Here is a 54,713-nt window from a genome sequence, read left to right on the forward strand (position 1 = left end):
GGGACATCGCCCACGAGGACGAGCTCTGCCCTGGGCTGTTCCTCCGGGTCCGACCGAGCGGTCTCAAGTCCTTCAGCGTCATCTACAAAGTTCCGGGGGAGGGCGGCATCTCGCCCAGCGGGAGGCTGCTAACCGGTAAGGCGCACCGAATCACCCTGGGCACCTGGCCCCACATCCCCTTGCGGGAGGCCCGGGACAAGGCCCGGCAGGCGCTCCAGGCTGCCAGCGAGGGCCGCGACCCTCGCCAAGCCCAGCGGGAGAACAACCTGACCACCTTCGCTTGGGCAAGCGACCGGTTCGTAGAGGCGGAACTCAAGCCCAATATCAAGAACTGGCAGGCGGTCGAGAGTACCCTTCGCCTGCATTGCCGCCCGCTGCTGGGCAATCGCCCGGTCCAAAGTATTCGCCGGACCGACATCCATGCGCTGCTCGACAGCATGGTGGAGGAGGGGCGTCATGGCATGGCGCGGGAAGTGCGAAAGAACCTGTCCCGCTTCTTCAACTGGTGCATCGACCGTGAGCTGGTGCACGCCAACCCGCTGGACGGCCTACGGCGCCGGGACCTAAGCGCCAACTACGAGGCGGGCCGGGCGCTTACCGATGACGAGATACGGCAGATTTGGCGCGGTGCCGGCGAGATGGGCTATCCCTTCGGGCCGATCTACCAGCTGCTAATGCTGACAGGGCAACGGCGTGGTGATTGGGCCGCAGCGCAGCGGTCGGAGCTGGACCTGGGCAAGCGCCTGGAGGTACCTTGCGGTCGATACAAGTCCAAGCGCGACCACCTCGTGCCGATTTCCGATGCGACGATGGCTATCGTCGATGCCCTGCCCGAGCGGGGCGGCTACCTGTTCACTACCAACGGGACGACACCAGTGTCTGGCTTTAGTAAGGCCAAGACGCAGCTGGACGAAGCGTCCGGCGTGAAGGCGCCGTACCGCATCCACGACTTCCGCGTGACTTGCGAGACGCGCCTCGCCTCGCTGGGCTTTCCGCAGGAGGTGCGCGACGCCGTCCTTGGGCACATGGCCCAAGGGTTACAGCGCCGTTACAACAAGCACCAATATGCCGACGAGAAGCGCGAGGCGCTGGACGCGTACGCGAAGCATCTTACGGCAGTTATTGCTTCGTAGGCGGACGTGCCAACCCACAAGGAGCGGGGCACGTGTCGACGTTCAAGACCAGCTGCGCCCGCGAACCCTTGTGGCCTGTTCGACTAGGCGTCCTCCGATCTTGATCAACAGCCCTCCTCTGGTTCTTTAGGGAATGGCTCTTTTGTCTTTCGGCCCAGGAACGTGTCAGGCACCGGGCGTCTGAGCAGCTCAAGAGACTTCCGCGATGTTTCGCGCGTCTGCTCAATAAGTTGGCGGAAATACCATTCAAGCGGTAACCGAGACGGCGTGCGCTGATCCATGTCGCGCTCCCTTGCTATGCAGGCGGGAGCGCTATCGGTCTCTCAGCCACCGGCGCCTACGGGCAGAGCCTCGGCCAGTGATGGGGGTAAACTATCACAAGGCGCTTTTGTTCAAAATTGAACTTAGGATGCCCCATTCACGATTCCGGGACGATGTATCAGACCGCCTCGCCTCGCTGGGCGCCGTCCTCAGGCACATGGCCCGGTACAACAAGCACCAATACGCAGACGAAAAGCGGGAGGCGCTTACGCCCAGCGCCTCGCGCAGTTGTTGTAAGTTGAGAGCAGGCCAAAAATTCCTTTTGGGCCGCGACCATCATTTAGTGACCGAGCTTTCCGTATACGGAAACTCCACGACACCTTCGAACATATTGCGCAGATATCCGTTGAGACCCACCGCGTTGCCGATCTCGAACATAATCTCGAAGAATGTGCAACGATCGACCTCGTCGTCCTTCCACTCTTCCAACGTCGCACCGAGCTGGTAGCATATCTCGGCCGCAGCCAATCGATTTTGCCGGCGCTTGATGTAGCCATAGTCCTTAAATTCTGTGTCGTTGCTCGTTTCAGTCATCGTCATGCTCGTCTCCAGTGTTGCGCCGCTGGAATTAGCGACCGCAATTCTCTGGCAAATTTCGAGACAGCCTCAAAGCAATAACGGACACACGGTAAATCGTGACGCTGTCGTGCGCCCAAAGGCGTATCAGCTATCCGGTACATGCCGTTGCCGAGACACATAAAATCCAGTCATCCACAGCCGCGCCAGCTTGCATCTAGAGGCACATGCAGCGGCCCGATCGCTGTATGCGTTCGCTACATGGCTCCTAGTATTTTCTGCGTTCGCGACGACCTTGGGTCGAGCACCCGCGTAGCAGCAGTGCGGCCCGCATCGAGCATGACGCTAAATATGTTTTGAGATTAGATCGAGATGTGCTTCGGAGTGCAGCAGCGCGCCTGCATCAACCATGTTCTCGAAACTGATTTGAGGCTGCGAGAAGATCGGGCATCCCTAGAGAAGAGAGCACCTCGGCCAGAGCTGCTCCCAGCTTGAAGGTTTCGACATGACTACACTTGAGAGCGTCGAAGAGGCGCCGACGACGCATGCGTCACCAGACTTTGACCAAGCGATCGATTTCCTTCGAAAGATGCGCCCCGCTGGGTTTTGGGTCCTGACTGCGATCGAGAAGGAGGGAAAGAAAACAAAGTACATTGAGACGCGGACGTTTCGCCCGGAGGAATGGGCGACGTGCGTGGACTGGTTGGGTCACCACCATGACTGCAGGCGCCATCTTTACTGGACCGTCAACCCGACGATGCGCGAGCTTGGCGGGAGGGGCGTAAAGGCAGGCCGCGCTCACATCCAGGAGATGGCCTTCCTCCACGTGGACATTGACCCCCGTGCAGGTGAAGACGTTGCATCGGAGCAAGAGCGCATCGCGGCGCTGTTCACCACGCTGCCGCAGGGTTTGCCACCGCCCACAGTCATAGTGTTCTCGGGCGGGGGATATCAAGCCTTTTGGCGCTTAACGACGCCTGTTCCGATCGAAGGTGAGGCCGAGGCCTACGAAGAGGCCAAGCGTTACAACCAACAGCTGGAATATCTGTTCGGCGGCGACAATTGTCACAATGTGGACCGCATCATGCGGTTGCCGGGCACAATCAACTGGAAAGCAACCAATGGACGCCAGCCAACTCGGGCTGAATTGGTCGCATGGAATGAGGTCTCTTATCCAGTCGAGCGCTTTACGATGATGCCGCCGCTGCGGGGCGAGAAGCCCAAAGCGGCTCCGCCAGATGAAGTTAGGCGGACGGAGGATTTGTCCGAGCTCAGGCGCGAATACGGAGTCATGAACGACGTACTGGTGGCCATTAATTATGGTCACGACCCGGAGAACAAGGAGCGTTTTCCGAGCCGCTCAGAATGGTTGTTCTACGTGACGTGCAACCTTAAACGCTGCAAGGTGCCGGATGGCGTTATCCTGGGCATCATCACGGACGAGGCGTATGGCATCTCCGAAAGCGTGTTGGAGCAATCCAACCCCGAGCGGTATGCTCTACGGCAAATCGAGCGAGCAACCCAGGCAACCCGCGAGTTTATACTCGGTAAGAATAAAACGCCGATTGCCAATCACCCCGACAACGTCCGGATCGCGCTGGAGCAATTGGGCGTTACGGTTAAGCACGACATTTTCCAAGATCGGTCCCTGATCGAGGGCCTCGACGGCGAGGGCCCGTACCTCGACGACCATGCGGTGCGTCGGCTTCGTATGCTGATCGGCGAACGCTGCGGGTTCCTGCCAGAGAAGGAGCTGTTCTTCGACGTGGTGGTCGATCTTGCTCGTCAGAACAAGGTGCATCCAGTTCGCGAGTATCTCGACGAACTTCGGTGGGACGGCATTGAGCGGATCGATCGTTGGCTACAGACCTATGCTGGTGCCGAGGACAACGAGTTCAACCGCGTCGTCGGCGCGCTATGGCTTCAGGCGGCTGTGCGCCGCATTCGTCGCCCAGGCTGCAAATTTGACGAGATGCCGGTGCTGGAGGCTGGGCAAGGAGAGGGCAAATCTACCGCGCTGCGCATCCTTGCGGTGAAGGACGAATGGTTCCTCGATGACTTTCCGCTGGGCCTCGACGGAAAACGAGTGATCGAAGCCACGCAGGGAAAGTGGATCATCGAGGCTGCCGAGCTTCACGGCATGAGTACAGCAAAAGTCGAGCAATTGAAGTCATCGCTCTCAAGGCAAGAAGACCAAGGGCGTTTGTCGTACGCCAAGCTGACGACCATTGTCGCACGCCAATTTGTCGTGGCTGGCACCACCAATAGCTCGCAGTATCTCACCGATCCCACCGGTAATCGACGGTTCTGGCCGGTGACGGTGCAGAAGTTCAAGCTGGACGACTTACGTCGCGACCGAGACCAGCTATGGGCAGAGGCCGCAGTACGCGAAGCGAGAGGGGAGAGTATTCACCTGCCTCCCCCGCTATGGCCGAAAGCAGCTGTGGTGCAAAAGATCCGGGTTGAGGTGCATCCGTTTGTCCATATTTTCGAGGCCGAGCTGTCGCAGTTTCCGACTGGAAAATTTCCGTGTGCGCATGCCTTCACCATCTTGGGCCTTGGCCCTGCTCAGATGACGCAAGCCAACCAAGCGCACATCGGCGCCAGCCTTCGCTCCTTGGGCTGGGAGCGCAGACGGCTGCGCGTCCGCAAAGCGAACACATGGTGCTACGTGAAGGGTAAAAACCCGAGGCTAATCGAGGTCTATCGGGCCGTGGACGGCACGGGCTTAAGCATGTCCTACGAAGACCCGGACAAACGTTACGTCGACGACGACAAGCCCGAGGAGCCGTTCTGATGAAGAAGCGAAAGTACGAACCGTCGTTCGATGAACGAAACGGCATGAACAGTCCTGCGCTGTTTCAGATCGGGCTGGAGAAGCTGCCCTATGTGATGGTGCAGATTTCAGAGCGTGGTTGGGTCCTACTAAACAGGGACTACCTTGTGCTACCGGAGGCAAAGTGGCGGCTGGAAGAGGTGCCCTCGTCGGCGACGGTGCAGGTGTTTGAGCAGGACCCTCGCACATTTGTGGGCGTATGGACCGAGATGAACGATCGCCACCTGTTCTTCTACGATACGCAGTTTGACGAGTCGGCGGACTACCTTGAGCGGCTGCAGCGCTTTCATGCGTATCAGTTGGGATGTGTCGGCCGATCCTGATTGCGGGCCGCCGCCGGGACAGGCATACAGAGCCCACCTTTAGCTGGTGAGCTTTTGCTTCGACCCCTGCAGGACCTGGCCGGTCTTAACTGCAGGGGTTTTTCTTTGGGACGAGCGCTCTCCCGCTCCTCCGTGGCCGCTCCTCCAGCGCTGCGTGGCTAAACTCTAGTAACGGTTGGAGTTTCGTCGATCGCTCCTGCCGCTCCACGGTGGCCAAGCTCGCCGCTACTCTTCTCTAGGATTGTCTCTCTTTTCTTCTTTTCTCTATTTTAGGGAGGAGAGAGGAGGAGCGGAAGAAAAGAGCATGCAGTTGTGGGGCTTAAGCGCTCCGCCTGGGCAGAGCGACGGGAGGAACAGGCCGAGAGCAGCCCGCGACCGGGCGCGTGAACGCAGGGCGCTCGCCACGCGTCGTCAGCCATCACGGCCCTAAAAAGACGGCAAGTGCAAAAGTACGAACCCGCTTTATAATGCGCCGCTTCCCTGCCGCTTCCTCTGCACCCGCCACGCCACTGCGAGCGCATCGTCTGCTGGGCTCTGTCGGATCGGAGCTTTCCCTTAGGTAGACCGCACCGGTCCTACAGCCCCATTCGCACCGTATCCGTTATTGAGACGAATGCTTCGGCTCCCGCGCTATCTGCTCGGGCATGGGACGACCACCGAAGATCGAGCGCAGCAAGAACGCAAAGCAGGAGCCGGACGCCCCGACGCCTGCGCAGAGCGCGCTTGCCTCGCTGCTGGCGAGCGGCACCGAGCTTGTTACGCGCGAGGAGAGCGGTGGCCCCATGCCTCGCGCTACCCTCACTCCGGAGGGCCTGCGAGCGCTCGCTGCGATGGCAGCGGAGGGCCAAGACCAGTACAGCATCGCTGCTGCCCTGGGCATGAACCGGTCCACTCTCCAGGCCCTTATCAAGCGCGACGAGCAGGCCGAGGAGGCTATGAACCTCGGCAAGGCTCTTCTGGCCGACGAGCTCTCGCACCTGCTCCTACGCGCCGCCCGCCGGGGCAACATCGTGGCCGCGATCTACCTCACCAAGGCTCGCCTCGGCTGGGTGGAAGGCATTGCCCCCGAGACCCGGCCGAACATCGTCATCAACCTGCCCGACGCGGCCACTCCCGAGGCATACCTGAAGGCCATCAAGGTCATCGAGCCTTCGGAGGGGCAGCCGTGAGCACCGAGCAGCCCGAGCCCCAGATCGACCTGGGCGAATTCGACACCATGCAGGTCACGGCCGATGCCGACGGCAAGCCCGTCCTCGCTCGCCGTATCAAGCGCCATCCCACTCACACTGGCGGCCTCAACGTCGACGGCACTCCAACACGCGCGAGGCGCTACCCTTGATCAGCCCCACGCCATATCAAGCCACCGTCCTATCGGTGCCCGAGAATTGGAACCTGCTGATGGCAGGTGGCCGTGGCGGCGGTAAGTCCACCGGCGCGCTGCTGTTGGTCCTTCGGCATGTCGAGAAGTACGGCGAGAAGGCTCGCCCGCTGATCGTACGCGAAACTCACAAGGCGATCACCGAGCTGGAAGAACAGCTCGATAGCCTCCTCTCGGTTGCATACGGCAAAGGCGTCCGGCACAATCGAGCAGAGCACACCTTCCGCCTTCCGAACGGCGCCATCATCGAGTGCGGCCAGCTCGACGGCCCCAACGCATATAAGAAGTATCAAGGCCGGTCGTTCACGCTGCTGATCGTCGACGAGTTCGGTCTGTTGGCCGACCGCCGCTGGGTGGACCTGCTGAAGTCCAACCTGCGCGGCGCCGAGGGCATCCCGCTTCGGGAGGTCCGCACCGCGAACCCCGGTGGGCCTCTGCATGCCCTCATCCATCAGAACTTCATCGCACGGCAGCTCGCGTGGCATCCCTATGAGCTGGATGGCGAGACCTGGGTCAATTGCCCATCGACGCTGATCGACAATCCGCACCTCGACCACGAAGACTACAAGCGTCGCCTTCGAGCGGCTTGCGGTAACGACGAAGAGCTGTTCCGGGCTTGGATCAATGGCGATTGGAATATCGCAAGGGGCGCGTTCTTCGGCGGCACCTTGGACGAGAAGGTCCACATGTTGCCGGTGGCTTGGCCGTACCCAATCACCAAGGAGTGGCGCTCGTACCTCGCGATGGACTGGGGCAGCTCGGCTCCGTCCGTCACCTACATCTGCGTCAAGGCACCGGGCGATATTGGGCCGTTCCCGCGCAATAGCCTGATCCTTGTTGATGAGCTGGCTACCGTCGAGCCGAATGACCCCAATGAAGGTCTTCGCTGGCCCCCAAGCAAGCTTGCAGAGGCCATCATCGAGATGTGCGGACGCTGGGGTGCCAACACCTATGGCGTCGGCGACGACGCGGCCGGTTTGCAAGACACGCTATTAGAGGTCCTTCGCGAGCACGGTGTGGACCTATTGCGTCCGCAGAAGCAACGCGTGGCGGGCTGGGCTGCGATGCGTCAGCTCCTCCACAATGCAAAGGAGCGCAACGGACTGCCCGGCATGTGGATCACCGCGCGGTGCAAGTACTTCTGGCAGACTGTGCCGTTTATCCAGCGCGACCCATCCCGGCCCGAGGACGTCCTCACCACTGGCCCAGACCATGCGGCCGATGCGGCGCGATACGCGGTCATGGAGCAGCAGATGACCTCTGGTCAGATCAACACGCCCCGCAATCCTCACCGTCACATCGACCCGCGCTCCTACCTCCCAGATCACTATCCCACCAACCCGAGACCGGCTTCTGAGTACGGTTTCCATAGCCGCTAACAAGGAGACAACTATGTCAGACCGCACGACCATCCGCACGGATGTCCCCATCTCGTTGCACCCAGATGCCCTGTCAAATCTGACGGATACGCTGAACCAGCAAAACACCCCCGGTGCGCAGGTTTGGGCTGCCTCCCGTGACGCGCTGGAAGTCTGTTATCAAGGCTACGCCCTTTTGAACGACACCGAGAGTGCGCTCAAGGAGGCCAATCCGCAGACCCGGCTCGTCAACGGCAGACCGACAATCGTGGTGGAGAACACCAAGGAGTTTGCCGCTGCTACGGAAGCCGCATGGAAGCGGATAGCGCCTGTGATCGATGGCAAGGTGAAGCAGCTACGAGGCTGCATGACGTTGTTGTGCGCATTCCAGGGATGGTGATCAGGTGTTCCAGGCGATGGTGATCACGGATTCCAGCGATCGTGATCAGATGCGGAGGCGAACACGACTGACGGGTTTATGTGTGCTGGAAATGGTCTCCTGGTCAAGGCTGGCGGGTTGGTTCGGAGATCGTTCCGGCGGTCCATGGGAGGGCCCCGTGCGCGGCGCGGAGTGCCCCCATGAGCGACGGAGCGACGCGCGCGGGAGGGGCCTGTGGGCCGGCGGGGCGATCGTGCGCGAGGTGCTCACGGTTTTTTCTTTTCGCCAGCCTGACGCCGTAGACTGTCGCCTTTGAGCTCGAGGCGGTGCGCATTGTGAATGATGCGGTCCAATATCGCATCGCCAAGGGTGGGATCGGCAATGACGTCGTGCCATTGCGACACGGGGACCTGACTTGTGATCAACAAGGATCCCTTGTCGTAGCGATCATCGACAATCTCGAGCAGATCGCGGCGCTGGTCGGCGGTGAGCGGTTCGGGTCCCCAGTCGTCAAGGATGAGGAGATTGACGCGCTCGAGCGCGGCGATCAGGCGCGCCAGACGGCCTTCGCCGCGCGCCTGGGCGAGATCGGCGAACAGGCGGGATGTTCGCTTGTAGAGGACGGAGAAGCCGTCGCGGCAGGCCTTGTTGCCGAGCGCACAGGCAAGCCAGGACTTGCCGGTGCCGGTTGGGCCGACGATGACCAGGTGGTTGGCCTCACGGATCCATTGGCAGGTGGCGAGGGTTTGGAAGAGCGAACGGTCAAGGCCGCGAGCGGTGCGATAGTCGACGTTCTCAATGGCGGCGGCTTGCCGGAGCTTGGCACTGGTCAAGCGGCGCGTGAGGCGGCGGTTGTCGCGGGCGGTGACCTCGCGATCGACGAGGAGGCCGAGCCAATCGGCGTGCGGCATCTCGGCCGCCTCGGGGTTGTTCTGCAGTTCAGTGAGGGTATCGGCCATGGCGGCGAGGCCGAGGGCGCGCAAGCGATCGACGGTGGGGTGAATAAGCATGCTGATCTCTCCTGATCAATTGTAGTAGCTGCGGCCACGGATGTTGGCGTGGAAGAGGATGGGCGCCTCCTCGGCGGGAGGCGCGGTTCTGTCGGTGCCGTTCTTGAGGATGGCGGCGACCGTTTTGTACGAGCGGGCGTTGAGCAGCAGGGCCCGGGCGCAGGCGGCGTCGACGCGTTCCTGGCCGTAGCGCTTGACCAGCCCGAGAATGCCGATCGCGGAGCGGAAGCCCTGTTCCGGATGCGGCCGCGACCGCAGGATGACGTCGATCAGGGTGTCGGCGTCGGGGCCGACCTTGGCGGCTTCGGAACGAATACGCTCATGGGTCCAGTCACGATAGCGGCGATGCGAACTCGGCATATGCTCGGCAATCGTGGTCGGGCGATGCGGCAAGGTGCTGCGCAGATGCGAGGCCACGCGCTTGCCACGGAGGAAGATCTCGACGGTCTTTTGGGTGATGCGAGCCTCGACCTCCTGATGCAAGAGGTTGTGAGGGACGCTGTAGTAATGCTTGGCGATCTCGACGTGATAATCGAGGTTGACCCGGCAGCGCTTCCACTCGGCATACTCGTACGGTTCATCCGGCAAGGGGGTGAGCGCCTGATGATCGAACTCTTCGAACAGATCGCGCCGACTTCGCCCCCAGCTCCGGAGAGGTCGATCGTTCAGCTCGACAAGGAGGCTGTGGATCGCCTCGTTGAGGGCGGCGAGCGAGAAGAAGCGGCGGTTGCGCAGACGCGCCAGAATCCATCGCCCGACGATTTGGACCCCGACCTCGACCTTGGCTTTGTCGCGCGGCCGATACGGCCGCGCCGGGACGATGGCGGTGCGGTAATGGCGGGCGAGATCGGCATAGGTCCGGTTGACCATCGGCTCGTGAAAGCAGGCCCGGGTGATGCCGGCCTTCAAATTGTCGCTCACCGTCTGCCGGGCCACACCGCCGAAAAAGGCAAAGGCCCGCACGTGCGAGGCGATCCAGTCCGGCAGGCTCTGGGTGAGGCTGGCCTCGGCGTAGGTGTAGTTCGAGGCGCCGAGCACGGCGACGAAGATCTGCGCGCTGCGCACCTCACCGGTGAGCCCGTCAACTACCTCCATGGTGTGGCCGGAATAGTCGACGAACAGCTTCTCGCCGGCGACATGGACCTGGCGCAGGGTCGGCTTGAGGCGGCCGGCCCATTCCTTATAGCGTTCGCAGAACCACGCATAGCTGAAGCTGTCGGAGTTTGCGTCGCAATACTCCTCCCACAACAGCATCAGCGTGACGTTCGGGCGCCGCAGCTCGCGATGCACGAGCGCCCAGTCCGGATGCGGACGCTCGTCGCTGGGCCGATCGGAAGGCGGCGGAAACAGGCGGTTCTCGAGCTGGACGTCGTCATCGAGCTCCGTTGGCAACGGCCAGGTCAGACCGGCGCGGCGGGCTCGGTTGACGTACTTACTGACCGTGCCCTGGGCCAGACCGAGGCTGCGGGCAACGGCGCGTTGCGACATGCCGACGCTGTAGTGCAGGCGTAGAACTTCGCGAATGTGGCGCATGGACAGTCTCTCTGTCGGCATCTCGATCCTCTGCGGTTGGGCAAAAGACCGAGCTACCCCGGTTGCAGACTGTCAGCGGTGGGCGCCTCCTGGTTGTCCCCGATCATGATCGCTGGAAATAGCGATCACGATCGGCTGGAAACGGTGATCACGATGCTCTGGAATGGGTGATCACGATGGCCTGGAATCGGTGATCACGATCGGCTGGAACGCGCAGTTGTTGGCGGAGCGCGTCGCCACAGCGCTGGAAGACCCCAAACGGAAGACGCCGGAGGGGCTCTCGCACGCAGGTGAGGTTCGCGCTTACGTGAAGGCGCTACCCGAGGAGAAGCGCAGCGCGTTCATTATGCAGGCCATCAACGAGGGGGACCGAGCGACAGTTGCCAGCGTGCTGCACGCACAGGCCTTCCTGTCTGGGCTTTCAGCGGAAGCACAGAGCACACTCCGCCAGCAGGCTGCTGCAAAGTTTGCTCCGCAGGATTACGCCCAGCATCAGGCGGCTGCCACGGCGCTGGACTACGTGATGGAGGCGGGGACTAAGGTCGGCATTCGCTACGGCGCTTTGACTCGTAGCATGCACCTCTCTCCGGCAGAGAAGGCGGCCGAGAAGCTGAAGGCACTCGCGGGCGGCTAATATGGACCCTCGCGTTGCGAAACTCGACTTCAAGCGCACCGGGCGGCTCTGGATAGCCGCTCGGGTAGGCATGACATTGCCCGAGCTGTTCGCGCTGGGTCTAAGAACGAAGCACATATGCCGGCACCTTCCTGACGGCCGCTTGGCGTTCGATCCGTGCTTGTCGGAACGCGACGTTGTCGAGGCCTACCGGGGATGGCGCCGCATGGGCCGCAGGTTGGCTGCTCTCGCTGGGCATGAGCAACGGCACTCCGCGAAGAGCCTTCGCACCTGCATGTGCTGCCGGAAGGACTTCAAGTCAGAAGGCAGCCACAACCGTGTTTGCCAGCGGTGCAAGGACCGGGGGGCGACGACATACGACCCGTGGTGAGCAACCGTTCCGTCAGCAAGAATAACTGTTCAAACACGGCTGAATTCAAGACGGCAACGAAATAGGTATTAAAATACCGCAGACTTACCCTCTCCCGCGCGGAAGGGGCTTTCGCGCGCGTAGCACATACCATGCCAGTTTCTGCTGGACTCCTCATAAGGATTCGTTAACCTAAATGGAGTCCAAAACTGCAGTCCCTCTTGCAAAGACTTCGGACTCAGACTAGGTTGTGAGTCTGATGAGTACGGTTCGACAGATGTTGCAGACGAAGCACGAAGAGGTGAGGGCGAAACTGTCGCCTCTCTTCGAGAGAGTGACTGAGCTGCGGAAAGGACTGATTGTTACGGAAGGCCAGATCGCCACGCTTCATGCAGAGCTGAAGGAAATCGAGCTCGCGATGCGAGCACTAGACGAGGCACAGAAGAAGGCCGGCAAGCTCACCATCATGCAGGCTGTCATGGAGGTGCTGAAGGACAAGCCGGAAGGCATGACGGCGTTGGAGATACTGGCGGAGATCAACCTGAGGTTCTTCGACGGCACCGTTCAACGGCACAGCCTCTCGCCTCAGCTCTCGAGGCTGAAAGATCGAGATCATAAGATTGAACTACGTGGAGACCGTTGGATCCGATTGCCAGATGAGCCTGGTCTCTTCACGTCAAAAAGTTAAGGCCCCGGATGGTCCGGGGCCTCCACCTGGTAGGGTGCACATTACGGCGGTGTAGTCGCCGGCAAGAAGATCGAGGACGACTATGACGTTCTATCCGTGTCTCGGCGGGCACTTTGGGGTGGCGGCCCCTTTGTACATTCCGAGGCTCATAATAGCCTGACACTCGACCAAGGGGCGCGAAAGCGCCCCCTTGGTCTGCGATAGATATTTGGATGAGCAACTATGTCAAGCGCGTTTCTGGATTCCGGCATTGATTCCAGAGCGACGACTTAAGAGTCTCTGCGCGCTGGCTCCCACGAACACGTCACGATCCTCAACTGCCTTGGCCTAAAGGTCAAAGCTTCCTCGAAGGCAATATGTCAGCTCCCAAGGTCTTCATTTCGTATTCTCACGACACACCCGAACACAAAGACTGGGTGCGACGCCTAGCAATTCATCTTCGAGAGCGGGGCATCGACGCCGTTCTAGATCAGTGGGATCTGTCCCCTGGTCAGGACCTCGCCACGTTCATGGCCGGAGGCATTCGCAGCGCTGACAGGGTCTTGTTGATTTGCACGGATCAGTACGTTGCAAAAGCTGACGCAGGTAGCGGCGGTGTCGGCTACGAACGACTCATTGTTACAGCGGAGGTCGTTGGGTCAATCGACACAGTGAAATTCATTCCGGTTGTCCGGAACAATTCCGGAGCTTCTAAGGTCCCCCATTTCCTTGGGCCGCGCGTGTACGTCGATTTCGCGGACGACAAAGCATACGACGCAAAGCTGGAAGAGCTCGCTAGAGAAATTTGGGGCGCACCGGCGCTGATCAAGCCATCTCTCGGAGAGAATCCTTTTAAGGGAGCAGTTGTCGAAGCTTCTGAGCCTGTACGCGTAGTTGGCCCAAGTGGAGCGACCGCGTCCGGAGTTCCCATCTTGAGCGACGAATGGTTTCAAGCGCAGGAAGCGACTGCTTCGACTGGCCTCGCCCGCCTTAAGAACGACTTACGAGGAGCGATGGAACTGCGTTTCGCCCTTCATGGTGGGTTGAACAAAACGCAAATCGAGCTGCTCAACGCGGTCCGCGTATCTGAGATCAAGACCTTTGGTTGGCCAATCGGAGTTCTCTTGGAGAACCGACCAGAATACAGGCCACGTCCTTTCGGCGATGGCATCAGAGCCGAAATCGCGATCGATGACGGGCGCATGTCGTATGATTATTGGGCGGTGCGCAAAAGCGGCGACTTCTATTTGCTACAGAGCTTTTTTGAAGACAGCAGGGAACGAGGATTCCTGTTCTTCAACACGCGAATTGTCCGCGTGACAGAGGCGCTCATGTTCGCCAGTCGGCTTTACGCTGAGTTGGGCGCGACAGCTGATGCGAAGATCAGCGTTCGGGTTACGCATACAGGACTATCCGGCCGCACATTGAAACCTGCGTCTGCAAATCGCCTGATGCACAGCGAGCCTAGAGCACATGCGCCGACGTCTGAAACGGAGACCGTCATCGCTCTCGGAGACATTCTCCCCAATTTGGTCGATGAGGTGCAGCGCATCTGCGCCCCCATGTTCATGTTGTTTGACTTTCAGGAGTTCAGCCCGGAGATCTATGAAGACATCGTGCGCCGGTTCGAGAAGGGTGAGGCGAGCTAACCGTTAGCGCACGGAGATTGCCGCTTCCCGGGCGCTTCCCCGAAAAACGGTGTCAAAGTGACCTTCGCGTAACCGATTGTTTTCGTGAAATGAAATGGTGGGCGCACAAGGGATCGAACCTTGGACCTCTCCCGTGTGAAGGGAACGCTCTCCCGCTGAGCTATGCGCCCGGGACCATCATGCAGGCGGCCGGACTTTCGGCCGGCCGACGCATCGGAGCCCGCGATTTAGAAGTGCGGGCTCGAGGTGTCAAGTTTCCAGGCGCCATGGACCCCGAAAACCTTGCCTCGGCCAGAGAAACCGGCCTTTTCGGCCGCTTACGCGCCTTGCTGGCGGGCGCGGGAGGCGTGGGCCTGCAGCGCGCGGATGCGTTCGGCCAGCGTGCCGCCGCCCTCGGGCAGGGTCGGTGCGGCCGCGCCGCTGGTCGCGGCGTCGTTGGCCGGGCGCGGTGCCGGCTTCGGCGGCTGGCCGGCTTCGGCCGCGAGCAGCGCCTCGATCGGCGAGTTCGGGCCTTCGAGCTGCATCGCGAGCTTCGCCACTTCGGCGGCGATGTCGTTGATGCGTTCGCGCAGCAGCGCGTTCTCCATCCGCTCGGTCGCCCAGGAGCTTTCCGCCTGCTGCTGGATCGCGTTGATGTCGCGCTGGAGTTTTGCGCGCTCGTCGCGCGCGGAGCGGAGCTGCTCCTCCAGCGCGGTCTTTTCCGCGCGCAGCATCTCGAACGCGGCCGATGATTTGCCGCCGCTCAAGGCCGCGATCTCGACGCGCAACTCCTTGACGGTACGCTCGGAGGTCTCATTGGCCTGGCGGAGCTGGTTGTTCTCGTAGTCGCGCTCGGCGAGCAGCTTGCCCTGGGTTGCGAGGCGGCCCTCGAGGTCGGCGACGCGCGCCGACAGCATCTCGGCTTCCTTGACCTGCACGATCAGCTGGCGATCGAGCTCGGTGACGCGCTGGCTCAGGTTCTCGACGCGGCCGCGGGCATCGCCGAGCTCACGCGAGGCGGTCTCGGATTCGGTGCGCTCCTGCGCGAGGCGCGCTTGCGTAGCGGCGAATTCCTTCTCGGCATCGCCGACGCGGTTCTTCAGCTCCTCGATCTGCGCCCGCACCGTGACCAGCTCGACCTGGCGGCTCTCCGCCATCATCGAGCGGTCGGACAGTTCGGAATTGATCTTGGCGAGCTCGTGCCGCTTGTCGGTCAGCGCATTCTCGGCAGCGCGCAAGCTTTCGGTCTTGGCGGCGAACTCCTCCTCGGTGGCGCGGAGCTGCTCCTTCATCGCCTTCTCGCGCGCTTCGAGTGCGAAGATCGTGGCGTTCTTCTCGCCCAGCTCGATCTTCATGCGGTTGATGGCATCGCTCTTCTTGCCAAGCTCGGCGAGCTGGCTCGTGGTCTTGTTCTTGAGCTGCTCGACGCTCATCTCGAGCCGTCGCGCCGACATGGCAAATTCGGCGCGGAGCTGGTCCTTGTCGGCCTGGATCTCGGCCATCGACAGCGGGGTGGCCGCCTCGAGCCGGCGCGTGGTCAGGCGCACCGCGCGGTTATGCACCAGCGGCACGATGGCAAGCCCGCACAACATCGCCAGCAGGAAACCGATCGCCAGGTACATGATCGGTTCGACCATGGGCCAGAACTCCGAAGCTTAAGGAAAAACACCAACGACAATGCATGCGGCGCCAGCAAAAAGCCAGCCCCGGCGCTGTCGTTAACCTTGATCCCTCACAGGATGGGGAGGAGTCCTAGAACGGGTTCCAGGTCGCGCGCGGCGTGTATTTGAGGTAGCCGATATTGGCGCCCAGCCGCAGGCCGAGGCCCGAACGGATCGGCACCAGCACGATGTTGTTGGCCGTGAGCGCCGTCATGCCGAAGCCGCCGATGATATAGGCCGAGCCGTCGATCCCGGCGAAGCGCTGGTAGATCGCATTGGTGGCGGGCAGGTTGTAGACCAGCGTCATGGTGCGCGCGCCGTCGCCGCCCCAGTCGAAGCCGAGCGAGGGACCCTGCCAATAGACGCGGAGGTCGCCGGCGTTCTTGGTGTAGAGCGTGCCTTCGCCGTAGCGCAGGCCGGCGACGAAAGCGCCGGAGCCTTCCTCACCCAGGATGTAGCCGTTCGGCAGGCCCCATTGGCTGACCGCCTTCTCGATGATCGAGGCGAGCCCGCGCGAGACGTTGCCGAAGAAGCGATGGCCGGCCGTCACGAGCTCGTCCGGCCCAAAGGTGTTGGGCGTCGGGGTACGCTGCGGCGGCGGCAGATTGGGCGCCGGGGCCTGCTGGGCCGAGGCCGGCGCGAGCCAGCCGACCATCGCGGCAAGCGCGAGCGCAGCAAGGCGTGATGCGAAAGTCATAAAAGAACCCCTGGTATCGAATCCGTCGCTTCCTTAACCTGACGCCAATAGGCACGGCCCTAGGTTGCGCCGGATGTCCCCTCGACTCGGATGTTATCCGCAGCAACTATGACGGCACAACGGCAGGAAGATAGCCCTTTGCGCCCCGGAATTGCCTTGATCGGCCGTCTCCTCGGCCTGCTGGTGGGCATTTGGATCGCCTGCCCGGGATTGCCGGTCCGGGCTGCCACCACCGAGCGGATCGTCGTCAACCGGTTCAGCGGCGTCGCCATCGAGGGTTTCGACCCCGTCGGCTATTTCGTTGATGGCGCCGCCGAGCAGGGCACGGCCGAGTTCGAGGCCAACCTCTGGGGCGCAGTCTGGCGCTTCCGGAACGAGGGCAACCGGGCCTCCTTCCTGACCCATCCCGAGGTCTACGGTCCGCAGTTCGGCGGCTATGACCCCGCCGATATCGCCCGCGGCGTCACCATTGCCGGCAACCCCCGCTTCTTCGCAGTCGTCGCGCAGCGGCTATATTTGTTCAGCCGGGAAGCCAATCGCGATGCCTTCGCCGCCGATCCGGAACGCTTTCTCTATGAGGTCGGCAAGCGCTGGCCGGCGCTTCAGGAGCAGCTCAGTCAATAGCGAGCTACCGCCTGCGGGTCGCCCCAGGCGATGAACTCCCGGATGATGAAGCCGGTGTCGCTTCGCTGGCCGAAGCCGAGCTCTCCGCCCTTGCCATCGGTCACCCTGCCGCCCGCTGCGGTCACGACCGCGCAGCCGGCCCCGACGTCCCATTCCGAGGTCGGCCCGAACCGGGGATAAATGTCGGCGCTGCCCTCCGCAATCCGGCCGAATTTTACGGCCGAGCCACAGGTCTTTCTCAGCGCGTTGGGCCTGTTGTCGATGAACGCTTCGCTTTTGGGATCGCCATGCGACCGGCTCACCGCTGCGACCCACGGCGCGCCCGGCGCCGGCAGCTTGCGGGTGTGGATCGGCTCGGCGGCGCCGATGCTCGCGCCGTCGAATCTCACGCGCTCGGCGCCGCGGCCGACGATGCCGCGCCAGAGCAGCCCGAGCGCGGGTGCGCTGACGATGCCGAGCAAGGGAACACCCCGGGTCACCAGCGCGAGATTGACAGTGAACTCATCGCGGCCGGCGACGAACTCCTTGGTGCCGTCGAGCGGATCGATCAGGAAGAAACTGCCCTGGAACGGCGGCGCGGCGAGCTGGGTCCGCTCTTCCGAGAGCGTCGGGACGTCGCCTGCAAGCTGGGCCAGGCCCTCGGCGATGATGCGGTCGGCAGCAAGGTCGGCTTCAGTCACCGGCGAGCCGTCCTGCTTGCCGTCGACCCGCATCGCCGCGCGGTTCACGGCGAGGATCGCTTCGCCCGCCTTCACCACTAGCGCGGTGAGCGGCTCCATCAATCCGGACGCGGCCTCGGCCTCGATGATCCTCACCTGCATGCCTCATTCATCGGCAAGTCTTGCCTTCTCAGTTGATTCGCCCGCCCTGTTATGGCCGCTTCGAACCTATCGCAAGCTAGCTGCCACAGGCTGGCGAATGTTAGAACCCGCAGCATCCGTCAAGCATGCGTGATTCGCGGCGCCTGGCGCCGTGCAATTGCAGGAACCCTCCAGGACCCATTATATGTCTGACGCCTCGTCGCCCGCGACCGCTACTGCTCCCGATATGCTCGAACTCGCCGCGCTGCTGTGCTCGCGGGTCTGTCACGATCTCATCAGCCCCGTCGGCGCCATCGTCAACGGGCTCGAAGTGCTCGACGACGATCCCAAGCCGGAGGACCGCGAGTTCGCGCTCGACCTGATTCGCAAGAGCGCCAAGACCGCCTCCGCCCGGCTCCAGTTCTGCCGTCTCGCCTTCGGTGCCGCCGGCTCTTCCGGCGCCCAGATCGACCTCGGCGATGCCCAGACCATGGCGAAGGGCCACATCGAGGACGGCAAGTGCTCGATCACGTGGAATCTGCCGCGGCTCCTGCTGCCGAAGAATCGCGTCAAGCTGCTGCTCAACATGCTGGTCGTGGCCCAGCACACCATCCCGCGCGGCGGCCTGCTGACGGTCGATCCGATCGGCGAGGGCGAGACGATGAGCTTCCGCATCACGGCGACCGGACACAATGCGCGCCTGCCGCAGAACATCTCGGACCTCCTGAGCGGCGAGCGGGGACCTGCCGCCGATGCGCACGCGATCCAGCCTTATTATACACGGCTGCTCGCGCAGGCCTGCGGCCTCACCGTGACGCTCAAGCCGGAGGGCGAAGCGATCATCGTTACCGCTTCGTAAACGCGCAACTCGCGCTCAGAGATTAATCGGATCTTTACGAGGCGCTTCGGCTTGTCCGGAGCGCCTTATCTCTTTGTTGGTTCCGTTCTTTTCCACATACTCAACCAATATTAAACGCTTTGCGGTGAAGCTGGCCCCATTCGGAAAATGGCGCATCACGTCTCGTACGCGCCCTCCTGTATGAAGGCCTGTTTTCATGGATGATCTGTTGCGGGAGTTTTTGACGGAGACCAGCGAGAGCCTGGACACCGTCGACAATCAGCTGGTGAAGTTCGAGCAGGAGCCGAACAACGCCAAGATCCTGGATAACATCTTCCGCCTGGTCCACACCATCAAGGGCACGTGCGGCTTCCTCGGCCTGCCCAGGCTCGAAGCGCTGGCGCATGCCGGCGAGACCTTGATGGGCAAATTCCGCGACGGCATGCCGGTGACCGCCGAAGCGGTGACGGTGATCCTGTCCTCGATCGACCGCATCAAGGAGATTCTGGCCGGCCTCGAGGCGACCGAAGCCGAGCCGGAGGGTACCGACCGCGACCTCATCGACAAGCTGGAAGCGATGGTCGAGCAGGGCATGGCGGCCATGTCAGGCTCGGCGCAGCCGATGCCGGCCGCCGCGGCCGCTCCCGTCGTCGAGGCGCCGCCGCTGGCGCCGGAGGCCCCCATTGCCGCGCCGGCCAAAGCGATGACCACGGGCTCGCTGGTCGAGCAGACCCTGGAGCGCCCCTTGCGTCCCGGCGAGGTCTCGCTCGACGAGCTCGAGCGCGCCTTCCGCGAGACCGCGATTGAAGCCCCGGTCCCCGCGCCCGCCGCGCCGGCGCCGGTCGCCGCGGCCCCTGCCGCGAAGCAAGCTGCAAAGCCCGCCGCCAAGGAGAAGGCCGCGCCGAAGAAGTCGATGGCCGACGAGACCGCGAGCGAGGGCGACCGCGTCGCCAACCAGTCGATCCGCGTCAACGTGGATACGCTGGAGCATCTGATGACCATGGTCTCCGAGCTGGTGCTGACCCGCAACCAGCTGCTGGAGATCTCCCGCCGCAACGAGGACACCGAGTTCAAGGTGCCCTTGCAGCGCCTCTCCAACGTCACCGCCGAGCTGCAGGAGGGCGTCATGAAGACGCGCATGCAGCCGATCGGCAATGCCTGGCAGAAGCTGCCCCGCATCGTCCGCGACCTCTCGAGCGAACTCGGCAAGCAGATCGAGCTGGAGATGCACGGCGCCGACACCGAGCTCGACCGCCAGGTGCTCGATTTGATCAAGGACCCGCTCACCCACATGGTGCGCAACTCCGCCGATCATGGCCTCGAGACCCCCGCCGAGCGCCTGGCGAGCGGTAAGGGCGAGCAGGGCACCATTCGCCTCTCCGCCTATCACGAGGGCGGCCACATCATCATCTGCATCGCCGACAACGGAAGAGGCCTCAACACCGAGAAGATCAAGGCCAAGGCGCTCTCGTCAGGTCTCGTCACCGAGGCTGAGCTGGAGAAGATGTCGGAAGCCCAGATCCACAAGTTCATCTTCGCCCCGGGCTTCTCGACCGCGGCCGCCATCACCTCGGTGTCCGGCCGCGGCGTCGGCATGGACGTGGTGCGCACCAATATCGACCAGATCGGCGGCACCATCGACATCAAGAGCGTGGCGGGCGAAGGCTCCTCCGTCACCATCAAGATCCCGCTGACGCTCGCCATCGTCTCGGCGCTGATCGTCGAGGCCGCCGGCGACCGCTTCGCCATCCCGCAGCTCTCGGTGGTCGAGCTGGTCCGTGCCCGCGCCAACAGCGAGCACCGCATCGAGCGCATCAAGGACACCGCGGTGCTGCGCCTGCGCAACAAGCTGCTGCCGCTGATCCACCTCAAGAAGCTCCTGAAGATCGACGACGGCGCGGCCTCCGATCCCGAGAACGGCTTCATCGTGGTCACGCAAGTCGGCAGCCAGACTTTCGGCATCGTCGTCGACGGCGTGTTCCATACCGAAGAAATCGTCGTGAAGCCGATGTCCACAAAACTCCGTCACATCGACATGTTCTCCGGCAACACCATTCTGGGCGATGGCGCGGTGATCATGATCATCGACCCCAACGGCATTGCCAAAGCGCTCGGCGCCGCCGGCTCCTCGGCCCATGACATGGGCGACGAGAACGGCGCGCACCACATCGGCTCGGGCGAGCAGACCACCTCGCTCCTCGTCTTCCGCGCCGGCTCCTCGCAGCCCAAGGCGGTCCCGCTCGGCCTCGTCACGCGCCTCGAAGAGCTGCCGGCCGACAAGATCGAGTTCAGCAACGGCCGCTACATGGTGCAGTACCGCGAGCAGCTGATGCCGCTGGTGGCCATGGAAGGGGTCACCATTGCGAGCCAGGGTGCCCAGCCGATCCTGGTGTTCGCCGACGACGGCCGCTCCATGGGCCTCGTGGTCGACGAGATCATCGACATCGTCGAGGAGCGCCTCAACATCGAGGTCGGCGGCTCCAGCCCGGGCATTCTCGGCTCGGCCGTGATCAAGGCCCAGGCCACCGAAGTGATCGACGTCGGCCACTTCCTGCCGATGGCGTTCGCCGACTGGTTCACCCGCAAGGAGATGAAGCCGTCGATGCATTCGCAGTCGGTGCTCCTGGTCGACGACTCGGCCTTCTTCCGCAACATGCTGGCGCCGGTGCTCAAAGCGGCCGGCTACCGCGTCCGCACCGCGCCGACCGCGCAGGAGGGCCTGGCGGCGCTGCGCGCCCAGAGCTTCGACGTGATCCTGACCGACATCGAGATGCCGGACATGAACGGGTTCGAGTTTGCGGAAGTTATCCGCTCCGACAACAACCTCGCCGCGACGCCGATCATCGGCCTCTCGGCGCTGGTGTCGCCGGCGGCGATCGAGCGCGGCCGGCAGGCCGGCTTCCACGATTACGTCGCCAAGTTCGACCGCCCCGGTCTGATCGCGGCGCTGAAGGAGCAGACCGCGGGCGCCGCCGGCGCCTCGGAGCTGAGCCGTGCGGCGGCCTAACCAGCGGGATCAGGAGATACGCTTATGAGCAGCAAGACCCAGTCCGGCGGAGGCGCCATGGTCGAATACGTCACCGCGATGATCGGCGGCCAGCTGTTCGGCCTGCCGATCTCCCGGGTCCAGGACGTGTTCATGCCCGAGCGCGTCACCCGCGTGCCGCTGTCCTCGCGCGAGATCGCCGGCGTCCTCAATCTGCGCGGCCGCATCGTCACCGTGGTCGACATGCGCTCGCGTCTCGGCCTGCCCAGGGACGAGGACGGCAAGACCCCGATGGCGGTCGGCGTCGATCTGCGCGGCGAATCCTATGGCCTGCTGATCGACCAGATCGGCGAGGTGCTGCGCCTGCCCGAGGACGGCAAGGAAGAGAACCCCGTCAATCTCGATCCCCGCATGGCCAAGCTCGCCGGCGGTGTCCACCGCCTCGACGGTCAGCTCATGGTCGTGCTCGACGTCGATCGCGTCCTCGAGCTCGCGCCGGAGATGATGGCGGCCTGATACGGCGGCATTGCCGCCGACGGACTTGCAATCGGAAGTGTCCCCGCGAGGGGACAGGAAGCAGAGGTTCACATGCGAACTTGTCTCGTCGTTGATGATTCCAGCGTCATCCGCAAGGTCGCGCGCCGGATCCTGGAGGGCCTCGACTTTCAGATCCTCGAAGCCGAGGACGGCGAGAAGGCGCTGGAGGTCTGCAAGCGCGGACTGCCCGACGCGGTGCTGCTCGACTGGAACATGCCGGTCATGGATGGCTACGAGTTCCTCGGCCATCTCCGCCGCATGCCCGGCGGCGACCAGCCCAAGGTGGTGTTCTGCACCACCGAGAACGACGTCGCGCACATCGCACGTGCGCTGCACGCCGGCGCCAACGAGTACATCATGAAGCCGTTCGACAAGGACATCGTGACGGCGAAGTTCCAGGAAGTGGGACTTATCTGAGCAAACCCCCGGAGGCTGAACGGACCCTTCGGAGATTGTTTTCAACTGAACCGTTTCAGTCTGAGTTGGTGAGTAATGAGTGTTGCGTTCGCAGGTAATTCGACCCCGGGCACGTCGCGCGAAGCCGGGCCGCTGCGGGTGATGATCGTCGACGACTCCGTCGTCATCCGCGGTCTGATCTCGCGCTGGATCGGCGCCGAGCACGACATGGAGGTCGCAGCTTCCTTGCGCACCGGGCTCGAGGCGGTCAACCAGCTCGAACGTATCAACCCCGACGTCGCCGTGCTCGACATCGAAATGCCCGAGCTCGACGGCCTCTCGGCGCTGCCGAGATTGCTGGCGAAGAAGCGCGATCTCGTCATCATCATGGCCTCGACGCTGACCCGCCGCAACGCGGAGATCAGCTTCAAGGCGCTGTCGCTCGGCGCGGCCGACTACATTCCGAAGCCGGAATCGACCCGCGAGGCATCGGCTGCCGACACGTTTCATCACGACCTGATCCAGAAGATCCGCCATCTCGGAGCGCGGCTGCGCCGCAAGCCTGCGGTCGCGAGCCCGCCGCTCGCGCCGGCGAGCCCGGCCCCGGCTGCGCGCGCACCGGCCATCGCTCCCCGGCCTGCCGCGCCTGCTCCGGCCTTGCATGCCCCGTCGTCGGGGGCGCTGTCGACGCGTCCGTTCTCGACCCAGGCACCGAAGGTGCTGCTGATCGGCTCCTCGACCGGCGGTCCGCAGGCGCTCATGGCGCTCGTCGCCGAGCTGGGGCCCGTCATCGATCGCTTCCCGGTGCTGATCACCCAGCACATGCCGCCGACCTTCACCACCATTCTGGCCGAGCATCTGGCGCGTTCGAGCCGCCGCCCGGCGGCCGAGGCGGTTGACGGCGAGCCGGTGAAGCCGGGACGCATCTACCTCGCGCCAGGCGGCAAGCACATGCGCCTCGCGCGTAGCGGCGTAGACACGGTGATCGCGCTCGACGACGGCCCCGCCGTCAACTTCTGCAAGCCCGCGGTCGATCCGCTCTTCACTTCCGCCGTCGACGTCTGGCACGGCGCCATCCTCTCGGTGATCCTGACGGGCATGGGCTCGGACGGCATGCGCGGCGGCAAGGACATCGTTGCGGCCGGCGGCAGCGTGATCGCGCAGGACGAAGCCTCCAGCGTGGTCTGGGGCATGCCGGGTGCGGCGGCCAACGCCGGCATCTGCGCGGCGATCCTGCCGCTCAACCAGATCGGCGCCAAGGTCAACCGCCTGTTCGCGGGAGACCGCGCGTGACCCCGACGGACTACGATTATCTGCGCAAGTTCCTGAAGGAGCGCTCGGGTCTCGATCTGTCGCCCGACAAGCAATATCTGGTCGAGAGCCGGCTGCTGCCGCTCGCGCGCAAGGCAAGTCTGTCAGGCATCCCCGATCTCGTGCTGAAGATCAGGAACGGCGACGGCCGGCTTGCGACCGATGTGGTCGAAGCCATGACCACCAACGAGACCTTCTTCTACCGCGACAAGATCCCGTTCGATCATCTGCGCGAAACGATTTTGCCGGGCCTGATCCAGGCGCGCGCGGCGCGCAAGAGCTTGCGCATCTGGTCGGCGGCCTCGTCGACGGGGCAGGAGCCCTATTCGATCGCGATGTGCGTGAAGGAGATGGGCGCGGCCCTCGCCGGCTGGCGCATCGAGATCGTCGCCACCGATCTGTCGCAGGAGGTGCTGGAGAAATCCAGGGCTGGCGTCTACAGCCAGTTCGAGGTGCAGCGCGGCCTGCCGATCCAGCACCTGATGAAATACTTCACGCAAGTCGGCGAGCTCTGGCAGCTCAACGCCGACATTCGCGCCATGGTGCAGTTCCGTCAGCTCAATCTGCTGCAGGACTTGTCCCATCTCGGAACGTTCGACGTGATCTTCTGCCGCAACGTGCTGATCTATTTCGATCAGGACACCAAGGCGGTGATATTCGAGCGCATGGCAAAGGTGATGGAGGCCGACGGCACGCTGCTGCTCGGGGCTGCCGAATCCGTCGTCGGCATCACTGACGTGTTCCGTCCCATCACCGAACGACGCGGCCTGTATCAGCTCAACCCGGCACGCTCCGGCCGGGCGATGGGCGGGCTGATGCCGCAGCCGCTGAAGGTTGCCGCGGCGAGGTGAACTGGCCGAACGGCGGGCGCTCGGCGAGAGCGCCATCGTTGTGGACGATCGGCAAAATCCGAGGAGATGTCTTCCGTCATCGTGCGCGACTCTGCACGAGCATTTGAGCGCTCGCGAATTACTCCGCTACCGCGCAACAGAGATTGCGCCGCGATGTAGCATGATCGCGGCGCTGATGAGCATTTGAAGGTTGTGCTATGCTGCCGATGATCCCGCTCAACCCAGGCGGGATTCCATTCCATCATGAACGAATTTGAGGAGGGCATACCATGCGAATGTCTTGTGCCTCGTGCTTTTTATTGATCGCGATGTCGTTGTCGGCGACTGCTCGCGCCGGCGAGCAAGTGCTCGAATTCAAGCTCGTCACGAAGCCAGTGGACGTCAAGGTCACCGAGGTCGCGAATGTCGAAGGTCAGATGGTCATGTCCGGCAAGATGTTCGGCGTTGCCTTCTTCAAGGACGGCCGCATTGCCGTGAAGGACTTCGTCAATTCCTCCGACTTGCTCAAGGGCTCAGGACCAATGTTCGGCTACAGTACCTACACGTTCGACGACGGCTCTTCGATCACGGCGCGCTATACCGGCGCGGTGAAGGACGGAAAGGCAAAGGGCGAATATACGATCCTGTCGGGCACCGGGACGTACGCAAACGCGACGGGCACAGGCGGCTTCGAGGGCGTGCAAAGCGGGTTCAAGGGCGCGGGCCTGTATGACGGAAGATTTATCGTCAAGACACCTTAGGTGTGCACCCGAACCTTCGCGCTCGCGTCCCTCGCCAATAAGGCCGCGAGCGCATTTCACAAAATTGCATGCGGCAGAAACCGCGAGCCGTTGCCCGTGATCGGGCTTTCGTCCTCGCGGATCGAGAGGCCGCACGGCTCGTGATTGACCAGCCAGCTTCCGATCACCGGATAGATGCCGGAAAAGTTCGGCAGCGGTGCCAACGCCTGTCGTATGAAACCTTCAGCGCCATAGGGGCCCGCCTGCTCGTCGAGCGGAGTGCCACCCGATACCAGCGTGACATTGGCGCCTTCGCGCGACAGCAGCGGCTTGCGGACATACGATGTTCCGAGCTCCGCCGCCCGCGCGTCGTCCTCGAAGAAGGCCGGCAGCAGATTGGGGTGGTTCGGAAACATCTCCCAGAGCAGCGGCAGGATGCCCTTGTTGGACAGCACCGCCTTCCATGGCGGCTCGATCCAGCGCGTCGGGGCCTCTTTCAGCTTTGCGCCGAAGGCGTCCTGGAACATCCATTCCCAGGGATAGAGCTTGAAAGCGAGCGCGATGTCGGCTTCGTCGAGATCGACGAAGCCGCCGCCCTCGTCGCGCCAGCCGACCTGTTCGATGTCGAGCAGCGTGGTCGAGAGCCCGGCTTGGCGCGCGGTGTCTTCGAGATAGGCTAGCGTGCCGGCGTCCTCGTCGTTGCCGGTGGCGCCGGTGAGATGCAGGTGACGGCCGGCGGCGATCGCTTTCCATGCTTCGATCAAGCGCTCGTGGATCGAATTGAACTGATCGGCGCGCGAGGGAATGATGCCGCGTTCGATCGCCTGTTCGAGCCAGGTCCATTGAAAGACGGCGGTCTCGAAGATCGAGGTCGGCGTATCCGCGTTGTATTCGAGCAGCTTTGCCGGCGACTTGCCGTCGTATTTCAGGTCGAGCCGGCCATACAGGCTGCGGTCGCCGCGCTTCCAGCTCTCGGCGATGAAGTCCCAGTACGCCTCCGGAATCTTGAGACGCCGCAGCTGCCGCTCATCGCCGATCACGCGGGCGGCAAGCTCGAGGCACATCGCGTCGATCTCGCCGGTCGGCGTCTCGATGCCGCGCTCGATCTCGTCGAGCGTGAGGGCGTAATAGGCGCGCTCGTCCCAATAGCGGTCGCCGCCGATGGTGTGGAAGACGAAGCCGCATTGCGCTGCGGTCTCCCGCCAGTCGTCCCGCTCGAGACAGGTGATGCGTTGCATGGATCAGCCGCCGCCCGAAAAACCATGACCGAACGCGCCGAAGCCGCCGCGGCTCACGCTGCTGTGGCCGGAGTCGGACGACGTGCTTGACGAGGAATGACTGGAGGAATCGCTGTTGTAGAAGCTCGATCGCGACGAGGAGCCCGAGCCGCCGCTGCCGCCTGACGAGTTGCTGCTGCTACTGGTGCACGTTGTGACTGTTTGCCCCGGCACGGCGCCCGGCGGGGGCTCGCAGGTCTGCCGCGGCATCAGCGTGTAGGCGGTGGTGCCGACCGCGATCGTGCCCATCACGAGCAGCGCCACATGTCCGGAGCGCTTCACCGGCTCCCTCGGCGGCAGCGGCAGGTCCGCCGGCAAGCGCGGCCGGCGCCTGCCAAACTCCTTGGTGGTGGGTTTGTCGGCCATGTCAGTAAATCATGCAGGAGGCGTTGAGGAGGCCCGCCGCAAGCGAGGACAGCCCGAGCCAGATGGCGGGCGCAAGCTCGCCAGCGGCGATCCGCGCCGACAGGTTCGGCACCGGCACCTTGACGAGAAAGAACACGATGACCTGCACGATCAGCGCGATCATCGCCCAGATCAGGCAGTCCAGCACATTGGCCGAATGCGCGATGGCGCTGACCAGCGGCGCCACGAAGCCAAGCAGGCTGAGGCCAAGCGCGATCGCGGCGGCCGGCTCGTCGTCGCGGATCAGCTGGAACTCGTTGTAGGGGGTGATGCGGGTATAGACGAACAGATACGCCACGATCGCAATCAGCCCGGTGCAGAAATAGACCAGGAAGGCGGGCAGGCCGGCGAGTGATTGCAGGATCATCGTTCCCCCATCGTGCAGCGACCATTCGTCGACGGGAAGAGTGTAGCGGTTCAAAAGTTAAGAGAGGGGAGGTTGTAGCCACGGGCTCTGCGGCGCATCCTTCGAGACGCCCGCCTCCGGCGGGCCCTCGAGGATGAGGGCGCGGTGCGTGGCAGCAGTTTCGACGAGCGCCGATGCCGCTGAGCCCCATCTTGAGGAGCTCGCTGGAAGCGGTCGTCTCGAAGGACGAGGCGCGCCCTCAAGCCGCGCAAGATGCCGTAAAACGGGGCTCTCTCGATGCGGAGACAGCCTCACCCCGGCCCTCTCCCGCAAGCGGGAGAGGGTACCCAAAAAACGAAAACCCCGCCATTGCGGCGGGGTCCAGGCTGGGAGGAGCAAGCCCCGGGGCTTGCGACCTAAAGGCTAGGATCAGGCGGGGATGCGCTCTTCGTGCTCGTGCGGCTCGCGCAGCACGTAGCCGCGGCCCCACACGGTCTCGATGAAGTTGCGGCCTTCGGAGGCGTTGGCGAGCTTCTTGCGGAGCTTGCAGATGAAGACGTCGATGATCTTCAGCTCCGGCTCGTCCATGCCGCCATAGAGGTGGTTGAGGAACATTTCCTTGGTGAGGGTCGTGCCCTTGCGGAGCGAGAGGAGCTCCAGCATCTGGTATTCCTTGCCGGTCAGATGCACGCGCTGGCCGCCGACTTCCACCGTCTTGGTGTCGAGGTTGACGACGAGGTCGCCGGTCTGGATGACCGACTGGGCATGGCCCTTGGAGCGGCGCACGATCGCGTGGATGCGGGCCACCAGTTCGTCCTTGTGGAAGGGCTTGGTCATGTAGTCGTCGGCGCCGACGCCGAGACCCTTGACCTTGTCCTCGATGCCGGCGAGGCCGGAGAGGATCAGGATCGGTGTCTTGATCTTGGAGACCCGGAGCTGCTTGAGCACGTCGTAACCGGACATGTCGGGCAGGTTGAGGTCGAGGAGAATAATGTCGTAATCGTAAAGTTTACCGAGATCGACGCCTTCTTCCCCCAAATCGGTCGTGTAGACGTTGAAGCTCTCAGACTTCAGCATCAGCTCGATCGACTGCGCGACGGCGCTGTCATCTTCAATCAGCAAAACGCGCATGCCAGTTCCCCATAGTCGCCGCTCCCGGGCGTCAGGTCGGCCGCATTCGCGGCACTCAACAAAACGCCTTTGAACAACTGATTCGGATCCTGACAACAGATGGTTAACAAACTCTGATTCTGGAACGCAAGTCCCCCCGGTGCAATTTTTGCCGAATCGCCCTAAGGTCTTGCGCAGGAAGCAGCTTTCGTCACCCCGATCCGTTCAAGCTCCACTTTAAGAGACGGGCCTAACCGACTCCCGCGACTCAGCCTTCTTCTGAAGGGGAGTCACGCTCAGTCACAAAGACAGTGACGCAATGATTAATGATGCGGGTAAACACGGAGTTAAGCGCCGTTCAGAAATATGGCGAAACTTAAGGGTTTCACAGTGAACGCCCGGACATGCCAGCGATCACCTCATAAAGGCCCTCTTGCGAAGGCGCGTTGCATGAAGGCCCTCGTATGAAAGCTCTAGCCGAACAGATCGGCGACATCGACGGCGTCAACATCTATGGGCGCGTGGTCGGCGTGCGCGGCCTGATGGTCGAGGTGGCAGGTCCCATCCATGCGATGTCGGTGGGTGCGCGGCTCGTGATCGAAACCGGGGCCAACCGTTCCATTCCCTGCGAGGTGATCGGCTTCTCCGGCAACAACGCCGTGGTGATGCCGTTCGCCGGGCTCGACGGCGTGCGCCGCGGCTGCAAGGCGGTCATCGCCAATACGGCCAACCAGGTGCGGCCCTGTGCGGCCTGGCTCGGCCGCGTCGTCAATGCGCTGGGCGAGCCGATCGACGGCAAGGGGCCGCTGCCGCAGGGGTCCTCGCCGATGCCGTTCCGCAATACCCCACCGCCGGCGCATTCGCGCAAGCGCGTAGGTAGCCCGCTCGATCTCGGCGTGCGCGCGATGAACACGTTTCTGACCTGCTGCCGCGGCCAGCGAATGGGCATTTTCGCGGGCTCCGGCGTCGGCAAGTCGGTGCTGCTGTCGATGCTCGCACGCAACGTCGATGCCGCCGTCAGCGTCATCGGGCTGATCGGCGAACGCGGCCGCGAGGTGCAGGAATTCCTGCAGGACGATCTCGGCGAGGAGGGCCTCGCACGTTCGGTCGTCGTGGTCGCGACCTCGGACGAGCCGGCGCTGATGCGCCGCCAGGCGGCGTATCTGACGCTCGCGGTCGCCGAGTATTTCCGCGACGAGGATCAGGACGTGCTCTGCCTGATGGACTCGGTAACGCGCTTTGCCATGGCCCAGCGCGAGATCGGCCTGTCCGCCGGCGAGCCGCCGACCGCCAAAGGCTACACGCCGACCGTCTTCACCGAGCTGCCGAAGCTGTTGGAGCGAGCAGGGCCTGGCCTCGGCGAGGGCGCGATCACCGCGATCTTCACGGTGCTGGTCGACGGCGACGACCACAACGAGCCGATCGCGGATGCCGTCCGCGGCATTCTCGACGGCCACATCGTGATGCAGCGCTCGATCGCCGAGCGCGGCCGCTACCCCGCCATCAACATCCTCAAGTCCGTCTCCCGCACCATGCCGAAATCGGCCGATCCACAGTTCTGGCCGGTCATCCAGAAGGCGCGGGCGGTGATGGCGACCTATGCCGACATGGAGGAATTGATCCGGCTTGGCGCCTACCGGGCCGGCTCCAGCCCCGAGGTCGACGAGGCGATCCGCCTGCACGAGCCGCTGGAAGCGTTCCTGCGGCAGCGCAAGGACGAAAATGCCTCACTGGCGGAGGGCTATCGCCAGTTGGCGCAAATCCTCGGCAATTTGGAAACGGAACGCTAACTTTGTCGGTCCATCATCCGATCCCACAGAGTAGCAGAGCCGGTCTTGGCCCTCACGGGGCCTGTGGGGAGACCGGTGCCGTCCCACGTGCAGCTAGGGGACTTCTGGGGAGTACGAGTCGATGAAGTCACGTGATACCCTCATCCGCCTGAAGAAGTTCCAGGTCGACGAGAAGCGCCGCCGGGTCACCCAGATCGAGACCATGATCGCCGATTTCCAGCGGATGTCGGTCGATCTCGAACGCGAGATCCAGACCGAGCAGGAGCGTGCCGGGATCAACGATCCCTCGCACTTCGCCTATCCGACCTACGCCAAGGCCGCGATCCAGCGCCGCGAAAACCTGACCCGCTCGGCCGACGAGCTGAAGGGACAGCTCGACGAAGCCAAGGCCGCGCTGGCCGAGGCCTTCGAGGAGCTGAAGAAGGTCGAGCTCCTCGACGAGCGCGACCAGGCCCGCGAACGCGCCGAGGAGAACGCCCGCGAGCAGGCCGACCTCGACAGCATCGGCCTGATGCGCGCCCGCATCGGCGCCGTCGCCTGACGCGCCAGCCGCAAACCTGCCGAGAATTTGCCAAGCCCGGACCCGCAAGGTCCGGGTTTTCGTATGGGCTTTCCACAGCGTGGCGCCACGCCCCTTGGTGGTCGGCTTTGCCGCGCGCTATGGTAGCGGGAATGAATGCTGTGCCAGCGACGGCGGTGCCCGCCTCTCTCTTGGGAGAGGTCGGCGCGGAGCGCCGGGTGAGGGGTGACGGTCTCCCGTCAGTCCTGCGCCCCCTCACCCGATTTGCTGCGCAAATCGACCTCTCCCCGTCGGGGAGAGGTGAAGGGATGCGACGGGCCGCGTTGCAGGGGGCTGAATGCTGACGCCAGCAGAGCTGGTCGGGCTGATCGAGGCGGTCGCCAGGGGCGATCAGGCCGCGTTCGAGCGCCTCTACGTCGCCACGCGCGCGAAACTTTATGGCGTCGTTCTCCGTATCTTGCGTCGGCAGGATCTCGCGGAGGAGGTCATTCAGGAGACCTACGTCAAGATCTGGAACGGCGCTGGTCAGTTCGATCCGGCGCTCTCATCGCCGATCACGTGGATGGCGTCGATCGCGCGCAACCGTGCGATCGACATCGTACGCAAGAAGTCGGAAGCCTCCATCGAGGAAGAGCCCCAGGCGATGGAAGTTGCCGCCGAGAGCCCCGATCCGCTGGCGCGCCGCGAGATGACCGAGGAGCTGAAGCGGCTATTGGAATGCATCGGCCGGCTCGAGCCGGACCGTCAGAAGCTCGTGCTGCTCGCCTACTACAACGGCTGGAGCCGCGAGCAATTGGCGGAGAAATTTGCAGCGCCCGTCAACACGGTGAAGACGTGGCTGCGGCGCAGCATGCTGGATATCCGGGAGTGCCTCGGACTTTAGAGGATGATGAGAGTGTTTATGCTGACGCAGCGTTCTCGCTTCACCTCTTCCGCAGGGAGAGGTGAAGGAATGTGATGGCCTACACGGAGGACCATATCGCGCTCGCCGCGGAATATGCGCTCGGCACGCTCGACGCCGACGAGCGCGCGCAGGTCGAGACCATGATGGCGGTGGACAAGGCGTTCGCCGAAATCGTGCAGTCCTGGTCCTATCGGCTCGGTGTCCTCAACCAGATGGTCGGCACGATCGAGCCGCGCCCGATCGTGTGGGAGAACATCAGGGCCGAACTCGCGCGGACGGGCTTTGCACAGGAGCAGCCCGCGCCGGCCGAAGCCGCGCCGCCTCCCGCGCCTGCGCCGGAACCGTCCCCGTTTGACGCTGTGTTGCCGCCACCCTCGGACAGCGCGCCGCCGGCCGAGCCGCAGCCTTCCGCAGCGGAGTCGCCGGAAGCGGCGCGACCGGCTTCCGATACGCTGTCCGACGTCACGCCGATCTTCATGCCGCGGGTCCATGCGCCGGATCCGGACGTGGTGCATGAGCCGCGGGCGCCGGTCGCGGACAACAGCAATGTGATCCGGCTCGTGGGCCGTGTGAAGCGCTGGCGCACCATCGCGTCTGCCGTCGGTGCGCTCGCGGCCGCGCTGCTGGTGACGCTGTCGCTCCAGATCTTCCAGCCCGACGCGCTGCCGGGCGCGTTGCGTCCGGCGCCGCGCATCCGGACTGTGGAGGTGAAGACGCCGGCACCGCTCGCCGCGTCCGCGCAATACGTCGCGCTGCTGCAGGGCCAGGGCGGCGGTCCGGCCTTCATCCTCACCATCGACGGCGCGACGCGGAATTTCACCGTGCGCAAGGTCGGCGCGACGCCCGAGCCCGGCAAGAGTTTCGAACTCTGGCTGATCTCCGACAAGCTGCCGCGCCCGCGCTCGCTCGGCGTGATCGGCCAAGGCGAGTTCACCGCGCGTCCGCTGCTCGCCGGCTACGACGCCGACCTCGTCAACGACGCCACCTATGCCGTCACCATCGAGCAGGCCGGCGGCTCGCCCAACGGCCAGCCGACCTCCGCGCCGGTGTTCACCGGCAAGTTGATCGAGACCGTGCCGCCGGCGCAGCCGCAGGCGCCCGCGAAGAAGTAGGGGCTGCCGTAGCCCGGATAAGCGAAGCAATATCCGGAGAAAGTGCTCCCGCATGTCGCTTCGCTCATGCAGGCTACAAGAACGTTCCTGTCGCCCCCGTCCACCCCACCGTCGCATTTCGACAAGCCGGGCCAAATCCCATGCCGGTTTGAACCTCCCGGCAATTCGCCGCGTCAAATCCCCGGAATTTGCAGTCGGCGCGGCCGATCATTGTGCCGAAGAGGGGCGGGACATCAGATGGATGCAGCGAAAACGCCGGGCATCTTCATTCACCGATATGCAGGCCTGCCGCACGGTCCGGCCTTCGAGCATTGGCGCGACAGGGCCGTTGGGGCCTGCGGCCTCGACATCGGGCCGAGCCAGGGCGACAGCATCGATTGCCGGCTCCAGATCAGCGTGGTCGACAATATCGTGCTCGCCATTCCCGAAGGCGCCTCCGCGCAATATTCGCGCAGCCAGAGCCACCTCGCCGACGGCAGCGACGATCTCGTCCTGATCGCGGCACATGCGGGCCTCGTTCGCGTCGGGCAGAACGGCCATACCGTCGAGCTTGCGCCCGCGCAGATGCTGCTCGTCGACATGGGCATCACCGGCACCGTCGGCCACACCAATGAGGATCGTTTCACCAGCATCCGCATGCCGCGCCGCGCGCTGCTGGACATCAATCCGCGCGCCGAGGAGAAGCTCTCGCAGGTGCTGTCCGACGGCGCGATTGCCGAGACCATCTTCCGCTATCATGCGCTCGCCGCCAACCACGCGCCGCATCTCGACGCCGTCGGCCAGCGCCTGACCGCGCAGCACATGGTCGATCTCGTCGGTCTGCTGCTCGGCACCGATGCCGAGCACGCAAGCCTTGCGCACGGCCGCGGGCACGCGGCGTCCCGCCTCGACCTGATGCGGGCCGACGTGATGGCCGCGCTCGGTCGCAACGATCTCTGTTTGGCTGACGTCGCGAAGCGCTCGGGGCTCAGCCCGCGTCAGGCACAGCGCCTATTCGAGCAGGCCGGCACGACCTTCACCGAGTTCGTGCTGGAGCAGCGCCTCTTGCTGGCGCGAAAGCAGCTCAGTGATCCCCGTGCGCGGGCGCGCAAGATCAGCGACATCGCGCATTCCTCGGGTTTCTCCGACCTGTCCTATTTCAATCGCGCCTTCCGCAAGCGCTTCGGCGCGACGCCGTCGGAACTGCGCCAGGCGTGAGCGCAGCGGCCCAGCGGCGCCGCTGTTGCCGATGCCGACGAATGAGCTATATCTAGCCCGCGGGCAGGCCGCAGGATCTCTTCGGAAAGTGCGAGTAGGCGGACATGGCGCGTATCGTCGTGCTCGGCGCCGGGTTTGCAGGGCTGTGGGCGGCCATCGGCGCCGCGCGCAAGCGCGACGAGATCGGCGCAGGCGGCCATGACATCGAGATCCGTGTCATCGACCGCAACCCCTATCACAACATCCGCGTGCGCAATTACGAGACCGACCTCAGCGAGGTCGCGCTTCCGCTTGCGCAGTTGCTGGATCCGATCGGCGTCGCGCACAGCCTCGGCGAGGTCGAGTCCATCGATCCGGCGCATCGTCGGATATCGCTCGTCACCAGCGGCGGCGAGGACACGCTGAGCTATGACCGCCTCGTACTCGCGCTCGGCAGCGAGGTGATGCGTCCCGACATTCCGGGCCTCGCCGACCATGCGTTCGATGTGGATACCTATGCTGCGGCGCTTCGGCTCGAGGATCATCTCGCCTCGCTCGGACGCAGCGCGCCGTCGCCGGGGCGTTCGACCGTCGTGGTGGTCGGCGCCGGTTTCACCGGCATCGAGGTCGCGGCCGAAATGCCTGACAGGCTGGCGCGCGCCGGCATCAGCGGCAGCCGTCGCATCATCCTGGTCGATCCCAATCCTTCCGTGGGCGCCACCATCGGCGCGCATGCGCGTCCCGTCATCGAATCCGCCCTGTCATCGCTCGATGTCGAGACGCGGCTCGGCGCGCGCGTCGTATCGATCGAGGCCGCCGGCATCCACCTCAGCTCGGGCGAGTTCCTCCCGACCCAGACCGTGATCTGGTGCGCCGGCATGCGTGCGAACCGGCTGGCCGAAAACTTTCCGGGTGCGCGCGATCGCCTCGGGCGCCTGCTGGTCGATCCCTTCATGCGCGTTGCGGATCTGCCTGGCGTGTTCGCGGCCGGCGACGTCGCCTCCAGCGTGGTCGACGGGCTGCATCCGACCGTGATGTCCTGTCAGTTCGCCCGGCCCATGGGCCGCTTCGCCGGCCACAATGTGGTGGCTGATCTTGTTGGTGAGCCGATGCTGCCGCTGCGGATCGACTGGTACGTGACCGTGCTCGATCTCGGGGGCTGGGGCGCGCTCTATACGGAAGGGTGGGATCGCGCGGTCCGCACGACCGGTCAGGCCGCGAAGGCGACCAAGCAGACCATCAACTGCAAGCGCATCTATCCGCCGCTCACCGGCAGCAAGGACGATCTGTTCGCGGCCGCCGCGCCGACCGTGCAGGCACCGCCGCCGACGTATGGGGCGAGGTAGTTGGGAGGCGAGGGCCGTGCCCCTTGCTCCGTCATTGCGACCGCAGCGAAGCAAGTGAAGCAAGTCCAGAATCTTTCGGCGGGAGGCCGTCTGGATTGCTTCGCTGCGGTCGCAATGACGAGTTTGACGCGCGTGCGCTCGCAATGACGAAGGTACCCCAGACGAGAGAAAGCGCCCGTGGGGGGCGGGCGCTTTCCGTAGTCGACTTGGGGTTGGGGTCGTCTACATATCCACGTGGCGACTTTGGGGGGCTGGTAAAGAGCCGCGTGAATTCACAAAACTTCTCAGATCTCCTTATCGAACGAGGGACGCGTTCGAGCTGGTGATAACGACCGGCTTGCCGGCCTTGATGACGCGGGCCGTCTGGGTCAGACCCTCATCCGAGCCCAAGCGTGCCGTGATGCCGAAGCCTGCCACCACGAACCCTGCGACGAGGGCGACGACCACAACCTTCAAATGGGTCGCGCGATCGGCGCTGTAGATCGAGTGGTTCATGGAAGTCTCCTGCCGCCACCTCCCTGAAGTAGTCGCCGGCCGGTTAAGGCAGGTTCATGCTTCCGGTGTCCAACAACGTGGTATTGGCGGGATTCGTTCCCAAGAGGCGATCACAAGAGCGTGACGGAACGTGAAAGATCGCGATCAAAAGAATCTGTTGATCGCTCTTTTTTATAATCATTTCAAAGGTGTAATGTGCCCACAGGGCGTCTTTCGAGGCTTTGGTCCACAAGGCGCCAGGAACTCAAAAACCATTTGCATGTGGCCGAAAAACACACGGCTTCTTAAGGCAAATCAGATGCTTCCGACCGTTTTCAACCGCGCCCTGGGGTGGATTTCAGCTTGCGACAACACGGTGGTCTGGGCTCGGAACCGCTCCACGAGCGAGCGCACGAAGGGACGAATTGCCGCAGAGGTGACCAGCACCGGCGCCTCGCCTTCGCGGGCAGCGCGCTCGAACGCCTCGCGCACGGCGGTCATGAATTCCGACAGCTTCGAGGGCTGCATGGCGAGGCTGCGCTCCTCGCCCTGGCCGATGATGGATTCGGCGAAGGCCTGCTCCCACCGCGCCGACAGCGCGATCAGCGGCAGATAGCCGTTGTAGGAGGTGTTCTGCGCGCAGATCTGCCGGGCCAGGCGGGCGCGGACGTGCTCGACCATGGTGGAGGGATTGCGCGAAAAGGCGAGCGAGTCCGCGATGCCTTCGAGGATGGTCGAGAGGTCGCGGATCGAGATGCGCTCGGCGAGCAGCAGCTGCAGCACGCGCTGGATGCCGGAGACCGTGACCTGGCCGGGGACGATGTCCTTGACCAGCTCGCTCTGCTCCTTCGGCAATTCCTTGAGCAGCTTCTGCACCTCGCCATAGGAGAGCAGGTCAGACATGTTGGCCTTGAGCAGCTCGGTGAGATGGGTCGAGAGCACGGTCGCGGCGTCGACGACGGTGTAGCCCTTGAGCGAGGCCTCCTCCTTGAGGCTGGCATCGACCCAGGTCGCGGGCAGGCCGAAGGTCGGCTCGGTGGTGTGGATGCCGGGCACCTGAACCTGGCTGCCGCCGGGGTCCATGACCATGAACTGGTTCGGCCAGATCTTGCCGGTGCCGGCGTCGACCTCCTTGATCTTGATGATGTAGGTGTTGGCCTCGAGCTGGACGTTGTCGAGGATACGCACGGCCGGCATCACGAAACCCATCTCGATCGCGAGCGAGCGGCGCAGCGCCTTGATCTGCTCGGTGAGGCGGTCGGTGCCGTCGGGTCCGTTGACCAGCGGCAGCAGCGCATAGCCGAGCTCGATCTTGAGGTCGTCGATCTTGAGCGCGGCCGAGATCGGCTCTTCCGCCGCCGCGGCGCCGGCTGCACCCGGTACACCGGCGGCAGGCGCAGCGTTGGCGGCTTCCTCGGCCTTCACCGCGGTGCGCTTGTGGTTGCGGGCGTGCCAGGCCAGCGCGCCGGCGCCAGCACCGAGCGCCAGGAAGGGGATGGTCGGAATGCCCGGCAGCGCCGCCAGCACCAGCATCACGGCCGAGGACATCGCCAGCGCCTGCGGATAGCCCGAGAACTGCTTCATCAGCGCCTTGTCCGCGGCGCCGGACACGCCGGCCTTGGAGACGAGCAGGCCCGCGGCGGTCGAGACGATCAGCGCCGGCACCTGGGTGACGAGGCCGTCACCCACCGTCAGGAGCGTGTAGCTGCGCCCGGCGTCGGCGAAGGACATGCCCTGCTGTGCCACGCCGATGATCATGCCGCCGACGACGTTGATGAAGACGATCAGGAGGCCGGCGATGGCGTCGCCGCGGACAAACTTGGAGGCACCGTCCATGGCGCCGAAGAAGCCGCTCTCGTCCTCGAGCTCCTTGCGCCGCTGCTTGGCGATCTTCTCGTCGATCAGGCCGGCGGAGAGATCGGCATCGATCGCCATCTGCTTGCCGGGCATGGCGTCCAAGTGGAAGCGCGCGGCAACTTCGGCGATGCGGCCCGAACCCTTGGTGATGACGACGAAGTTGACGATGATCAGGATGGCGAAGACGATGATGCCGATGACGAAATTGCCGCCCATCACGAAGCTGCCGAAGGCTTCGATGACGTGACCGGCGGCGTCCGTGCCCTCGTGGCCGTGCGACAGGATCAGGCGGGTCGAGGCCATGTTGAGCGACAGGCGCAGCATGGTCGAGATCAGCAGGATGGTCGGAAAGGCCGAGAATTCCAGCGGCGCCTGGATGAACAGCGAGGTCATCAGGATCAGGATCGAGAGCGTGATCGAGATCGCCAGGAACAGGTCCAGCACGATCGCGGGCAGGGGCAGGATCAGCACCACCAGGATGGTGAGGATGCCGAGCGCCAGCGCGATGTCGCCGCGCTTGAGGATGTTGACGATCTCGTTGAGGGAGGGGACGCCGGGCTTTCCGCCGCCTACGCCCTGTCCCGCGGTGACGTCGACCATGGTAGCTGCCTCCCCGCGCGACTGCCGGCCGCGCGCCCCAAACGTCTGCGCGGCGGCCGATGGGCCGCCGTTCCGAAAGTGAGGCACCGCACTGGCGTCCACGGGAGCTCCCGTTCTACGCGGCTGACGACACTCGACTTCACCCGGCAATTTTTGCCCGGTGTATGGTTAGCAAAGGGTTAACGGAGGGGCGGCAGAAGGACCGGGGTGTTTTGGGGCCCACGGGAGGTCATTCCGGGGCGCGCGAAGTGCGAACCCGGAATCCATCGCGATGAAAGTGTCGTGGAGACTCGGATTCCGGGCCCCCCGCGCCAGCGGCGCGTCCGGAATGACCGTGAAGGGGGAAGGCGCCCCTACTTCGCCTTCTCCATCTTCGTCACCGTGTACCCCGAAGTCGCCTCCTCGGCCTCGAAGGTCACCTTGTCGCCGACCTTCACCTGCTTGAGCAGGGCGGGGTCCCTGACGCGGTAGACCATGGTCATGGGCTCCTCCATTCCGAGGCTCTTGGCCGGACCGTGCTTGAGCGTGATCTTGCCCGCGCTCTCGTCGATCTTCTTGACCTCGCCGCTGATCGAAGCGCTCTGCGCCGCGAGGGCGCCGAAGGTCAGACCTGCGCTCAACGCGAGCGCCGTGGCGATGCGGATGATGTTGTTCATGGCTCTTTCCTTTGACTCATTTCACCGTGACGTCGCCGACCATGCCGTACTCGCGATGGTCGGGGATCAGGCAGGAGAATTCGAAGATGCCTGCCTTGGTGAATTTCCAGACGATCTCGGCCGTCTTGTTCGGGGCAAGCCGCACCCCGTTCGGCTCGTCATGCTCCATGTGCGGATGCTTCTTCATCATCTCGGCATGCGCGAGATTCTCCTTGGTGGTTGCGAGCAGGAACTCGTGGTCCTCCTTCCCCACGTTGCGCAGCACGAAGCGGATCTGCTCACCCTGCTTGACCTCGATCTTCGACGGTTCGTACGACATCTCGCTCAGCACGATCTCGATGGTGCGCGCCGGCTTCTTGGGATCGCCGGGCTCGCCCGCGGAAAAGGACGTATGACCGTGATTTTCGTGCGCGCCGGCGGGTGCGATCGAAAGCGCAGCCAGCGCAAGGCCGAGTTTGACAGTCTTCTTCATTGTAGTCTCCGCTTGGTGGTTCATCGAAACGCTCACATCTTCATGTTCTTCACCGGCGGGCTGCCTGGCTTTTGTCGCGCCGGCTCCGCGGCCGGTGCCGTGACCTCGTAGGCGACGGTGCCTTGCGGGAATTTGTACGGACCGGGATCGCGGTAATCGTCGCGCGCGAGGTCCTCGCGGATCTTCATCACCGTGAACATGCCGCCCATCTCGATCGGGCCGAACTGCCCGGTGCCCGTCGTCATCGGCAGCGTGTTGGCCGGCGCGGGCATCTCCATGCTGCCCATCGCCATGCCGGTCGAGCCCATCGCCATCGCATCCGGCGCGAGCTTGCCGACGGCCTTGGCGAGATCCTTGCGCGACACGCCGATGAGGGTGCGCACCGCGTGCCCCATTGCGTTCATGGTGTGGTGCGACTTGTGGCAGTGGAACGCCCAGTCGCCGGGATTGTCGGCGAGCACGTCGAACACCCTGATGGCGCCGACGGGGACGTCGGTGGTCGTCTCGGGAATCTGCGCGCTCTCCGGAATCCAGCCACCGTCGGTGCAGGTCACTGCGAAGCTGTGGCCGTGCAGATGGATCGGATGATTGGTCATGCTGAGATTGCCGATGCGCACGCGAACCTTGTCGCCGAGCCGCACCGGCAGCGGATCGATGCCCGGAAACACCCGCGAATTCCAGGTCCACATGTTGAAGTCGGTCATCTCGTTGACCTGTGGCAGGTAGCTGCCGGGATCGACGCGATAGGTGCTCATCACGAAAACGTAGTCGCGGTCGACGGGCCGGAAGTTCGGATCGCGCGGATGCACGACGACCATGCCCATCATTCCCATCGCCATCTGCACCATCTCGTCGGAGTGCGGGTGGTACATGAAGGTCCCGCTCTTCTTCATCTCGAATTCGTAGACGAAGGTCTTACCCGGATCGATGTGCGGCTGGGTCAGCCCGCCGACGCCGTCCATGCCGCTCGGGATGATCATGCCGTGCCAGTGCACGGTGGTGTATTCGGGCAAGCGGTTGGTGACGAAGATGCGGACCTTGTCGCCCTCGACCGCCTCGATGGTCGGGCCCGGCGACTGGCCGTTATAGCCCCACAGATTCACCTTCATGCCCTCGGCGAATTCGCGCACCACGGGCTCGGCAACGAGGTGAAATTCCTTCCAGTCGCCGTTCATGCGGAACGGCAGCGACCAGCCGTTCAGCGTGACGACGGGGCGATAGTCGGGCCCGCTGGTGGGGTGCAGCGGCGGCTGCATCACCACCTTGTCCATGGTGGGCGCTTCCGGAATCGATGCGGCCTGGACGCGGCCGTTGATGGCCGACGCGCTGGCGAGCGCGGCGGTGCCCAGAAATCCTCGGCGGGAAAACATGCTGGCCTCCGTCTCAGTGCTCGCCATCGGCGGACGCTGCCGCCGCGATGGTGGTTGAAGTGTCGCCGCCGGAAGCGGGCGAGCCGCCGCCATTGACGGCGGTCTGCAAGTCGGACTGTGCGAGGTAGAACCTTTGCCTGGCATCGATGGCGCCGCGTAGCGACGCCAGGCGCTGCCGCGCCTCGGTCAGCAGCGCGAAGATGTCGACCTGCATGCTGGAGAAGCGCAGCTGCATCTCCTCGGTGATGATCTTGCGCAAGGGCACGATCTCCCGCTGGAAGTGGCTGGCGATGTCGTAACTGGAGCGATAGACACGATAAGCATCGCGGGCTTCCGAGCGAACGTTCACGGCACGCTCGGTCAGGCGGTTGAAGGCGAGATTGTAGGTCTCCGCCGCCTGCCGTACGCGGACCTCGCCGCCGTCGAAGATCGGGATCTGGAACTGCACGTCGAAGCCACGCTCGCGGAACGGCGGCCCTTCCGGATCCTGGGTGCGACGGGAGATGCCGGCGAGATCGAGCAGCGTCACGAAGCGCGTCGCCTCGGTGAGGTTCAGCGATTTAGCCAGCGCCGTCAGTTCCAGCCGTGCGATCTGCAGATCGATGCGATGGGCGACCGCGTCGGCCTCGATCGAGGGCAGGGCCTGCGGCCGGCGCGGCAATGGCGGCAACTGGTTGGGCAGACGGAAGTCGAGGCCGTCGTCCCACAGCCCCATCAGGCGCGCCAATCTTTCGCGCGTGCTTGTCGCAGCCTGCCGCGCGGTCGCGAGGTCAGCAGTGGTCTCGGCGTAGAACACCTGCTCGCGGGCCTGGTCGAGCTTGTTGATCGAGCCGGTCTCGCCCAGCTTGACGGCGAGCTGGGCCGTCGATTCCGCCGTCGCCTTCGCGTCCGTCAGCAGCACCGCCAGCTCGTTGCAGCTGACAGCACGGACATAGGCGCGGCGCACCTCGGCTGCGAGCCGCAGCGTCGCCAGCGCAGCGCGCAATTGCGCCTGGCGGAAGCGGTCGCGCGCGATCTCGGAGCGGAACGGCAGGGTTGCGAGGGCGAGGATGTCACCGACAACCTGCCGCTCGATCTCGTTCGCGCCATTGCCCGAGATGCGCGAGATCGAGAACACGGGATTGGGCGGCAGGCTCTGCTCGACCTGCTCGGTTTCGGCCAGCGCCAGCGCGTTGTAAGCGGCTTGCAGCCCCTTGTTGTTGAGCAGCGCAATCTGCACGGCAGTCTCGGTGGTCAGCGTGCGCGCCAGTAACCGGCGGATGGTCGCGCTCACGGCCTGGGCACCTTCGGCCGATCGGACGAAGGCGACATCCTTGTTGATCGTCTGGCTCGCAAGGTCCGAGACCGTCGTCATGCCGCCGTCCGGCGAGAACGCCATGCAGCCGGACAGCCCGAACGCGGTGAGCAGGAGCAGGCTCCGCGCAAGATGGTGTGCCATGGCGCGTCCCTACCGGCCTTGCTTCGGCTGCGGTGTCACGGCGTCGTTGCGGTCGCGCCATGGCGCCGGTGTTGCAGGCCGCAGACTGGTATAGGGCGCAATGGTCGAGCGATAGCCGACGCCTGCCACCTTCGCCGCGGGATCGGCCGGGTCGGCGCTGGCGATTTGTGTCGTTGCCGGCATGCAGCCGGACAGCGCCAGCGCGGCAAAGGCCGGCAGCAGCCAATTGAATCGAAAATGTTGTCCACCCACCGCAGATGCGGCGGCAGACTTCGCCCCGGAAAGCGCAAGCATGATTCATCCCTGATCTCGAAATCACAGGTTCGCGCGCGCAAAAGCGCGCTCGGACCGACGTTGTTGCGTCAGATCAGGCGATGGGGGGGCGGTAGTGCTGGGGCGGCGCCGTGCTGTGCAGGCTGGCCGCAATCTCGGGCGCGCAGGTCGACGTCGGCTGGACCGGTGTGGCGACGCTGGGCAGATCGGCCGGCAGCGCGCTCACGCACATCATCGCGCAGCACGGACCCACGGTTCTCTTGCCCCCATGGTGATGCGGAGCGGGTGCGTCCTTTGCGGCAGTTTGGTGATGCGCGTGAGTTCCCGCATGTTCGTGCGACGCATCGCCATGCTGATGGCTCGCCATCTGCTGATGCGCCGGCACCGGACCGGCGAGGAGTGCGCCGTCAAGGCACGGCGCAGGGCCATTGCTCAGGGCAAGGCTTGCTGCCGGCGCGAGCACGCAGAACAGATAGGCGAGGGCGATGATCCGCCCCACCCTGATCCGCATCGACCGCGTCAACCGCAACAACATTCCGCCGACAGGCTCCTCGCGCGGCAAGGTTGCACACGCTGATTGCAAACTAGTGGCAAAACGCGCATTCGCCAAGCGCATTTTACCGCAGTGCACCGCGCATGGCCAATATATCGCCACGTTGCTTGACCCTTCGCTGATCCGCGAGCCATGGTCGGGCCCGTGCACGCGCCAGATGATCCAGAACAAAGACCACACTCGTTCAGTCCTGATTCCCGTCAGGCCTGGATGCGGCTCGTCATGGCGCTGGTGATCGGCTCGATCGGCGGCGTCGGCATGTGGGCGATCGTCGTCATGATTCCGGCGGTGCAGGCCGAATTCGCCGCCACGCGCGGCGCGGTGTCGCTGGCCTTCACCCTCATGATGTTCGGCTTCGGGCTCGGCGGCGTGATCGCCGGCAAGATTACGGACCGCTTCGGCATCGTGCGCGCGATGGCGATCAGCATCGCCTTCCTCGGCGTCGCCAATACGCTGGCCGGACTTTCGACGCAGCTCTGGCAGTTCATAGCGGCCTATTTCCTGATCGGGCTCGGAACATCGGCGACCTTCGCGCCGCTGATGGCGGAGGCCTCGCACTGGTTCGAGCGTTATCGCGGACTTGCCGTGACCATCGTCGCCAGCGGCAATTATGTCGCCGGAACGATGTGGCCCCCGATCGTCAACTGGGGCATGCAGTCGATCGGCTGGCGCCACACCCATATCGCAATTGGCCTCGTCTGCGTCAGCCTGATGACGATCCTGGTGCTGGTCCTGCGCGCGCAGATGGGCAATGACACGGTCCATGACCACGCCAAGGCACCTCCGCCGCGGGTCGATCTCAAGCTGTCGACCAACACGCTGACGGTGCTGCTCTCGATCGCCAGCATCTCCTGCTGCGTCGCCATGGCAATGCCGCAGGTGCATATCGTCGCCTATTGCGGCGATCTCGGCTATGGCGTCGCGCGCGGCGCCGAGATGCTGTCGCTGATGATGGGCTGCGGCATCGTCAGCCGCATCGGCTCGGGCTATCTCGCCGACAAGATCGGCGGCATCCGCACGCTGCTGGTGGGATCGCTGGCGCAAGGCTTTGCGCTGGCGTTCTATCTGTTCTTCGACAGCCTCACCTCGCTTTATATCATCTCGGCGATGTTCGGCCTGTTCCAGGGCGGCATCGTGCCGAGCTACGCCATCATCGTGCGCGAGGCGATGCCGGCGAGCGAAGCCGCAACCCGCGTCGGCATCGTGATCTTCGCCTCGGTGTTCGGCATGTCCTTCGGCGGCTGGGTGTCCGGCGTGATCTTCGATGCCACCGGCTCCTACGGGGCGGCTTTCGCCAACGGCGTCGCCTGGAACGCGCTCAATATCGGCATCGTCGTGCTGCTGCTGATCCGCTCGCGGATAGGCTCCGTCAGGGCCGGTCCGGGCTTTGCCACTTAAACTGCCTGTCCCGCCTTCAGGAGCGAGCAGCCGGTGATCTTGTAGCTGCCGTCCGCCTGCTGCTCGAGCGTGTAGAGCGCCTCCCAGGCTTCCCCATTGGCGTCGACGATGTGGACGCGCTGCGCGATCCAGTTGCCTTCGCTCCTGCTCTCGCCAAATTCAAAACTCTTGTGACGATAGACCGGCGCGTAGCCGCTTTGCACCATGGACATGAAGAGGCCGGGGGCGGGGAAGATCTCCTTGATTGCAGGCGCGGCGTGAGAATAGGCCGCGGCCGCATCGTCGCGTGCAAAGGCCTGCTCCTGGGCTCGAATGACGCCCTGTGCCGCCGAGACATCGCCGGCGCCTGCCGAGACAGGACCAAGGGCAAGAGTGAGAGCGACCAGCAAGGCGGTAATGCGCATGAGAGGCTCCGCGTTGAAATCCCGGCGGTGCTGATCCTAGCACGCCCCATGGGACATACGGGCACGCTATCGTTTGCGTTTCACCGCCGGTTTCGCTGGCCTCCCCGCCGGGCGCAGCCTGGCCTTGGCGGCCATCTGCACCCGCAGGCCGTCGACGAACACGTCGAGCATCCGCAGCACCGAGGATTGCCAGCCGGGCTGGTCGTGCATGTAGCACATGCCGAAGAACGCGCGCAGCAAGTCCTCGGGACTGATGTCGGCGCGCATCGCGCCGGCCGCGACGGCCCGATCGAGCAGCGAGCCGATCGCCGTGGTCAGGCGCTCGAACGAGAAGGCATGCAGCTCGGAGCCGCTCTGCACTGCGAGTGCCAGGGCTGCCACCATGCCCTTCTTGGTGGCAACGAATTCGACACCCGAGCGCAGCCAGCGCCTGAGCGCGTCGATCGGATCCTTCGTAGTCTTCAACTGCTCGGCGAGCTCGCTGAGCTGCTCGACCTCGCGCCGGTACACTGCCTCGAACAGGTCCTCGCGCGTCGGAAAATGCCGGTAGAGGGTGCCGATGCCGACGCCGGCGCGTTTGGCCACAGCTTCCAGGCTCGCCTCGGGGCCGCCGGCGTTGAACACGGTCTTCGCGGCCTCGAGCACGCGCTCGCGATTGCGCACGGCGTCGGCGCGGGGCTTTCGGGTCTGGTCGGTATGGTCGTCCATGCCGGTCAATGTAGATCACGAATTGGTTAGATTGAACCCTTGCCGGACCTGTGCAGGGCTGCATCGCGTTGGTGGCGCGGGGCTTTCGACGAATTCCAAATATTTCCAGGCGACCCTTGTTAAGCGGAGGGTGCCTCCGTATCTTCGATCGAGCGTCGGCCGCGTCATGTTGGGGCGGCGCTATTCGACGGCGGCCACGGCGGTGGCGCGCCGAACGATGAGCCATGTCCATATCTGATCGGAGCCTTGTATGAACCACTCCATCAGCCTCACCGTGAACGGTGCGCGGCGCGACTTCGTCCTCGACGATCCGCGCGTCACGCTGCTCGATCTCCTGCGTGAGCGCCTCCATCTGACCGGAACCAAGAAGGGATGTGACCGCGGCCAGTGCGGCGCCTGCACCATTCTCGTCGACGGCAAGCGTATCAATTCCTGTCTCGCCCTCGCCATCAGCCATGACGGCGCCGACATCCTCACCATCGAAGGCCTCGCGCGCGGCGACCAGCTTCACCCGGTCCAGGCCGCCTTCATCGCGCATGACGGCTTTCAGTGCGGCTTCTGCACACCCGGGCAGATCATGAGCGCGATCGGCATGATGCAGGAGGCACAGGCCGGCAACGATCCCGAACGCATCCGCGAATGCATGAGCGGCAATCTGTGCCGCTGCGGCGCTTATGCCGGCATCGTCGATGCCGTGCTCGAAGCGCAGGCCGGCATCGACGAATCCAACAAGAGGCGCTCCACATGAAACCGTTCGATTATGTCAGGCCGGCCACGGTCACTGAAGCCGTTGCCGCCGCCGCGCAGCCGGGCGCCGTTTATCTCGCCGCCGGCACCAATCTGCTCGACCTGATGAAAGGTGGCGTGAGCCGGCCGGATCGCCTCGTTGACGTCACGCATCTCCACGGGCTCGATGCAATCGAGACTCTCGCCGACGGGTCGTTGCGCATCGGCGCGCTCGTCAGCAATGCCGATCTCGCGCATGACGCAAACTTCGCGAAGGCCTACCCGGCCATCGCCGAGGCGCTGCTCTCCGGCGCGTCCGCGCAACTGCGCAACGCCGCGACCGTCGGCGGCAATCTGCTGCAGCGGACGCGCTGTGCGTATTTCTACGACACCGCCAGCCGCTGCAACAAGCGCGAGGCCGGCTCCGGCTGCGACGCCCGCGACGGAGAGAACCGCGGCCATGCCGTGCTCGGCTGGAGCGAGAGCTGCATCGCCACCCATCCCTCAGACTTCTGCGTGCCACTCGTCGCACTCGATGCCGTCGTCGAGATCGAAGGCAGGAACGGGCGGCGCGAGATCGCGCTCGACGCCCTGCATCGCCTGCCGGGCAAGGCGCCGGAGCGTGAGTCGGCGCTCGAGCCCGGCGACCTCATTGTCGCCGTGCGCCTGCCGCCCACGGCGCGCGGATTTTTAGCGCATGCGCGCTACCTCAAGGTTCGCGAGCGCACTTCCTATGCTTTCGCGGTCGTCTCGGCCGCAGCCGCGTTGCGCATCGAGACCGGCAAGATCGCGGAGGCGCGGGTTGCGCTGGGCGGCGTGGCCGCAAAGCCCTGGCGCGCCCGCGCCGCGGAGGATGTGCTCAAGGGCGTCGCGCCCACCGCCGACGCCTTCCAGGAAGCCGCCTGGCGCGCGCTCACCGACGCAAAGCCGTCCGGCGACAACGCCTTCAAGATCGAGCTCGCGCGCCGCATCGTGGTGCGCGCGCTGACCCTCGCCGCGGCCGGTACGCCCGCGCGTATCCCCGCGCTGCCGGCCTCTCCCTTTGCCTCGACCTCCGGAGCCATTCATGCCTGAGCTCAACCTGACCAGCGCTCCCGCTCATTTGCGGCACGGCTCGAACATCGGTCAGCCCCTAACCCGCCGCGACGGCGTCCTCAAGGTCAAGGGGCAGGCGACCTACGCCGCCGACAATCATCCGCAAGGCATGCTGTTTGCGGTGATGGCGGTGTCCAGCATCGCACACGGCCGCGTGACCTCGCTCGACGTCGCGGCAGCCAAGCGTCATCCGGGTGTGGTCGACGTTATGACGCCGAGCCACAGGCCACAGCTCGCGATCGACCCCGAGATCAAGACCAATCCGTTCGTGTTCCGGATGGAGGTGTTGCAGAGCGACGAGATCCGCTATGCCAACCAGCCGATCGCCGTCGTGATCGCCGAGACGCTGGAGGCGGCGACGGAAGGCGCGCTGCTGCTCGCGCCGCGCTACGAGACGCTGCCGGCGCTCGTGGGGCTCGATGCCGGCGAAAGCTTCGTGCCGCCGGTCGTCGGCGTCGGCAATCCCACGGAAGTGAACCGCGGCGATGTCGAGGCGGGCCTCGCCTCGGCCGAGAAGCAGATCGACGCGACCTACGAGACGCCGCCGCAATATCACAATGCGATGGAGCCGCATGCGATCGTCGCCTCCTGGGACGGCGACCGTCTGCAGATCGACATGCCGACCCAGGGCCTGATGCTGTCGCTGGCGCGCATCGCCGAATTGTTCGGCATCGCGCACGACAAGATCCACATCCGCAGCCCGTTCCTCGGCGGCGGCTTCGGCTCCAAGGGATTGATGGCCGGACCGCAGGCGCTCGGCATCATGGCGGCCAAGCTGGTCGGCAAGCCGGTCAAGCTGGTGCTGCGCCGTGAACAGATGTATGGCCCGGTCGGTCACCGCGCGCCGACGCGTCAGCGCTTGCGCATTGGCGCCGATGGCGAGGGACGCCTGATCGCGCTCGATCATCATGCCAGGACCGTTTCGAGCACGTTCGACGATTTCTACGAGCCTGCGGCCGATGCCTCGCACACGCTCTATGCCGCGCCTGCGATCCGCACCTCGCACGAGGCCGTGCGGGTCAACACCGGCACGCCCCTCTTCATGCGTGCGCCCGGGGAGGCGACCGGCTCGATTGCGCTCGAGAGCGCGATCGACGAGATGGCTTGGGCCTGCGGCCTGGATCCGCTCGCCTTCCGTCTGAAGAACTACGCGGAGGTCGAGCCGATCAGCGACAAACCCTTCTCGTCCAAGGCGCTGCGAGCCTGCTACGAGCAGGGTGCGGCGCGGTTCGGCTGGGCGAAGCGTTCGCTTCAACCGCGACAGATGCGCGACGATGCCGGTCTTCTGGTCGGATGGGGCGTGGGCACCGCGACCTTCCCGGCGCTGATGTTCCAGGCCGACGCCCGCGCGGCGATCCGCCGCGATGGTTCCGGCGTGATGGAGATCGGCGCGCATGACATGGGGCAGGGCGCCTGGACGGCCCTTGCCCAGATCGCGGCGGATGCTGTCGGCCTCGATATCGACCGCGTGGAATTCAAGGCCGGCACGTCCGACCTGCCGGATGCCGGCATCGCCGGCGGCTCGGCGCACACGGCGACTGCGGGTGCTGCGATCCACAGCGCCGGCGCGGCCGTGATCGCAAAGCTTTCCGATCTCGCCACCGGGGACGAGCGCTCGCCGCTGTTCGGCGCCGGCAATGCCGGCGTGATCGCGCGGGACGGCAGGCTGATCCGCCGTGACGACGAGCGCCGCAGCGAGAGTTATGCCGAGATCCTCGCCCGTGCGGGAGTGGCGGAGGTCGAGGCCCGCGGCACCGGCGCGCCGAATCCTGCGGCGATGGAAGAATATGCGATGCACGCCCATGGCGCGGTGTTCGCTGAGGTGAAGGTCGATCCCGATCTCGGCCAGGTGCGCGTCACCCGCATGGTCGGCGCCTTCGCCGCCGGGCGGATCGTCAATCCGCACCTGGTGAAAAGCCAGCTGTTCGGCGGCATGATATGGGGCCTGTCCTTCGCGCTGCACGAGGAAGCCATCACCGACCGCCGCAGCGGAAGGATCATGAATGCCAATCTCGGCGAGTACCACATCCCCGTGAATGCCGATGTCCCCCCGCTCGACGTCATCACTGTCGAGGAGCACGACCCGCATGTGAATGCGCTCGGCATCAAGGGCGTCGGCGAGATCGGCATCACCGGCAGCGCCGGTGCGGTCGCCAACGCCGTCTGGCACGCGACCGGCGTGCGCGTCCGCCGCTTCCCAATCAAGATCGAGGAATTGCTGATGCAGTCCTGAGAGATAAGAGGCGCGGCGAGATCATGTCGCTCCGCCCGGGTCTTGCTAATGCAGCTTCTTGCGGACTGCTTTGAGCGCCGCGCGCTGCGTCTCGATGTAATCGGCGATGACCTTGCGCAGCTCCTGCGAATGGAGCTTGTCGGCATCGCGCTGCACTTCGTCGAGCGCAGCCTCTGCATTAGCGAGCGTGATCTTCATCTGCGAGCCCTGTTACGAAGCGGCCCCGGAGTGCCCAAAAAGCTGAAGCATCCGCGGCCATAACCTCAGCACCTCTAAAAGCCAGGCTGCTCTTCTACGGTTCCTAATATATAGCGGCGCGGCCTGCGGAAATTGAGATGGCTCAAGCTCCGGAGGAAACCGGTGGCTCCGTAAGATCCCGGATGTGCCGATCGCGCCTCAGAACGTCGGCGGCGTGCAGGCCGAGATCACTTCGCACGGCTTGCCGCCGACGCAGCGGAAGCGATGCGGACGGCGGCTCTCGAAGTAATAGGCATCGCCGGGATTGAGAATGCGACGCTCGTCCTCGACGGTGACTTCGAGCTTGCCTGAGATCACGATGCCGCCTTCCTCGCCGTCATGGACGAGGTGGACGCGTCCGGTATCGCTGCCGGGCTCGTAGCGTTCCTTCAGGATCTGCAGGCTGCGGCCGAACAGATTGTCGCCGACCTGCCGATACGAAATCGGCTTCTTGCCGACCTCCGTCAGCTCCTCCGCGCGGTAGAAGATCTTGCGCCTGGACTCCGGCTCCAGCGCGAAGAACTCGGCGAGCCCCATCGGGATGCCGTCGAGGATGCGCTTGAGCGCGCCGACCGACGGGTTCATCTGGTTGGATTCGATCAGCGAGATCGTCGAATTGGTGACGCCGGCGCGTTTGGCGAGTTCGCGCTGCGACAGCTTGTGGCGCGCCCGGATGAATCGCAGCCGTCCACCGATGTCGACGCTCATAGCCCAGATCCCGTGTTGCAGGTGTTGCGGATCGCGCAAATATGGACCGGCGGCCCCAGCTAAATCAATGGCTTGCAGGTCGTCAGAAAAGGACTTGTTGCGCTTTCGAAGCCGTGGCTCTGCTAGCGGGTCAGCAAAGGAGCGCGGCCGTGACCCTCCATCAGATTCCGAACACGATCAAGACCGACTCGTTCTGGATGCCGTTCACGGCCAACCGGCAGTTCAAGAAAGCGCCCCGCCTGTTCTCCTCGGCCGAGGGAATGCACTACACCACCGTCGACGGCCGCAAGGTGATCGACGGCTCCGCGGGCCTCTGGTGCGTCAATGCCGGCCACGGCCGCAAGCAGATCGCCGCCGCGGTCGAGCGGCAGCTGATGACGCTGGACTTCGCGCCCACGTTCCAGATGGGCCATCCGCTGGCGTTCGATTTTGCCGAGCGCCTCGCCGAGATCGCGCCGAAGGGCCTCGATCGCGTTTTCTTCACCAACTCCGGCTCGGAGTCGGTCGACACCGCGCTGAAGATCGCGCTCGCCTATCATCGCGCCAACGGCCAGTCGAGCCGCACCCGTCTGATCGGCCGCGAGCGCGGCTATCACGGCGTCGGATTCGGCGGCACCTCGGTCGGCGGCATGGTTGCCAATCGCCGCGCCTTCGCGACCCTGCTGCCGGGCGTCGACCACATCCGCCACACTCACGATCTCAGCCGTAACGCCTTCGCCAAGGACCAGCCCGAGCACGGCGTCGAGCTCGCCGAGGATCTCGAGCGCCTGGTCGCCCTGCACGGCGCCGAGACCATCGCCGCCGTCATCGTCGAGCCCGTGCCGGGTTCGACCGCGGTGCTGCCGCCGCCGAAGGGCTATCTGCAGCGCCTGCGCGAGATCTGCGACAAGCACGGCATCCTCCTGATCTTCGACGAGGTCATCACCGGATTCGGCCGCCTCGGCACACCGTTCGCCGCCAACTTCTTCGGCGTCACGCCGGACCTGATGACGACGGCCAAGGGCATCACCAACGGCACCATTCCCTGCGGCGCCGTGTTCGCGAGCCGCAAGGTGCATGACGGCATGATGGTCGGGCCCGAGAACCAGATGGAGCTGTTCCACGGCTACACCTATTCGGCGCATCCGACCGCCTGCGCCGCCGGCATCGCGACGCTCGACATCTACAAGGACGAAGGCCTGCTCACGCGCGGTGCGTCGATCGCCGAATACTGGCGCGATGCGCTGCATTCGCTCAAAGGTCTGCCGAACGTCGTCGACATCCGCAATTGCGGCCTGATGGGCGCGGTCGAGCTGGCCCCGCGTGACGGTGTCGTCGGTGCGCGCGGCTACGACGTCATGGTCGATTGCTTCAACACCGGCCTTTACCTGCGCATGAGCGGCGACAGCTTCGCGATGTCGCCCCCGCTCATCGTCGAGAAGAGCCACATCGACCAGATGGTCTCGATCCTCGGCGACGCTATCAAGAAGGTGGCCTGATAATTGCTCTCGCCGTTGCGAGTTGTTTCCTTGCAGCGGCGAGCGTGATGCCGCGGGAGTTTGACCAAGCGTGAAAGTTCTGATCCTCGGCAGCGGTGTCATCGGTGTCACCTCTGCCTACTACCTCGCGCGTGCCGGCCACGAGGTGACGGTCGTCGACCGTCAGCCTGAGCCGGCCTTGGAGACCTCCTTCGCCAATGCCGGCGAGGTGTCGCCCGGCTATTCCTCGCCCTGGCCCGGCCCTGGCGTGCCGGTGAAGGCGGTGAAGTGGCTCTTGATGAAGCACGGCCCGCTGGTGATCCGGCCGAAGCTCGATCCTGTCATGTGGGTCTGGCTGCTCAAGATGCTGCGCAACTGCACCAGCGAACGCTACGCGGTCAACAAGAGCCGGATGATTCCGATCGCGGAATACAGCCGCGATGCCTTGCGCGCTCTGCGCCGCGACATCGGCATCCAGTACGACGAGCGTTCGCAGGGCACGCTGCAGCTGTTCCGCTACCAGTCCCAGCTCGACGGCACCGGCGAGGATATCGCCGTGCTCAAGCAGTACGGCGTGCCCTTCGAGGTGCTGAGCCGCGACGGCTGCATCGCGGTCGAGCCGGCGCTCTCGGGCGTGAAGGAGAAGTTCGCCGGCGGGCTTCGCCTGCCGCAGGACGAGACCGGCGACTGCCACATGTTCACGCAGGCGCTGGCCAAGCATGCGCAGGCGCTCGGCGTGCGCTTCATGTTCAACACCGGCATCGACCGCATGGTCACCGACGGCGCGCGCGTCAGCGGCGTTGCGACTAGCGCCGGCCTGTTGCAGGCAGACAGTTATGTGCTCGCGCTCGGCAGCTGGTCGCCGCGGCTCGTCGCGCCGCTCGGCATTTCGCTGCCGGTCTATCCGGTGAAGGGTTATTCGATCACGGTGCCGATCAAGGACGCCTCCGGCGCGCCGGAATCGACCGTGATGGACGAGAGCTACAAGGTCGCGATCACCCGCCTCGGCAATCGCATCCGCGTCGGCGGCACGGCCGAAATCTCGGGTTATTCGAGCAAGCTGTACGACGCCCGCCGCGCCACGCTGGATCATTCGCTGACCGACCTGTTCCCGCGCGGCGGCGATCTCTCCAAGGCCACCTTCTGGAGCGGCCTGCGCCCGATGACGCCGGACGGTCCGCCCGTGATCGGCCCGACCCAGTACGCCAACCTTCACCTCAACACCGGCCACGGCACGCTCGGCTGGACCATGTCCTGCGGCTCGGGCCGCGTGCTCGCCGACATGGTGTCGGGCAAGAAGCCGGACATCGACGTCAGCGCGCTGTCGGTGGAGCGGTACAAGTATCGGTTCGGGTGAGGCTCTGTCCCCTCGTCATTGTGAGGAGCTCTTGCGACGAAGCAATCCAGGCTGTCTCCGTGGTGAGTGTCTGGATTGCTTCGCTTCGCTCGCAATGACGATGTGGAGGCGGCGCGTATCCAACTCCATCACCGTCACCCTGAGGTGGCCGCTTCTTCAGCGGCCCTCGAAGGGCGACGGCCCGGCTCTATCGGGGCCGCTCATCCTTCGAGGCTCGCTTTGCTCGGGCCTCAGGATGACGGGAAGTTGGTGGCGCCCGGCTCAAGGCTTGCTGCGCTCAGATGTGATCCGGGCGATATCCCTGGGGGGATGAGTCCCGCGTGCGGAGGTCGGCCCAGATCGATTGGGCTTGTCTTCAGCCATCGCCGGATCGCAGCGATGATGAGGTCATCCATCGTGGTTTACCCTCGCCGTGCTGAACACTCTCACATTATGCCGACAGGTGCAGCACCGGCAAACTACCCCGCCCCCGGCACGCAGTTCACCCACAACACCAACGCTTTCGCATCCTGCGCCGGATTGGAAAACCGGTGCGGCCTGCGGCTGGCGAACCGAAAACTGTCGCCCGTCTTCAGCGACCATGTCTCGCTGTCCACCGTCAGCATCATCTCGCCTTCGAGCACCAGCCCGGCCTCTTCGCCGTCGTGGGTGTAGAGCTCGTCGCCGGTCGAGCCGCCGGGCTCCAGATGCACCAGGAACAGGTTGAGCCGGTTGTCGGTGCTGGCCGGACTCAGCAATTGTTTCGAGACGCCGGTCCGCCACAGCTTCAGCTCGGGGCGCTGCAGGCCGCGCGTCACCACCCGGTCGGAGACGCCGTCGGCGCTCGGGCTCGCGCCGAACAGCGCGGCGATGCCCACGCCGAGCACGTCAGCGAGCGTTGCCAGCACGCGCAGCGACGGCGACGACAGGCCGCGCTCGATCTGGCTGAGGAAGCCGATCGACAGCTCCGTGCGGGCGGCCACCGTCTCCAGCGACAACTGCCTGGCGCGCCTGAGATCGCGGATGCGGCGGCCGACCGCGACGTCCATCGCGGGCTCGGCCGGCTTGGTGACAGGCTTGGCGACGGCCTTGGCTTTCACCTTCCTGGCCGGCTTCGCGGCGGCCGGTTTGCGCATTCTTTTGCCACCGCTCACGTCAAACCGCTTCCTTCATGTGCATGAAAACCGCTTGCATCAACTGCGAAAGTATGACCAAATTTTCATACTGGTGAAAATAGGCCGAAACGG

General features: G+C 64.4%; 54 protein-coding genes and 1 tRNA gene (1 of these 55 cut by a window edge). 31 read left to right on the forward strand and 24 right to left on the reverse strand.

Translation table 11 applies throughout. From position 1 onward, the window contains the following. On the forward strand, positions 1 to 1,133 hold the 3' portion of the coding sequence (locus tag ACRQ5Q_RS06585) for a tyrosine-type recombinase/integrase (RefSeq protein WP_439396568.1). 73 nt of this gene lie to the left of the window's left edge; only the last 1,133 of its 1,206 coding nucleotides appear in the window; its start codon lies off the left edge, out of view; its stop codon occupies positions 1,131 to 1,133. A gap of 597 nt (positions 1,134 to 1,730) precedes the next feature. On the opposite strand, the gene ACRQ5Q_RS06590 is transcribed toward ACRQ5Q_RS06585, so the two are convergent. Further along, complete coding sequence (locus ACRQ5Q_RS06590) at positions 1,731 to 1,994, reverse strand: hypothetical protein (RefSeq protein ID WP_439396569.1); 264 nt, start codon at positions 1,992 to 1,994, stop codon at positions 1,731 to 1,733. Between the two features lie 481 nt (positions 1,995 to 2,475). On the opposite strand from ACRQ5Q_RS06590, the gene ACRQ5Q_RS06595 reads away from it, so the two are divergent. From ACRQ5Q_RS06595 to ACRQ5Q_RS06620, 6 genes are all read left to right on the forward strand, one after another. After that, on the forward strand, positions 2,476 to 4,767 hold the full coding sequence (locus tag ACRQ5Q_RS06595) for a VapE domain-containing protein (protein ID WP_439396571.1): 2,292 nt from the start codon (positions 2,476 to 2,478) through the stop codon (positions 4,765 to 4,767). After that, complete coding sequence (locus ACRQ5Q_RS06600; protein WP_439396573.1) at positions 4,767 to 5,129, forward strand: hypothetical protein; 363 nt, start codon at positions 4,767 to 4,769, stop codon at positions 5,127 to 5,129. Before ACRQ5Q_RS06595 ends, ACRQ5Q_RS06600 begins: the two co-directional genes overlap by 1 nt. Before the next feature lie 644 nt (positions 5,130 to 5,773). Continuing rightward, positions 5,774 to 6,298, forward strand: a complete 525-nt coding sequence (locus tag ACRQ5Q_RS06605; RefSeq protein ID WP_439396575.1) for a hypothetical protein — start codon at positions 5,774 to 5,776, stop codon at positions 6,296 to 6,298. Continuing rightward, positions 6,295 to 6,468 (forward strand): hypothetical protein, encoded by a 174-nt coding sequence (locus tag ACRQ5Q_RS06610; protein ID WP_439396577.1) that lies wholly within the window; start codon positions 6,295 to 6,297, stop codon positions 6,466 to 6,468. Before ACRQ5Q_RS06605 ends, ACRQ5Q_RS06610 begins: the two co-directional genes overlap by 4 nt. After that, positions 6,465 to 7,886 carry a terminase large subunit domain-containing protein gene (locus ACRQ5Q_RS06615; RefSeq protein WP_439396579.1) on the forward strand — a complete coding sequence of 474 codons (1,422 nt, stop codon included), beginning with the start codon at positions 6,465 to 6,467 and terminating at the stop codon, positions 7,884 to 7,886. The genes ACRQ5Q_RS06610 and ACRQ5Q_RS06615 overlap by 4 nt, the downstream gene beginning before the upstream one ends. A gap of 13 nt (positions 7,887 to 7,899) precedes the next feature. After that, positions 7,900 to 8,265, forward strand: a complete 366-nt coding sequence (locus tag ACRQ5Q_RS06620) for a hypothetical protein (protein WP_439396581.1) — start codon at positions 7,900 to 7,902, stop codon at positions 8,263 to 8,265. Between the two features lie 245 nt (positions 8,266 to 8,510). On the opposite strand, the gene istB is transcribed toward ACRQ5Q_RS06620, so the two are convergent. Continuing rightward, the gene (gene istB, locus ACRQ5Q_RS06625; RefSeq protein ID WP_439392912.1) at positions 8,511 to 9,254 is read right to left on the reverse strand and encodes an IS21-like element helper ATPase IstB; all 744 of its coding nucleotides are present in this window, start codon (positions 9,252 to 9,254) and stop codon (positions 8,511 to 8,513) included. 15 nt (positions 9,255 to 9,269) lie between these two features. Next, on the reverse strand, positions 9,270 to 10,808 hold the full coding sequence (istA, locus tag ACRQ5Q_RS06630) for an IS21 family transposase (RefSeq protein WP_439392910.1): 1,539 nt from the start codon (positions 10,806 to 10,808) through the stop codon (positions 9,270 to 9,272). Between the two features lie 142 nt (positions 10,809 to 10,950). Here istA and ACRQ5Q_RS06635 point away from each other — a divergent pair, with 142 nt between their 5' ends. The 3 genes from ACRQ5Q_RS06635 (at position 10,951) to ACRQ5Q_RS06645 (ending at position 14,086) form a co-directional block, all read left to right on the forward strand. Continuing rightward, entirely contained in the window at positions 10,951 to 11,421 is a 471-nt protein-coding gene (locus tag ACRQ5Q_RS06635; protein WP_439396583.1) for a hypothetical protein, read from the forward strand. A gap of 626 nt (positions 11,422 to 12,047) precedes the next feature. Further along, the gene (locus ACRQ5Q_RS06640; protein WP_439396585.1) at positions 12,048 to 12,458 is read left to right on the forward strand and encodes a hypothetical protein; all 411 of its coding nucleotides are present in this window, start codon (positions 12,048 to 12,050) and stop codon (positions 12,456 to 12,458) included. 356 nt (positions 12,459 to 12,814) lie between these two features. Then, on the forward strand, positions 12,815 to 14,086 hold the full coding sequence (locus tag ACRQ5Q_RS06645; RefSeq protein WP_439396587.1) for a toll/interleukin-1 receptor domain-containing protein: 1,272 nt from the start codon (positions 12,815 to 12,817) through the stop codon (positions 14,084 to 14,086). Between the two features lie 95 nt (positions 14,087 to 14,181). Here the strand turns inward: ACRQ5Q_RS06645 and ACRQ5Q_RS06650 are convergent. The 3 genes from ACRQ5Q_RS06650 to ACRQ5Q_RS06660 all read right to left on the reverse strand — a co-directional run bounded on the left by ACRQ5Q_RS06650 (position 14,182) and on the right by ACRQ5Q_RS06660 (position 16,423). Next, positions 14,182 to 14,256 (reverse strand) — tRNA-Val (locus ACRQ5Q_RS06650). Between the two features lie 147 nt (positions 14,257 to 14,403). Beyond that, complete coding sequence (locus ACRQ5Q_RS06655; RefSeq protein WP_439373495.1) at positions 14,404 to 15,702, reverse strand: hypothetical protein; 1,299 nt, start codon at positions 15,700 to 15,702, stop codon at positions 14,404 to 14,406. Between the two features lie 115 nt (positions 15,703 to 15,817). Beyond that, positions 15,818 to 16,423, reverse strand: a complete 606-nt coding sequence (locus ACRQ5Q_RS06660) for a DUF1134 domain-containing protein (RefSeq protein ID WP_439373496.1) — start codon at positions 16,421 to 16,423, stop codon at positions 15,818 to 15,820. A 138-nt stretch (positions 16,424 to 16,561) separates the two neighbouring features. On the opposite strand from ACRQ5Q_RS06660, the gene ACRQ5Q_RS06665 reads away from it, so the two are divergent. Next, positions 16,562 to 17,047: a YHS domain-containing (seleno)protein gene (locus ACRQ5Q_RS06665; RefSeq protein ID WP_439396589.1), complete on the forward strand. Its 486-nt coding sequence runs from the start codon at positions 16,562 to 16,564 to the stop codon at positions 17,045 to 17,047. Here ACRQ5Q_RS06665 and ACRQ5Q_RS06670 read toward each other — a convergent pair. Next, positions 17,041 to 17,868, reverse strand: coding sequence for a 3'(2'),5'-bisphosphate nucleotidase CysQ family protein (locus ACRQ5Q_RS06670; protein WP_439396591.1), 828 nt, complete (start codon positions 17,866 to 17,868; stop codon positions 17,041 to 17,043). The two genes, ACRQ5Q_RS06665 and ACRQ5Q_RS06670, sit on opposite strands and share 7 nt — an antisense overlap. 184 nt (positions 17,869 to 18,052) lie before the next feature. Between ACRQ5Q_RS06670 and chpT the strand changes: the two genes are divergently transcribed. From chpT to ACRQ5Q_RS06705, 7 genes are all read left to right on the forward strand, one after another. Further along, a complete protein-coding gene (chpT, locus tag ACRQ5Q_RS06675) occupies positions 18,053 to 18,706 on the forward strand; it encodes a histidine phosphotransferase ChpT (RefSeq protein ID WP_439373500.1) in 654 nt (217 codons plus the stop codon). A 196-nt stretch (positions 18,707 to 18,902) separates the two neighbouring features. Beyond that, a complete protein-coding gene (locus tag ACRQ5Q_RS06680; RefSeq protein WP_439396593.1) occupies positions 18,903 to 21,692 on the forward strand; it encodes a hybrid sensor histidine kinase/response regulator in 2,790 nt (929 codons plus the stop codon). Between the two features lie 24 nt (positions 21,693 to 21,716). Then, a complete protein-coding gene (locus ACRQ5Q_RS06685) occupies positions 21,717 to 22,187 on the forward strand; it encodes a chemotaxis protein CheW (RefSeq protein WP_439373501.1) in 471 nt (156 codons plus the stop codon). A 72-nt stretch (positions 22,188 to 22,259) separates the two neighbouring features. Further along, positions 22,260 to 22,625, forward strand: a complete 366-nt coding sequence (locus ACRQ5Q_RS06690; RefSeq protein ID WP_439373502.1) for a response regulator — start codon at positions 22,260 to 22,262, stop codon at positions 22,623 to 22,625. Between the two features lie 75 nt (positions 22,626 to 22,700). Continuing rightward, positions 22,701 to 23,897 carry a protein-glutamate methylesterase/protein-glutamine glutaminase gene (locus tag ACRQ5Q_RS06695; protein WP_439396595.1) on the forward strand — a complete coding sequence of 399 codons (1,197 nt, stop codon included), beginning with the start codon at positions 22,701 to 22,703 and terminating at the stop codon, positions 23,895 to 23,897. Continuing rightward, a complete protein-coding gene (locus ACRQ5Q_RS06700; RefSeq protein WP_439373504.1) occupies positions 23,894 to 24,766 on the forward strand; it encodes a CheR family methyltransferase in 873 nt (290 codons plus the stop codon). Before ACRQ5Q_RS06695 ends, ACRQ5Q_RS06700 begins: the two co-directional genes overlap by 4 nt. Before the next feature lie 269 nt (positions 24,767 to 25,035). Further along, positions 25,036 to 25,506, forward strand: a complete 471-nt coding sequence (locus ACRQ5Q_RS06705) for a hypothetical protein (protein WP_439396597.1) — start codon at positions 25,036 to 25,038, stop codon at positions 25,504 to 25,506. 56 nt (positions 25,507 to 25,562) lie between these two features. Here the strand turns inward: ACRQ5Q_RS06705 and ACRQ5Q_RS06710 are convergent, their stop codons facing one another. From ACRQ5Q_RS06710 to ctrA, 4 genes are all read right to left on the reverse strand, one after another. After that, complete coding sequence (locus tag ACRQ5Q_RS06710; RefSeq protein WP_439396599.1) at positions 25,563 to 26,723, reverse strand: glutathionylspermidine synthase family protein; 1,161 nt, start codon at positions 26,721 to 26,723, stop codon at positions 25,563 to 25,565. Positions 26,724 to 26,726: 3 nt separating this feature from the next. Further along, the gene (locus tag ACRQ5Q_RS06715) at positions 26,727 to 27,128 is read right to left on the reverse strand and encodes a hypothetical protein (RefSeq protein ID WP_439373506.1); all 402 of its coding nucleotides are present in this window, start codon (positions 27,126 to 27,128) and stop codon (positions 26,727 to 26,729) included. 1 nt (position 27,129) lies between these two features. After that, positions 27,130 to 27,534 (reverse strand): DUF350 domain-containing protein, encoded by a 405-nt coding sequence (locus ACRQ5Q_RS06720; RefSeq protein WP_439373507.1) that lies wholly within the window; start codon positions 27,532 to 27,534, stop codon positions 27,130 to 27,132. 408 nt (positions 27,535 to 27,942) lie between these two features. After that, positions 27,943 to 28,644 carry a response regulator transcription factor CtrA gene (gene ctrA / locus ACRQ5Q_RS06725; protein WP_008138878.1) on the reverse strand — a complete coding sequence of 234 codons (702 nt, stop codon included), beginning with the start codon at positions 28,642 to 28,644 and terminating at the stop codon, positions 27,943 to 27,945. Between the two features lie 443 nt (positions 28,645 to 29,087). Between ctrA and fliI the strand changes: the two genes are divergently transcribed. The 6 genes from fliI to ACRQ5Q_RS06755 all read left to right on the forward strand — a co-directional run bounded on the left by fliI (position 29,088) and on the right by ACRQ5Q_RS06755 (position 35,471). After that, the gene (fliI, locus tag ACRQ5Q_RS06730; RefSeq protein WP_439396600.1) at positions 29,088 to 30,413 is read left to right on the forward strand and encodes a flagellar protein export ATPase FliI; all 1,326 of its coding nucleotides are present in this window, start codon (positions 29,088 to 29,090) and stop codon (positions 30,411 to 30,413) included. Between the two features lie 121 nt (positions 30,414 to 30,534). Then, entirely contained in the window at positions 30,535 to 30,954 is a 420-nt protein-coding gene (gene fliJ / locus ACRQ5Q_RS06735) for a flagellar export protein FliJ (protein WP_011084990.1), read from the forward strand. Positions 30,955 to 31,270: 316 nt separating this feature from the next. After that, positions 31,271 to 31,816 (forward strand): sigma-70 family RNA polymerase sigma factor, encoded by a 546-nt coding sequence (locus tag ACRQ5Q_RS06740; protein ID WP_439373509.1) that lies wholly within the window; start codon positions 31,271 to 31,273, stop codon positions 31,814 to 31,816. Positions 31,817 to 31,890: 74 nt separating this feature from the next. Next, entirely contained in the window at positions 31,891 to 32,949 is a 1,059-nt protein-coding gene (locus ACRQ5Q_RS06745; protein WP_439396602.1) for an anti-sigma factor, read from the forward strand. Positions 32,950 to 33,186: 237 nt separating this feature from the next. Further along, positions 33,187 to 34,146, forward strand: coding sequence for an AraC family transcriptional regulator (locus ACRQ5Q_RS06750; protein WP_439373511.1), 960 nt, complete (start codon positions 33,187 to 33,189; stop codon positions 34,144 to 34,146). Positions 34,147 to 34,250: 104 nt separating this feature from the next. Next, positions 34,251 to 35,471, forward strand: a complete 1,221-nt coding sequence (locus ACRQ5Q_RS06755; protein ID WP_439373512.1) for an NAD(P)/FAD-dependent oxidoreductase — start codon at positions 34,251 to 34,253, stop codon at positions 35,469 to 35,471. 294 nt (positions 35,472 to 35,765) lie between these two features. Here the strand turns inward: ACRQ5Q_RS06755 and ACRQ5Q_RS06760 are convergent, their stop codons facing one another. From ACRQ5Q_RS06760 to ACRQ5Q_RS06795, 8 genes are all read right to left on the reverse strand, one after another. Beyond that, entirely contained in the window at positions 35,766 to 35,966 is a 201-nt protein-coding gene (locus ACRQ5Q_RS06760) for a hypothetical protein (protein ID WP_439373513.1), read from the reverse strand. Positions 35,967 to 36,260: 294 nt separating this feature from the next. After that, the gene (gene flhA / locus ACRQ5Q_RS06765) at positions 36,261 to 38,402 is read right to left on the reverse strand and encodes a flagellar biosynthesis protein FlhA (protein WP_439373514.1); all 2,142 of its coding nucleotides are present in this window, start codon (positions 38,400 to 38,402) and stop codon (positions 36,261 to 36,263) included. Between the two features lie 353 nt (positions 38,403 to 38,755). After that, the gene (locus tag ACRQ5Q_RS06770; RefSeq protein WP_439373515.1) at positions 38,756 to 39,058 is read right to left on the reverse strand and encodes a copper-binding protein; all 303 of its coding nucleotides are present in this window, start codon (positions 39,056 to 39,058) and stop codon (positions 38,756 to 38,758) included. 16 nt (positions 39,059 to 39,074) lie between these two features. Beyond that, entirely contained in the window at positions 39,075 to 39,530 is a 456-nt protein-coding gene (locus ACRQ5Q_RS06775; RefSeq protein WP_439373516.1) for a cupredoxin domain-containing protein, read from the reverse strand. A gap of 32 nt (positions 39,531 to 39,562) precedes the next feature. After that, positions 39,563 to 40,900 carry a copper oxidase gene (locus ACRQ5Q_RS06780; RefSeq protein WP_439396604.1) on the reverse strand — a complete coding sequence of 446 codons (1,338 nt, stop codon included), beginning with the start codon at positions 40,898 to 40,900 and terminating at the stop codon, positions 39,563 to 39,565. Positions 40,901 to 40,913: 13 nt separating this feature from the next. Next, positions 40,914 to 42,338 carry a TolC family protein gene (locus tag ACRQ5Q_RS06785; RefSeq protein WP_439373518.1) on the reverse strand — a complete coding sequence of 475 codons (1,425 nt, stop codon included), beginning with the start codon at positions 42,336 to 42,338 and terminating at the stop codon, positions 40,914 to 40,916. 9 nt (positions 42,339 to 42,347) lie between these two features. Continuing rightward, positions 42,348 to 42,632, reverse strand: a complete 285-nt coding sequence (locus tag ACRQ5Q_RS06790) for a hypothetical protein (protein ID WP_439396606.1) — start codon at positions 42,630 to 42,632, stop codon at positions 42,348 to 42,350. Positions 42,633 to 42,705: 73 nt separating this feature from the next. Continuing rightward, a complete protein-coding gene (locus ACRQ5Q_RS06795) occupies positions 42,706 to 43,110 on the reverse strand; it encodes a hypothetical protein (protein WP_439399700.1) in 405 nt (134 codons plus the stop codon). Here ACRQ5Q_RS06795 and ACRQ5Q_RS06800 point away from each other — a divergent pair. After that, positions 43,097 to 43,399, forward strand: a complete 303-nt coding sequence (locus ACRQ5Q_RS06800) for a hypothetical protein (protein ID WP_439399982.1) — start codon at positions 43,097 to 43,099, stop codon at positions 43,397 to 43,399. The genes ACRQ5Q_RS06795 and ACRQ5Q_RS06800 overlap by 14 nt on opposite strands. After that, a complete protein-coding gene (locus ACRQ5Q_RS06805) occupies positions 43,297 to 44,562 on the forward strand; it encodes an MFS transporter (RefSeq protein ID WP_439396608.1) in 1,266 nt (421 codons plus the stop codon). The genes ACRQ5Q_RS06800 and ACRQ5Q_RS06805 overlap by 103 nt, the downstream gene beginning before the upstream one ends. Here ACRQ5Q_RS06805 and ACRQ5Q_RS06810 read toward each other — a convergent pair. Both ACRQ5Q_RS06810 and ACRQ5Q_RS06815 read right to left on the reverse strand, forming a co-directional pair. Then, a complete protein-coding gene (locus ACRQ5Q_RS06810) occupies positions 44,559 to 44,966 on the reverse strand; it encodes a DUF4864 domain-containing protein (RefSeq protein WP_439396610.1) in 408 nt (135 codons plus the stop codon). The two genes, ACRQ5Q_RS06805 and ACRQ5Q_RS06810, sit on opposite strands and share 4 nt — an antisense overlap. Positions 44,967 to 45,032: 66 nt before the next feature. Then, entirely contained in the window at positions 45,033 to 45,674 is a 642-nt protein-coding gene (locus tag ACRQ5Q_RS06815; protein ID WP_439396612.1) for a TetR/AcrR family transcriptional regulator, read from the reverse strand. A 250-nt stretch (positions 45,675 to 45,924) separates the two neighbouring features. Between ACRQ5Q_RS06815 and ACRQ5Q_RS06820 the strand changes: the two genes are divergently transcribed. From ACRQ5Q_RS06820 to ACRQ5Q_RS06830, 3 genes are read left to right on the forward strand one after another with little or no spacing between them, the layout of a single operon-like run. Beyond that, the gene (locus ACRQ5Q_RS06820) at positions 45,925 to 46,422 is read left to right on the forward strand and encodes a (2Fe-2S)-binding protein (protein WP_439373521.1); all 498 of its coding nucleotides are present in this window, start codon (positions 45,925 to 45,927) and stop codon (positions 46,420 to 46,422) included. Continuing rightward, positions 46,419 to 47,474, forward strand: coding sequence for an FAD binding domain-containing protein (locus tag ACRQ5Q_RS06825; protein ID WP_439396614.1), 1,056 nt, complete (start codon positions 46,419 to 46,421; stop codon positions 47,472 to 47,474). The genes ACRQ5Q_RS06820 and ACRQ5Q_RS06825 overlap by 4 nt, the downstream gene beginning before the upstream one ends. After that, positions 47,467 to 49,728 (forward strand): xanthine dehydrogenase family protein molybdopterin-binding subunit, encoded by a 2,262-nt coding sequence (locus ACRQ5Q_RS06830; protein WP_439373523.1) that lies wholly within the window; start codon positions 47,467 to 47,469, stop codon positions 49,726 to 49,728. Before ACRQ5Q_RS06825 ends, ACRQ5Q_RS06830 begins: the two co-directional genes overlap by 8 nt. A 45-nt stretch (positions 49,729 to 49,773) precedes the next feature. Here the strand turns inward: ACRQ5Q_RS06830 and ACRQ5Q_RS06835 are convergent, their stop codons facing one another. Next, entirely contained in the window at positions 49,774 to 49,926 is a 153-nt protein-coding gene (locus ACRQ5Q_RS06835) for a hypothetical protein (RefSeq protein ID WP_439373524.1), read from the reverse strand. Between the two features lie 198 nt (positions 49,927 to 50,124). Then, complete coding sequence (locus ACRQ5Q_RS06840; protein ID WP_018646206.1) at positions 50,125 to 50,673, reverse strand: cupin domain-containing protein; 549 nt, start codon at positions 50,671 to 50,673, stop codon at positions 50,125 to 50,127. A 149-nt stretch (positions 50,674 to 50,822) separates the two neighbouring features. Between ACRQ5Q_RS06840 and ACRQ5Q_RS06845 the strand changes: the two genes are divergently transcribed. Continuing rightward, positions 50,823 to 52,151: an aspartate aminotransferase family protein gene (locus tag ACRQ5Q_RS06845; RefSeq protein ID WP_439373525.1), complete on the forward strand. Its 1,329-nt coding sequence runs from the start codon at positions 50,823 to 50,825 to the stop codon at positions 52,149 to 52,151. A gap of 70 nt (positions 52,152 to 52,221) precedes the next feature. Then, a complete protein-coding gene (locus tag ACRQ5Q_RS06850) occupies positions 52,222 to 53,487 on the forward strand; it encodes a D-amino acid dehydrogenase (protein WP_439396616.1) in 1,266 nt (421 codons plus the stop codon). A 458-nt stretch (positions 53,488 to 53,945) separates the two neighbouring features. On the opposite strand, the gene ACRQ5Q_RS06855 is transcribed toward ACRQ5Q_RS06850, so the two are convergent. Continuing rightward, positions 53,946 to 54,602, reverse strand: a complete 657-nt coding sequence (locus ACRQ5Q_RS06855; RefSeq protein WP_439373527.1) for a helix-turn-helix domain-containing protein — start codon at positions 54,600 to 54,602, stop codon at positions 53,946 to 53,948. Between the last annotated feature and the right edge of the window lie 111 nt (positions 54,603 to 54,713).

Source organism: Bradyrhizobium sp. PMVTL-01, from assembly GCF_051861855.1.
Classification (GTDB): Bacteria; Pseudomonadota; Alphaproteobacteria; order Rhizobiales; family Xanthobacteraceae; genus Bradyrhizobium.

Bases quoted from the DNA above. Each gene is read 5' to 3' on its own strand.
- ACRQ5Q_RS06590 (WP_439396569.1), bottom strand. From the start codon at position 1,994: ATGACGATGACTGAAACGAGCAACGACACAGAATTTAAGGACTATGGC.
- ACRQ5Q_RS06595 (WP_439396571.1), top strand. From the start codon at position 2,476: ATGACTACACTTGAGAGCGTCGAAGAGGCGCCGACGACGCATGCGTCA.
- ACRQ5Q_RS06600 (WP_439396573.1), top strand. From the start codon at position 4,767: ATGAAGAAGCGAAAGTACGAACCGTCGTTCGATGAACGAAACGGCATG.
- ACRQ5Q_RS06605 (WP_439396575.1), top strand. From the start codon at position 5,774: ATGGGACGACCACCGAAGATCGAGCGCAGCAAGAACGCAAAGCAGGAG.
- ACRQ5Q_RS06620 (WP_439396581.1), top strand. From the start codon at position 7,900: ATGTCAGACCGCACGACCATCCGCACGGATGTCCCCATCTCGTTGCAC.
- istB (WP_439392912.1), bottom strand. From the start codon at position 9,254: ATGCTTATTCACCCCACCGTCGATCGCTTGCGCGCCCTCGGCCTCGCC.
- istA (WP_439392910.1), bottom strand. From the start codon at position 10,808: ATGCCGACAGAGAGACTGTCCATGCGCCACATTCGCGAAGTTCTACGC.
- ACRQ5Q_RS06635 (WP_439396583.1), top strand. From the start codon at position 10,951: ATGGGTGATCACGATGGCCTGGAATCGGTGATCACGATCGGCTGGAAC.
- ACRQ5Q_RS06640 (WP_439396585.1), top strand. From the start codon at position 12,048: ATGTTGCAGACGAAGCACGAAGAGGTGAGGGCGAAACTGTCGCCTCTC.
- ACRQ5Q_RS06645 (WP_439396587.1), top strand. From the start codon at position 12,815: ATGTCAGCTCCCAAGGTCTTCATTTCGTATTCTCACGACACACCCGAA.
- ACRQ5Q_RS06655 (WP_439373495.1), bottom strand. From the start codon at position 15,702: ATGGTCGAACCGATCATGTACCTGGCGATCGGTTTCCTGCTGGCGATG.
- ACRQ5Q_RS06660 (WP_439373496.1), bottom strand. From the start codon at position 16,423: ATGACTTTCGCATCACGCCTTGCTGCGCTCGCGCTTGCCGCGATGGTC.
- ACRQ5Q_RS06670 (WP_439396591.1), bottom strand. From the start codon at position 17,868: ATGCAGGTGAGGATCATCGAGGCCGAGGCCGCGTCCGGATTGATGGAG.
- chpT (WP_439373500.1), top strand. From the start codon at position 18,053: ATGTCTGACGCCTCGTCGCCCGCGACCGCTACTGCTCCCGATATGCTC.
- ACRQ5Q_RS06680 (WP_439396593.1), top strand. From the start codon at position 18,903: ATGGATGATCTGTTGCGGGAGTTTTTGACGGAGACCAGCGAGAGCCTG.
- ACRQ5Q_RS06685 (WP_439373501.1), top strand. From the start codon at position 21,717: ATGAGCAGCAAGACCCAGTCCGGCGGAGGCGCCATGGTCGAATACGTC.
- ACRQ5Q_RS06690 (WP_439373502.1), top strand. From the start codon at position 22,260: ATGCGAACTTGTCTCGTCGTTGATGATTCCAGCGTCATCCGCAAGGTC.
- ACRQ5Q_RS06695 (WP_439396595.1), top strand. From the start codon at position 22,701: ATGAGTGTTGCGTTCGCAGGTAATTCGACCCCGGGCACGTCGCGCGAA.
- ACRQ5Q_RS06705 (WP_439396597.1), top strand. From the start codon at position 25,036: ATGCGAATGTCTTGTGCCTCGTGCTTTTTATTGATCGCGATGTCGTTG.
- ACRQ5Q_RS06710 (WP_439396599.1), bottom strand. From the start codon at position 26,723: ATGCAACGCATCACCTGTCTCGAGCGGGACGACTGGCGGGAGACCGCA.
- ACRQ5Q_RS06715 (WP_439373506.1), bottom strand. From the start codon at position 27,128: ATGGCCGACAAACCCACCACCAAGGAGTTTGGCAGGCGCCGGCCGCGC.
- ACRQ5Q_RS06720 (WP_439373507.1), bottom strand. From the start codon at position 27,534: ATGATCCTGCAATCACTCGCCGGCCTGCCCGCCTTCCTGGTCTATTTC.
- ctrA (WP_008138878.1), bottom strand. From the start codon at position 28,644: ATGCGCGTTTTGCTGATTGAAGATGACAGCGCCGTCGCGCAGTCGATC.
- fliI (WP_439396600.1), top strand. From the start codon at position 29,088: ATGAAAGCTCTAGCCGAACAGATCGGCGACATCGACGGCGTCAACATC.
- fliJ (WP_011084990.1), top strand. From the start codon at position 30,535: ATGAAGTCACGTGATACCCTCATCCGCCTGAAGAAGTTCCAGGTCGAC.
- ACRQ5Q_RS06740 (WP_439373509.1), top strand. From the start codon at position 31,271: ATGCTGACGCCAGCAGAGCTGGTCGGGCTGATCGAGGCGGTCGCCAGG.
- ACRQ5Q_RS06745 (WP_439396602.1), top strand. From the start codon at position 31,891: ATGGCCTACACGGAGGACCATATCGCGCTCGCCGCGGAATATGCGCTC.
- ACRQ5Q_RS06750 (WP_439373511.1), top strand. From the start codon at position 33,187: ATGGATGCAGCGAAAACGCCGGGCATCTTCATTCACCGATATGCAGGC.
- ACRQ5Q_RS06755 (WP_439373512.1), top strand. From the start codon at position 34,251: ATGGCGCGTATCGTCGTGCTCGGCGCCGGGTTTGCAGGGCTGTGGGCG.
- ACRQ5Q_RS06760 (WP_439373513.1), bottom strand. From the start codon at position 35,966: ATGAACCACTCGATCTACAGCGCCGATCGCGCGACCCATTTGAAGGTT.
- flhA (WP_439373514.1), bottom strand. From the start codon at position 38,402: ATGGTCGACGTCACCGCGGGACAGGGCGTAGGCGGCGGAAAGCCCGGC.
- ACRQ5Q_RS06770 (WP_439373515.1), bottom strand. From the start codon at position 39,058: ATGAACAACATCATCCGCATCGCCACGGCGCTCGCGTTGAGCGCAGGT.
- ACRQ5Q_RS06775 (WP_439373516.1), bottom strand. From the start codon at position 39,530: ATGAAGAAGACTGTCAAACTCGGCCTTGCGCTGGCTGCGCTTTCGATC.
- ACRQ5Q_RS06780 (WP_439396604.1), bottom strand. From the start codon at position 40,900: ATGTTTTCCCGCCGAGGATTTCTGGGCACCGCCGCGCTCGCCAGCGCG.
- ACRQ5Q_RS06785 (WP_439373518.1), bottom strand. From the start codon at position 42,338: ATGGCACACCATCTTGCGCGGAGCCTGCTCCTGCTCACCGCGTTCGGG.
- ACRQ5Q_RS06790 (WP_439396606.1), bottom strand. From the start codon at position 42,632: ATGCTTGCGCTTTCCGGGGCGAAGTCTGCCGCCGCATCTGCGGTGGGT.
- ACRQ5Q_RS06800 (WP_439399982.1), top strand. From the start codon at position 43,097: ATGATCCGCCCCACCCTGATCCGCATCGACCGCGTCAACCGCAACAAC.
- ACRQ5Q_RS06805 (WP_439396608.1), top strand. From the start codon at position 43,297: ATGGTCGGGCCCGTGCACGCGCCAGATGATCCAGAACAAAGACCACAC.
- ACRQ5Q_RS06810 (WP_439396610.1), bottom strand. From the start codon at position 44,966: ATGCGCATTACCGCCTTGCTGGTCGCTCTCACTCTTGCCCTTGGTCCT.
- ACRQ5Q_RS06815 (WP_439396612.1), bottom strand. From the start codon at position 45,674: ATGGACGACCATACCGACCAGACCCGAAAGCCCCGCGCCGACGCCGTG.
- ACRQ5Q_RS06820 (WP_439373521.1), top strand. From the start codon at position 45,925: ATGAACCACTCCATCAGCCTCACCGTGAACGGTGCGCGGCGCGACTTC.
- ACRQ5Q_RS06825 (WP_439396614.1), top strand. From the start codon at position 46,419: ATGAAACCGTTCGATTATGTCAGGCCGGCCACGGTCACTGAAGCCGTT.
- ACRQ5Q_RS06830 (WP_439373523.1), top strand. From the start codon at position 47,467: ATGCCTGAGCTCAACCTGACCAGCGCTCCCGCTCATTTGCGGCACGGC.
- ACRQ5Q_RS06835 (WP_439373524.1), bottom strand. From the start codon at position 49,926: ATGAAGATCACGCTCGCTAATGCAGAGGCTGCGCTCGACGAAGTGCAG.
- ACRQ5Q_RS06840 (WP_018646206.1), bottom strand. From the start codon at position 50,673: ATGAGCGTCGACATCGGTGGACGGCTGCGATTCATCCGGGCGCGCCAC.
- ACRQ5Q_RS06855 (WP_439373527.1), bottom strand. From the start codon at position 54,602: ATGCGCAAACCGGCCGCCGCGAAGCCGGCCAGGAAGGTGAAAGCCAAG.